At 46.2% G+C, this 57,671-nt stretch carries 57 protein-coding genes, 5 tRNA genes and 1 pseudogene (2 of these 63 cut by a window edge); 36 read left to right on the top strand and 27 right to left on the bottom strand.

Going from position 1 to position 57,671, the window contains the following annotated elements:
- From FXO21_RS21055 to FXO21_RS21030, 6 genes are all read right to left on the bottom strand, one after another.
- A protein-coding gene (locus tag FXO21_RS21055; protein ID WP_149641924.1) for a hypothetical protein crosses the window boundary here: on the bottom strand, window positions 1-160 show its beginning. 260 nt of this gene lie to the left of the window's left edge; the window shows 160 of its 420 coding nt (coding positions 1-160); it begins with the start codon at window positions 158-160; the stop codon falls past the left edge of the window.
- Window positions 161-393: 233 nt separating this feature from the next.
- Entirely contained in the window at window positions 394-1,371 is a 978-nt protein-coding gene (locus tag FXO21_RS21050; RefSeq protein WP_225865558.1) for an ISAon1 family transposase, read from the bottom strand.
- The gene (locus FXO21_RS21045; protein WP_225865559.1) at window positions 1,349-1,648 is read right to left on the bottom strand and encodes an ISAon1 family transposase N-terminal region protein; all 300 of its coding nucleotides are present in this window, start codon (window positions 1,646-1,648) and stop codon (window positions 1,349-1,351) included. The genes FXO21_RS21050 and FXO21_RS21045 overlap by 23 nt, the downstream gene beginning before the upstream one ends.
- A 218-nt stretch (window positions 1,649-1,866) precedes the next feature.
- Window positions 1,867-1,940 (bottom strand) — tRNA-Arg (locus FXO21_RS21040).
- Window positions 1,941-2,089: 149 nt separating this feature from the next.
- Window positions 2,090-2,163, bottom strand: a tRNA-Pro gene (locus tag FXO21_RS21035).
- Between the two features lie 59 nt (window positions 2,164-2,222).
- Window positions 2,223-2,309, bottom strand: a tRNA-Ser gene (locus FXO21_RS21030).
- 130 nt (window positions 2,310-2,439) lie between these two features.
- On the opposite strand from FXO21_RS21030, the gene FXO21_RS21025 reads away from it, so the two are divergent.
- The 15 genes from FXO21_RS21025 to FXO21_RS20955 all read left to right on the top strand — a co-directional run bounded on the left by FXO21_RS21025 (window position 2,440) and on the right by FXO21_RS20955 (window position 18,719).
- On the top strand, window positions 2,440-3,402 hold the full coding sequence (locus FXO21_RS21025; RefSeq protein ID WP_149641923.1) for a vWA domain-containing protein: 963 nt from the start codon (window positions 2,440-2,442) through the stop codon (window positions 3,400-3,402).
- A 41-nt stretch (window positions 3,403-3,443) separates the two neighbouring features.
- A complete protein-coding gene (locus tag FXO21_RS21020) occupies window positions 3,444-4,163 on the top strand; it encodes a hypothetical protein (protein WP_149641922.1) in 720 nt (239 codons plus the stop codon).
- 16 nt (window positions 4,164-4,179) lie between these two features.
- A complete protein-coding gene (locus FXO21_RS21015) occupies window positions 4,180-5,112 on the top strand; it encodes a phosphoribosylaminoimidazolesuccinocarboxamide synthase (RefSeq protein WP_149641921.1) in 933 nt (310 codons plus the stop codon).
- A gap of 56 nt (window positions 5,113-5,168) precedes the next feature.
- A complete protein-coding gene (locus FXO21_RS21010; RefSeq protein ID WP_149641920.1) occupies window positions 5,169-5,591 on the top strand; it encodes an STAS domain-containing protein in 423 nt (140 codons plus the stop codon).
- Window positions 5,592-6,101: 510 nt separating this feature from the next.
- Window positions 6,102-10,685 (top strand): glutamate synthase large subunit, encoded by a 4,584-nt coding sequence (gltB, locus tag FXO21_RS21005; protein WP_149641919.1) that lies wholly within the window; start codon window positions 6,102-6,104, stop codon window positions 10,683-10,685.
- Between the two features lie 60 nt (window positions 10,686-10,745).
- A complete protein-coding gene (locus tag FXO21_RS21000) occupies window positions 10,746-12,254 on the top strand; it encodes a glutamate synthase subunit beta (RefSeq protein ID WP_149641918.1) in 1,509 nt (502 codons plus the stop codon).
- 126 nt (window positions 12,255-12,380) lie between these two features.
- Window positions 12,381-13,004, top strand: a complete 624-nt coding sequence (locus FXO21_RS20995; RefSeq protein ID WP_149641917.1) for a polysaccharide deacetylase family protein — start codon at window positions 12,381-12,383, stop codon at window positions 13,002-13,004.
- An 8-nt stretch (window positions 13,005-13,012) separates the two neighbouring features.
- Window positions 13,013-14,017, top strand: coding sequence for a glycosyltransferase (locus FXO21_RS20990; RefSeq protein ID WP_192579288.1), 1,005 nt, complete (start codon window positions 13,013-13,015; stop codon window positions 14,015-14,017).
- A 178-nt stretch (window positions 14,018-14,195) separates the two neighbouring features.
- Complete coding sequence (locus FXO21_RS20985; protein ID WP_149641915.1) at window positions 14,196-14,960, top strand: TatD family hydrolase; 765 nt, start codon at window positions 14,196-14,198, stop codon at window positions 14,958-14,960.
- Between the two features lie 2 nt (window positions 14,961-14,962).
- Window positions 14,963-16,036 (top strand): asparaginase, encoded by a 1,074-nt coding sequence (locus FXO21_RS20980; protein WP_149641914.1) that lies wholly within the window; start codon window positions 14,963-14,965, stop codon window positions 16,034-16,036.
- Window positions 16,037-16,099: 63 nt separating this feature from the next.
- A tRNA-Ser gene (locus FXO21_RS20975) sits at window positions 16,100-16,200 on the top strand.
- 28 nt (window positions 16,201-16,228) lie between these two features.
- Window positions 16,229-16,315: transfer RNA gene (locus FXO21_RS20970), tRNA-Ser, on the top strand.
- A 205-nt stretch (window positions 16,316-16,520) separates the two neighbouring features.
- Window positions 16,521-16,880: an ISAon1 family transposase N-terminal region protein gene (locus tag FXO21_RS20965; RefSeq protein ID WP_149638820.1), complete on the top strand. Its 360-nt coding sequence runs from the start codon at window positions 16,521-16,523 to the stop codon at window positions 16,878-16,880.
- Window positions 16,864-17,847, top strand: coding sequence for an ISAon1 family transposase (locus tag FXO21_RS20960; protein WP_225865555.1), 984 nt, complete (start codon window positions 16,864-16,866; stop codon window positions 17,845-17,847). The genes FXO21_RS20965 and FXO21_RS20960 overlap by 17 nt, the downstream gene beginning before the upstream one ends.
- A 230-nt stretch (window positions 17,848-18,077) precedes the next feature.
- Entirely contained in the window at window positions 18,078-18,719 is a 642-nt protein-coding gene (locus tag FXO21_RS20955) for a phage integrase SAM-like domain and Arm DNA-binding domain-containing protein (RefSeq protein WP_149641913.1), read from the top strand.
- 425 nt (window positions 18,720-19,144) lie between these two features.
- Here the strand turns inward: FXO21_RS20955 and FXO21_RS20950 are convergent, their stop codons facing one another.
- From FXO21_RS20950 to FXO21_RS20940, 3 genes are all read right to left on the bottom strand, one after another.
- Entirely contained in the window at window positions 19,145-20,035 is an 891-nt protein-coding gene (locus FXO21_RS20950) for an alkaline phosphatase (RefSeq protein ID WP_149641912.1), read from the bottom strand.
- Between the two features lie 28 nt (window positions 20,036-20,063).
- A complete protein-coding gene (locus FXO21_RS20945) occupies window positions 20,064-20,282 on the bottom strand; it encodes a hypothetical protein (RefSeq protein ID WP_310586922.1) in 219 nt (72 codons plus the stop codon).
- 395 nt (window positions 20,283-20,677) lie between these two features.
- Entirely contained in the window at window positions 20,678-20,926 is a 249-nt protein-coding gene (locus tag FXO21_RS20940) for a hypothetical protein (RefSeq protein ID WP_149641911.1), read from the bottom strand.
- A gap of 185 nt (window positions 20,927-21,111) precedes the next feature.
- On the opposite strand from FXO21_RS20940, the gene FXO21_RS20935 reads away from it, so the two are divergent.
- The 6 genes from FXO21_RS20935 to FXO21_RS29240 all read left to right on the top strand — a co-directional run bounded on the left by FXO21_RS20935 (window position 21,112) and on the right by FXO21_RS29240 (window position 25,471).
- Window positions 21,112-21,537 (top strand): helix-turn-helix domain-containing protein, encoded by a 426-nt coding sequence (locus FXO21_RS20935; protein ID WP_149641910.1) that lies wholly within the window; start codon window positions 21,112-21,114, stop codon window positions 21,535-21,537.
- Between the two features lie 72 nt (window positions 21,538-21,609).
- Window positions 21,610-22,986, top strand: a complete 1,377-nt coding sequence (locus tag FXO21_RS20930; RefSeq protein WP_149641909.1) for a hypothetical protein — start codon at window positions 21,610-21,612, stop codon at window positions 22,984-22,986.
- Window positions 22,987-22,998: 12 nt separating this feature from the next.
- Window positions 22,999-23,457, top strand: coding sequence for a hypothetical protein (locus tag FXO21_RS20925; protein WP_149641908.1), 459 nt, complete (start codon window positions 22,999-23,001; stop codon window positions 23,455-23,457).
- Window positions 23,454-24,230 carry an IS5 family transposase gene (locus FXO21_RS20920; protein ID WP_149638781.1) on the top strand — a complete coding sequence of 259 codons (777 nt, stop codon included), beginning with the start codon at window positions 23,454-23,456 and terminating at the stop codon, window positions 24,228-24,230. The genes FXO21_RS20925 and FXO21_RS20920 overlap by 4 nt, the downstream gene beginning before the upstream one ends.
- Before the next feature lie 169 nt (window positions 24,231-24,399).
- Window positions 24,400-25,230: a hypothetical protein gene (locus tag FXO21_RS28835; RefSeq protein WP_192579286.1), complete on the top strand. Its 831-nt coding sequence runs from the start codon at window positions 24,400-24,402 to the stop codon at window positions 25,228-25,230.
- A 28-nt stretch (window positions 25,231-25,258) separates the two neighbouring features.
- Window positions 25,259-25,471: an SEC-C metal-binding domain-containing protein gene (locus FXO21_RS29240; protein WP_192579285.1), complete on the top strand. Its 213-nt coding sequence runs from the start codon at window positions 25,259-25,261 to the stop codon at window positions 25,469-25,471.
- Window positions 25,472-25,561: 90 nt separating this feature from the next.
- On the opposite strand, the gene FXO21_RS20910 is transcribed toward FXO21_RS29240, so the two are convergent.
- Complete coding sequence (locus tag FXO21_RS20910; protein WP_149641907.1) at window positions 25,562-25,954, bottom strand: plasmid mobilization protein; 393 nt, start codon at window positions 25,952-25,954, stop codon at window positions 25,562-25,564.
- 192 nt (window positions 25,955-26,146) lie between these two features.
- Between FXO21_RS20910 and trpF the strand changes: the two genes are divergently transcribed.
- Window positions 26,147-26,281 carry a phosphoribosylanthranilate isomerase gene (gene trpF, locus FXO21_RS29150; protein WP_310586921.1) on the top strand — a complete coding sequence of 45 codons (135 nt, stop codon included), beginning with the start codon at window positions 26,147-26,149 and terminating at the stop codon, window positions 26,279-26,281.
- 17 nt (window positions 26,282-26,298) lie between these two features.
- Here trpF and FXO21_RS20900 read toward each other — a convergent pair whose 3' ends face one another.
- Window positions 26,299-27,240 carry a nitrilase family protein gene (locus tag FXO21_RS20900; protein ID WP_149641906.1) on the bottom strand — a complete coding sequence of 314 codons (942 nt, stop codon included), beginning with the start codon at window positions 27,238-27,240 and terminating at the stop codon, window positions 26,299-26,301.
- A gap of 82 nt (window positions 27,241-27,322) precedes the next feature.
- Window positions 27,323-28,129 carry an AraC family transcriptional regulator gene (locus FXO21_RS20895; RefSeq protein ID WP_149641905.1) on the bottom strand — a complete coding sequence of 269 codons (807 nt, stop codon included), beginning with the start codon at window positions 28,127-28,129 and terminating at the stop codon, window positions 27,323-27,325.
- Between the two features lie 384 nt (window positions 28,130-28,513).
- Here FXO21_RS20895 and FXO21_RS20890 point away from each other — a divergent pair, with 384 nt between their 5' ends.
- The 3 genes from FXO21_RS20890 to FXO21_RS20880 all read left to right on the top strand — a co-directional run bounded on the left by FXO21_RS20890 (window position 28,514) and on the right by FXO21_RS20880 (window position 30,708).
- Entirely contained in the window at window positions 28,514-29,074 is a 561-nt protein-coding gene (locus FXO21_RS20890; RefSeq protein WP_149641904.1) for a hypothetical protein, read from the top strand.
- Window positions 29,071-30,072, top strand: coding sequence for an alpha/beta fold hydrolase (locus FXO21_RS20885; protein ID WP_149641903.1), 1,002 nt, complete (start codon window positions 29,071-29,073; stop codon window positions 30,070-30,072). The genes FXO21_RS20890 and FXO21_RS20885 overlap by 4 nt, the downstream gene beginning before the upstream one ends.
- 192 nt (window positions 30,073-30,264) lie before the next feature.
- Complete coding sequence (locus FXO21_RS20880) at window positions 30,265-30,708, top strand: GNAT family N-acetyltransferase (protein ID WP_149641902.1); 444 nt, start codon at window positions 30,265-30,267, stop codon at window positions 30,706-30,708.
- Window positions 30,709-30,796: 88 nt separating this feature from the next.
- On the opposite strand, the gene FXO21_RS20875 is transcribed toward FXO21_RS20880, so the two are convergent.
- The 3 genes from FXO21_RS20875 to FXO21_RS20865 form a co-directional block, all read right to left on the bottom strand.
- Complete coding sequence (locus FXO21_RS20875; RefSeq protein ID WP_149641901.1) at window positions 30,797-32,146, bottom strand: PhoPQ-activated pathogenicity-related family protein; 1,350 nt, start codon at window positions 32,144-32,146, stop codon at window positions 30,797-30,799.
- A gap of 121 nt (window positions 32,147-32,267) precedes the next feature.
- Window positions 32,268-33,902, bottom strand: a complete 1,635-nt coding sequence (locus FXO21_RS20870) for a SusD/RagB family nutrient-binding outer membrane lipoprotein (RefSeq protein ID WP_149641900.1) — start codon at window positions 33,900-33,902, stop codon at window positions 32,268-32,270.
- A 22-nt stretch (window positions 33,903-33,924) separates the two neighbouring features.
- On the bottom strand, window positions 33,925-37,380 hold the full coding sequence (locus tag FXO21_RS20865; protein WP_225865781.1) for a SusC/RagA family TonB-linked outer membrane protein: 3,456 nt from the start codon (window positions 37,378-37,380) through the stop codon (window positions 33,925-33,927).
- 511 nt (window positions 37,381-37,891) lie between these two features.
- On the opposite strand from FXO21_RS20865, the gene FXO21_RS20860 reads away from it, so the two are divergent.
- Complete coding sequence (locus FXO21_RS20860; RefSeq protein ID WP_149641899.1) at window positions 37,892-38,497, top strand: DinB family protein; 606 nt, start codon at window positions 37,892-37,894, stop codon at window positions 38,495-38,497.
- A gap of 110 nt (window positions 38,498-38,607) precedes the next feature.
- On the opposite strand, the gene FXO21_RS29105 is transcribed toward FXO21_RS20860, so the two are convergent.
- Window positions 38,608-38,730, bottom strand: coding sequence for a hypothetical protein (locus tag FXO21_RS29105; RefSeq protein ID WP_255486635.1), 123 nt, complete (start codon window positions 38,728-38,730; stop codon window positions 38,608-38,610).
- 79 nt (window positions 38,731-38,809) lie between these two features.
- On the opposite strand from FXO21_RS29105, the gene FXO21_RS20855 reads away from it, so the two are divergent.
- The gene (locus tag FXO21_RS20855) at window positions 38,810-41,680 is read left to right on the top strand and encodes a BspA family leucine-rich repeat surface protein (protein ID WP_149641898.1); all 2,871 of its coding nucleotides are present in this window, start codon (window positions 38,810-38,812) and stop codon (window positions 41,678-41,680) included.
- Between the two features lie 99 nt (window positions 41,681-41,779).
- Here FXO21_RS20855 and FXO21_RS20850 read toward each other — a convergent pair whose 3' ends face one another.
- Complete coding sequence (locus FXO21_RS20850; RefSeq protein ID WP_192579284.1) at window positions 41,780-42,154, bottom strand: hypothetical protein; 375 nt, start codon at window positions 42,152-42,154, stop codon at window positions 41,780-41,782.
- A 223-nt stretch (window positions 42,155-42,377) separates the two neighbouring features.
- On the opposite strand from FXO21_RS20850, the gene FXO21_RS20845 reads away from it, so the two are divergent.
- The 5 genes from FXO21_RS20845 to FXO21_RS20825 all read left to right on the top strand — a co-directional run bounded on the left by FXO21_RS20845 (window position 42,378) and on the right by FXO21_RS20825 (window position 45,140).
- Window positions 42,378-42,743: a DUF2200 domain-containing protein gene (locus FXO21_RS20845; RefSeq protein WP_149641897.1), complete on the top strand. Its 366-nt coding sequence runs from the start codon at window positions 42,378-42,380 to the stop codon at window positions 42,741-42,743.
- Window positions 42,744-42,818: 75 nt separating this feature from the next.
- Window positions 42,819-43,124 (top strand): hypothetical protein, encoded by a 306-nt coding sequence (locus FXO21_RS20840; RefSeq protein WP_149641896.1) that lies wholly within the window; start codon window positions 42,819-42,821, stop codon window positions 43,122-43,124.
- Window positions 43,108-43,584 (top strand): PDDEXK-like family protein, encoded by a 477-nt coding sequence (locus tag FXO21_RS20835; RefSeq protein WP_149641895.1) that lies wholly within the window; start codon window positions 43,108-43,110, stop codon window positions 43,582-43,584. Before FXO21_RS20840 ends, FXO21_RS20835 begins: the two co-directional genes overlap by 17 nt.
- Before the next feature lie 14 nt (window positions 43,585-43,598).
- A complete protein-coding gene (locus tag FXO21_RS20830; protein ID WP_149641894.1) occupies window positions 43,599-44,237 on the top strand; it encodes a DUF4145 domain-containing protein in 639 nt (212 codons plus the stop codon).
- A 39-nt stretch (window positions 44,238-44,276) separates the two neighbouring features.
- Complete coding sequence (locus FXO21_RS20825; protein WP_149641893.1) at window positions 44,277-45,140, top strand: HEPN domain-containing protein; 864 nt, start codon at window positions 44,277-44,279, stop codon at window positions 45,138-45,140.
- 72 nt (window positions 45,141-45,212) lie between these two features.
- Here the strand turns inward: FXO21_RS20825 and FXO21_RS20820 are convergent, their stop codons facing one another.
- The 8 genes and pseudogenes from FXO21_RS20820 to FXO21_RS20785 form a co-directional block, all read right to left on the bottom strand.
- Complete coding sequence (locus FXO21_RS20820) at window positions 45,213-45,842, bottom strand: flavodoxin (protein WP_225865780.1); 630 nt, start codon at window positions 45,840-45,842, stop codon at window positions 45,213-45,215.
- On the bottom strand, window positions 45,839-46,822 hold the full coding sequence (locus tag FXO21_RS20815) for an aldo/keto reductase (protein WP_149641892.1): 984 nt from the start codon (window positions 46,820-46,822) through the stop codon (window positions 45,839-45,841). The genes FXO21_RS20820 and FXO21_RS20815 overlap by 4 nt, the downstream gene beginning before the upstream one ends.
- Window positions 46,823-46,857: 35 nt before the next feature.
- On the bottom strand, window positions 46,858-49,014 hold the full coding sequence (locus FXO21_RS20810) for a molybdopterin cofactor-binding domain-containing protein (RefSeq protein ID WP_149641891.1): 2,157 nt from the start codon (window positions 49,012-49,014) through the stop codon (window positions 46,858-46,860).
- 27 nt (window positions 49,015-49,041) lie between these two features.
- Window positions 49,042-49,686 carry a hypothetical protein gene (locus FXO21_RS20805; RefSeq protein ID WP_149641890.1) on the bottom strand — a complete coding sequence of 215 codons (645 nt, stop codon included), beginning with the start codon at window positions 49,684-49,686 and terminating at the stop codon, window positions 49,042-49,044.
- A gap of 24 nt (window positions 49,687-49,710) precedes the next feature.
- On the bottom strand, window positions 49,711-50,187 hold the full coding sequence (locus FXO21_RS20800) for a (2Fe-2S)-binding protein (RefSeq protein ID WP_149643573.1): 477 nt from the start codon (window positions 50,185-50,187) through the stop codon (window positions 49,711-49,713).
- 87 nt (window positions 50,188-50,274) lie between these two features.
- Window positions 50,275-50,928: pseudogene (locus FXO21_RS20795) on the bottom strand (carboxymuconolactone decarboxylase family protein); the annotation flags it as partial.
- A 57-nt stretch (window positions 50,929-50,985) separates the two neighbouring features.
- Complete coding sequence (locus tag FXO21_RS20790; RefSeq protein ID WP_225865779.1) at window positions 50,986-51,486, bottom strand: nuclear transport factor 2 family protein; 501 nt, start codon at window positions 51,484-51,486, stop codon at window positions 50,986-50,988.
- A 46-nt stretch (window positions 51,487-51,532) separates the two neighbouring features.
- Window positions 51,533-52,018: a nuclear transport factor 2 family protein gene (locus FXO21_RS20785; protein ID WP_192579283.1), complete on the bottom strand. Its 486-nt coding sequence runs from the start codon at window positions 52,016-52,018 to the stop codon at window positions 51,533-51,535.
- Between the two features lie 202 nt (window positions 52,019-52,220).
- Here FXO21_RS20785 and FXO21_RS20780 point away from each other — a divergent pair, with 202 nt between their 5' ends.
- From FXO21_RS20780 to FXO21_RS20770, 3 genes are all read left to right on the top strand, one after another.
- On the top strand, window positions 52,221-53,126 hold the full coding sequence (locus FXO21_RS20780; RefSeq protein WP_149641889.1) for a helix-turn-helix domain-containing protein: 906 nt from the start codon (window positions 52,221-52,223) through the stop codon (window positions 53,124-53,126).
- Window positions 53,127-53,137: 11 nt separating this feature from the next.
- Window positions 53,138-53,629, top strand: coding sequence for a cupin domain-containing protein (locus FXO21_RS20775; protein WP_149641888.1), 492 nt, complete (start codon window positions 53,138-53,140; stop codon window positions 53,627-53,629).
- Window positions 53,630-53,724: 95 nt separating this feature from the next.
- Window positions 53,725-54,150: a hypothetical protein gene (locus tag FXO21_RS20770; protein WP_149641887.1), complete on the top strand. Its 426-nt coding sequence runs from the start codon at window positions 53,725-53,727 to the stop codon at window positions 54,148-54,150.
- A 111-nt stretch (window positions 54,151-54,261) separates the two neighbouring features.
- On the opposite strand, the gene FXO21_RS20765 is transcribed toward FXO21_RS20770, so the two are convergent.
- Both FXO21_RS20765 and FXO21_RS20760 read right to left on the bottom strand, forming a co-directional pair.
- A complete protein-coding gene (locus tag FXO21_RS20765) occupies window positions 54,262-54,816 on the bottom strand; it encodes a DUF1572 family protein (RefSeq protein WP_149641886.1) in 555 nt (184 codons plus the stop codon).
- A 123-nt stretch (window positions 54,817-54,939) separates the two neighbouring features.
- Window positions 54,940-56,604 (bottom strand): mechanosensitive ion channel family protein, encoded by a 1,665-nt coding sequence (locus FXO21_RS20760; RefSeq protein ID WP_149641885.1) that lies wholly within the window; start codon window positions 56,602-56,604, stop codon window positions 54,940-54,942.
- Window positions 56,605-56,846: 242 nt separating this feature from the next.
- Here FXO21_RS20760 and FXO21_RS20755 point away from each other — a divergent pair, with 242 nt between their 5' ends.
- On the top strand, window positions 56,847-57,671 hold the 5' portion of the coding sequence (locus FXO21_RS20755) for a sigma-54-dependent transcriptional regulator (RefSeq protein ID WP_149641884.1). The gene runs 525 nt beyond the window's last position; only the first 825 of its 1,350 coding nucleotides appear in the window; its start codon is at window positions 56,847-56,849; its stop codon lies off the right edge, out of view.

The raw sequence follows: 57,671 nt of genomic DNA, 5'->3' as shown, positions 1-57,671 counted from the left end.
GAGCCGTGACCCCAAAATCCCACCCATTATTATACATGACAGAATCCGTGGAAATTCTAAGTGGCTCGGGAGACACATGATCTTCCAGCGAGCAGCTTGCCAGGAAGCTACAAATGGCTAACAATACCATTGAATAAGTCGATCGTAGCATATTTTTCATAGGGTGGTGAAGAGATAAGGTGAGTAAAATAGTATGTTTTCAAGAAAACTAATTTACAATTTTACTACTAAAAAGTGTGGAGCTTTGGCATAAAAAAGCACCTATAAGTTTTACCTCATAAGTGACTGATATTCAATTTATACAGCGTGGATTCGAATCGCACCGGCTACTAGGCAAAGACCTACTGCCTTAGAAGGTTGGGATCAAGACCAAATGTTGTGGAGCACCTTGGATTAAGCATATAACTTAGTAAGGCGGTAAAGGAAGAACTCGACGTTTCGAACGCCTCGGAACTGAGCTCTGAACGCTTTGATCTTTGCATTGAATGATTCTGCCGAAGCGTTGGTGCTGCGGTTATCAAAATAATTGACAATGGTCTTGTAATGGCTCTCAATCGAGCGGGCTACTGTATTGAATGCTTTAAATCCGGATTGTCTGACCTTTTCGTGCCACTTGGCAAGCCTGGTCAACCCGTATATCTTTTCAGATGTGTTTGTGAAGATATTACTTAGCTCCAGCGCCAGCTCGTATGCCTTTTTAAGGTCGGGGAAGCGTTCGAAGAGAAGTTGTGCTCTTTCTCGTTGGCTATCAGTCCAGGTACCGGGCTTTTTGTAAAGTGCGTATCTGCTGCGAGCCAGTAGTTGTTTGACGGTATCACCGTTAGCTAATATTTCTGGTTGATACTCTGTCTGAGAAGCCTTTGCCTGCTCAATGGCATCGTTTTCCTGGTCCAACGCATCCCATCGGTGTTTGATGCGGATTTCCTGAAGGGCTTCGACTGCCAATCTTTGTACATGGAAGCGGTCAGTGACGCGCACTGCCCGCGGGAAACAACGCTTGGCGATCATAGTCATGCTACTGGCCATGTCCAGAGTTATTTCTGTAACTTTTTTACGTTGCGATTCAGGGATTTTGCCAATGACCTCAATAACGGTTTCGGCCTTTGTTCCCGCTACGATTGCTACGATACTTCCTTTACCGCCCTTGGCTGCTTTGTTTGTAAGAATAGTATACAGTTCACCCTGAGAGAGGCTCGTTTCATCAATAGAAAGATGTGAACCCAGATTTTCAGGATATAAAAGCCATTTACAGGCATGAGGACGCTGGTTCCAGCTCTGAAAATCACTTAAATGAGTGCGATATTGACGCGAGAGACGTTTACCATTAACCCCATAAAGGCGGGCAATATTACTGGTACTGTGGGGGAACAAATCCGTCAATCTCCTTTAAAAAAAGCGCGAATTCTTTCGTCATTCGCGTACCATCGGCAACCTCTGCCCAATTTCGTTGTTCTATCTTCCCCGTGCGGGTATTAAGCCAGCGGCGACGCTTGACATGCAGGAAAACACGTCTATCACGGATGGGGAAATCCTGGATCGTAATTTCTGGCAGGAAGCCTTTCGATAAGAGAAACTGCTTGGAGCTGTCGGACTCTGAATAATTTTTCTCTTCTACATAAACATGGAGCAAATCCGATGATTTCTCCACTCTGCTTAATTGATAATAAGCCAGGATAAAATCTGGCAATAGATACTCCAACAGGGGCAAGAAACTCTCCAAAACAATTGATTTGATTAAAAATCACAAACCTAGAAAAATCCTATGCTCTCCACAAGTTTTGGCCTTGACCCGCACTTGTGTCTAATATGTGTACAATAACGAAAAAAGCACCTAGCAAAACCGATGCTAAGTGCTTGACATTCAAGTGATCCCGTTTGGATTCGAACCAAAGACCTACTGCTTAGAAGGCAGTTGCTCTATCCAACTGAGCTACGGGACCAAAAACAATGAAAAAAGGCAGCTAGCAGTATCTGCATACGGCTGACTGCCTTTTTGTCGGGGAGACAGGATTCGAACGCCAGCGGGCGCCGCCTGCGACTCTCTGGTCTCAAACCAGATGCGCTACCTATCTCTCTTTTTTCATTCATGTCGGGGAGACAGGATTCGAACCTGCGACCCTCTGGTCCCAAACCAGATGCGCTACCGGGCTGCGCCACTCCCCGCGGTACTGACCTCAATCTATTTGATTTTGGTCTTCTTTTTTAAACTTCCAGATCGAGTGTAGAGGAAGCGGGATTCGAACCCGCGGTACCCTTGCGAGTACGGCAGTTTAGCAAACTACTGGTTTCAGCCACTCACCCATCCCTCCTTCTTTCCGTTCTGGGTTGCAAATATAGAGGGTTGCGTTTCAGAAAAGCAAACATTCGGGTAAAAAAACTTTATCAGAAGCCGCAAATGCCTATTTTTGGCGAAAGTTTAAATTACCCAAGCCGTTCATTATGAACTGGAATTATCCATTTGGAACCACAGAATATTTTTTCGTCTTTTTATTTATTTTTCTCTACACCGCCTACATTATCCGTACCGTGCGGGTCGCAAGGCAGTTACAGACAACCGCGCGAACCCTTATCATCAAGCTGTTTTTAAGAAGTATTACTTTCTCGCTACTTATCATCAGTTTGCTCGGCCCATCTTTCGGAGAGGCAGAGCGGGACATTAAGGCGAAGGGAAAAGATATTTTTCTGGTAGTCGATCTGTCAAAGTCGATGGATGCGGCTGATGTAACCCCCTCGCGGCTTGAAAAGGTGAAATTTGAAATCAACAGATTTGTCCAGAACGAAGTGGCGAACAGGATCGGGATCATTATTTTTTCAAACGATGCATTCATCCACGTGCCGCTTACTTACGACCGTGCCGCTTTGGAGCTTTTTATCCAGTCCCTGCAAACCGACCTGCTGCCAACCAGCGGAACCAATGTTTGCCCGGCGGTCGAGCTTGCATTCAACAAGCTGGTCAACTCCACCGACCCGACCGGACGCTCTAAAATGATCGTACTGTTTACCGACGGCGAGAATAATTCCGGGTGCAGTAATACGCTTTATAATAACATCAGAAGGTTCGGGATCGGCTTTTACGCCGTCGCGGTAGGTACCAAAGTCGGGATCAGCATTCAGCAGGACGGAAAACCTCTGATGGACAAAAACGACAAACTGATCATCAGCCAGCTCGACGAAAGTTTCCTGCAAACAATGGCTAACGCCTCCAGAGGCACTTACTATGAGCTCAACAACGCTAAAAACGAAATGAGCAAACTGTCAAACGATATCAGCCTCGCAGAAGGCACGCTCGTTGATTCGCGGACCATTACAGTGGTCAGCAACAAATACTATTACTTCCTGGGCGCGGCGCTGATCCTGATCTTACTCGACATTTTAATTACCATCGGAACGTTCCGACTGTAAAGATCAATTCCTATTTTTGCGCTTCCAATGTCAAAATCGATATGACGGCTCTTATTCTTTATGTCCTCCTCTGGCTTTGGGATAACCGGACTTTCGATTCGATTACCAAGGCAAACCAGCGTAAAATCGACGCTGAACAGGCATATCAGAACAAAGAATACAAACGTTCGGCCGTTCTTTATAATCAGATTACCTACGGCTCCCTGTTCTCGGATCCGGCTGCGCGGCTTAACCTCGCACACTCGCTTTACCTGACGCGCAAGTACAAGCAGGCCTTAAAACATTACCGCCTGCTCAGCAATATTGACGACAACGCGATTGCCTCAGTGGCCAACAGCCAGATCGCATTGATCCGGGTTGCGGAAAAAGATACTGCGGCAGCGCTGGGCAACCTCCGGGCCGCACTTCGACTGGAACCCGGCAATAACCTGGCAAGACAGAATTACATCATATTGAAGAAAAACTTCTCCGGCGAGGAAGGCCCTTCTGATATTCGTACAGAAAAGAAAAAGTCGTCGCAACAAGCTCAGGCGGAGCAAGACCGGCCAGCCGATCCGCTTCCCAACACAGCAGGCAGAGAGCTGACGAGCGACACAAAGAAGGAGGAATTGTTGAAAAGTCTGAAACAAATGAATATGTCTGAGGACCAGGCGCGGGCGATTTTGGATGCGATGAAATCGAACGAAAGCCAATATATTTACCAGCTCCGCAGAAAACAATATAGCACACAGGTCCCAAAGGCCGACGAAATCGAATGGTAATTTTTAATATAAACTGATGAACAGCATTTCAGGAACCAACTTCCAGTTTCCCGGACAAACAGGGTTTTACAAAGGAAAAGTAAGGGATGTTTACTCCTTTGAAAAAAAACTCGTAATGGTCGCAACCGACCGTATTTCTGCGTTCGACGTAATCCTTCCGCGGGCAATTCCATATAAAGGCCAGGTTTTAAACCAGATCGCCGCGCATTTCCTAAACGCGACTTCCGACATTGTTCCCAACTGGCTGCTCGAAGTGCCGGACCCGAATGTGAGCATTGGTCTGAAATGCCAGGCATATCCCGTAGAAATGGTCGTGAGAGGGTATCTGGCCGGTCACGCATGGCGGGAATATAGTGCAGGCAAAAGATCAGTTTGCGGTGTTTCACTGCCCGACGGATTGAAAGAAAACGACAAGCTCCCGCAGCCTATCATCACACCAACTACCAAGGCACACGAAGGCCACGACGAGGATATTTCAAGAGAGCAAATTTTGGAGCAGGGGCTGGTTAGCGAGGATGATTACGAGCACCTGGAACGCTATACGCTGGCATTATTCGCGAAAGGAACTGAAATGGCGGCAGATCAGGGGCTGATCCTGGTGGATACCAAATATGAATTCGGGCAGCTGGACGGTACCATTTACCTGATCGACGAAATTCATACGCCTGACTCCTCCCGGTATTTTTACCAGGACGTATATGCGGAAAATCAGGCGGCGGGATTGCCCCAGAAGCAGCTTAGCAAGGAATTTGTGAGAGAGTGGCTGATCCAGAACGGGTTTCAGGGCAAAGAAGGCCAGCGTGTTCCTGAAATGACAGACGAACGCGTGGAACTGATCTCAGCACGGTACATTGAGCTTTTCGAAAAAGTCACCGGGAACCGATTTCAGAAAAACAACCTCGACAATCCACTGAAACGCATCGAGGAGGCAATTAAGAGAACATTGTAATTGAACTGATACATAAAATTCATTCAAACTATTGTTTTGACGAAACAACACAACCGATGAACTTTAAACTGGAAAAAAAAGAACAATACGTATATATCGAACTGGAAGAACCTGCATTTGGCGGCGACGTTCCGGCTACTTTTGAAGAAACCGCCCGCGGGCTTTTCAAGGAAGGTTACCATAGCCTGATCGTGAATATGCAGACCGTCAAGTCGATCGATGCACCTGGAACTGCCATATTAAAAAAAGTGAACTGGCTGTGCGCCAATGACCTGGGAATGCTCGCGATCGTTACGCGCGATGATGATTTCATTGATTTGCTGGAAGGGCTGAAAATCCCGGATCTGACCATTTTACCAACAAAAGAAGAGGCAATTGATGCAGTATTCATGCATAACCTCGAAAATGAATTCGGCGCAGGCGATGATGATTACGACGACGAGGACTACGAAGGCGTAAGCGAATCAAAAGAACCCTGATATTTACAGTTTTAGCATAAGAAAGCCACTCCAGTCGCAATCAGGAGTGGCTTTTTTACTCCCTTTCCTCCCACCGCACGCCCTTGCATCCCTAGAGGGACCTTCGCGCTTTGTGTTTTTCTCCTTCCTCCCTCCGTACCCGGGCCACCCTTTTCCTCCTTCCTCCCTTTCCTCCCTCCTCCCATTCCTTCCTCTTTTATATTTTCCCCAGACGGATTTTGCAATCTTCCAAGTCGACGAATTCGCAGATTTTCATTTCCATTTTGCCAACGTTACTGCCTTGTAATTACGTTTCTATCAATATTTTTATAAAAACTGTAACTAAATAATCAAATAACCAGGACTAGTATAAAATTTTGCCATTCGGGTAATAAGCCAAATATTTTTTATGGTTATCTTGCGTGGCTTTACCCTATTCATACTACAAAAGCGGTTTAGCACTTTTTTTAAATCGGTTATTTAAACAAATTCTAATTACGAATTTGGTAATTACGCTACAATCTTCGATAAATGTCGCAAATGTCTGAATCAATGGTAGAAAATCAGGGACTTTACCGTCCGGAATTTGAGCATGATGCCTGTGGGATCGGTTTCCGGGCTAACATCAAAGGCCGAAAGTCACATCAAATTGTGGCCGACGCTATTCACATGTTAGAAAGAATGGAACATAGGGGCGCTACCGGATTTGACCCAAATACGGGCGACGGCGCTGGAATCCTTATTCAAATACCACATGAATTCTTTGTTGAGGAATCCGTAAAACTTGGTTTTCACCTCCCTCCTGCCGGCGAATATGGCGTGGGCATGATCTTCTTCCCGGGCAACGAGACTATCCGCGAAGAATGCCGCGATATCCTGAACCGCAAGATCAAAAAGCTAGGGCTGCATTTGCTGGGTTACCGGAAAGTCCCTACCCTGAACAATACGCTGGGTGAAGGCTCACTTTCGGTGGAACCATGCGTGGAGCAGGTTTTCATTAAGCGCCCGGACGATATTTCGGACGATACTGCATTCGAAAGGAAACTTTTCATCCTTCGTCAGGTTTCTACCCGACTGATCAAAGACACTGTAAAAGGTGGCGCCAAAAGCTTCTATTATTCGTCGCTTTCGTGCCGCACGATCTCATATAAGGGACAGCTTACCACTGCCCAGCTGAAATATTATTTCCCTGATCTGGAAAACGAATCGGTGGTTTCTGCACTTGCAGTTGTCCACTCACGTTTTTCAACCAATACATTCCCTTCCTGGGAACTGGCCCAGCCTTTCCGGTATATTGCCCACAACGGTGAGATCAATACTGTAAAAGGTAATGTGAACTGGATCCGCGCCGGAGAAAAATCCTTTGAATCGGACTTGTTCACCAAGGAAGAAATGGATATGCTGCTTCCTATCTGCGACAGGAACCAATCTGACTCCGCCAACCTGGACAATGCCATCGAAATGCTGCATTTGTCGGGCCGCTCACTGCCGCACGTAATGATGATGCTCATACCCGAAGCCTGGGACGGTAACGAGCAAATGGATCCGGAAAGACGCGCATTCTATGAATATCACGCGGCGATCATGGAGCCCTGGGACGGACCTGCATCCATTTCATTTACCGATGGAAAAATGGTAGGTGCTACCCTGGACAGAAATGGACTTCGCCCGTCAAGATATTGGGTTTTGGACGACGATACCATTATTATGGCATCAGAAGCCGGCGTGTTGGAAGTGGACCAGGCACGCGTAGTGACCAAAGGACGCCTGCAACCGGGACGGATGTTTGTGGTAGATATGGAGCAGGGACGCATTATTCCTGACGAAGAAATCAAATCTGCCGTATGCTCTGCACAGCCCTATCAGAAATGGCTCGATGAAAATAAACTGCACGTAGACCAGCTCGATCACCCGATCCGTACTTACCGTGCTTATGACGAAAATGCATTGCTGAAACGTCAGGTGGCATTCGGATATACTTCGGAGGATTTGCGGATGATCCTGGCGCCGATGGCGCAGACTGGCCTGGAAGCGATCGGTTCTATGGGTACCGATTCGCCGCTGGCTGTACTTTCGGAGCAGAGCCAGCATTTGTCGACTTACTTCAAGCAGCTATTCGCGCAGGTTACCAACCCACCGATCGACTCGATCCGTGAGCGGGCGATCATGTCACTAATCTCGTTTGTAGGAAGTACTGAAAATATTTTAACCGAAACCCCGAAACACTGTCGCCAAATCGCATTACCGCACCCGATCCTTTCGGTGCAGGAATTTGATAAACTGCGTTTTGTGGATAAAGACGGGTTCCAGGCGAAGACGATTAACACGTATTTCCGCGCGGACGAAGGTGGAAAAGCTTTGGAAAGGGCTCTGGACCGCATCTGCCGCTACGCAGTAGATGCAATTGAAGACGGCTTCGAGATATTGATCCTTTCCGACCGCGCAATCGACTCCGATCACGCACCTATTCCTTCGCTGCTCGCTACTGCAACGATCCACCATCATTTGATCCGTGAAGGATTGAGAGGCAGGGTAGGACTTTTGGTTGAGGCCGGGGATGTTTGGGAAACGCACCATGTAGCCACCTTGATCGGCTACGGCGCAGCGGGTGTTTGTCCGTACATGGCTTTCGAGACGCTTTCCTATATGAACAAGAAAAGCATGATCGATGGTGAGTTTACAGATGAAAAACTGCATTACAACTATATCAAGGCGGTCAACAAGGAGCTTTTGAAGATATTCTCTAAAATGGGTATCTCCACCTTGCAATCGTACCAGGGCGCGCAGATCTTTGAATGCGTTGGTTTGAATAAAGATGTGGTTGATAAATATTTCACCGGTACGATCTCCCGCATCAGCGGAATGGGTATCTCTGAAATAGCCCGCGAGATATTGGTGCGTCACAAAGTGGCTTACCACGAAACGCCGGAGCAGAAACCTAGGCTGGAAGTAGGTGGTGTGTACCAATGGAAGCAACGCGGCGAGGCGCACATTTTCAACCCTCAGTCGGTTCATTTGCTGCAACAATCTACGCGAACTAATAGCTACGAACAGTTCAGAAAATACTCAAAACTGATTGATGATCAGTCACATAAAGCATTAACATTACGTGGTTTGCTGCGTTTCAAGAAAGGAACTTCTATTCCGATCGAGCAGGTGGAACCCGTAGAAAGCATATTCAAACGTTTCGCGACCGGGGCCATGTCTTTCGGCTCGATCTCCTGGGAAGCGCATACGACCCTTGCGATCGCGATGAACCGCATTGGCGGAAAATCGAACTCCGGTGAAGGTGGTGAAGATGAGCTGCGCTACAATCTTTTGCCAAACGGCGACAGCATGAACTCGCAGATCAAACAGGTTGCTTCCGGCCGCTTCGGGGTTACCAGCCACTATCTGAGCAATGCAGGTGAATTGCAGATCAAAACTGCCCAAGGCGCAAAACCGGGAGAAGGCGGTCAGCTGCCAGGCTTTAAAGTCGATGACTGGATCGGACGTACGCGGCATTCAACGCCAGGTGTAGGTTTGATCTCTCCCCCGCCCCACCACGATATTTATTCGATCGAAGATCTGGCTCAGCTGATCTTTGACCTTAAAAACGCCAACCGCCAGGCGCGTATCAGTGTGAAGCTGGTTTCGGAAGCTGGTGTTGGTACTGTTGCGTCAGGTGTTGCCAAAGCACACGCCGACCACATTCTGATTTCAGGTTACGACGGTGGCACAGGAGCTTCTCCATTGAGCTCCATCCGCCATGCAGGTCTGCCATGGGAGCTTGGTTTGGCTGAAACGCACCAGACTCTGGTAAGAAACAAACTGCGCGGAAGGGTTACCGTTCAGGCTGACGGGCAATTGCGTACCGGTCGTGACCTTGCGATCGCTGCATTGCTGGGGGCCGAAGAATGGGGCGTAGCTACTGCTGCATTGGTTGCCGCGGGTTGTATTATGATGCGTAAATGTCACCTCAATACCTGTCCGGTAGGTGTGGCAACACAGAATAAGGAGCTGCGCGCATTGTTTTCGGGCAAGCCGGAACATGTGGTGAATATGTTCACTTTCATGGCGCAGGAATTGCGTGAGATCATGGCACAGCTTGGTTTCCGCACGGTAAATGAAATGGTTGGACAGGCGCAGTATCTCGAACTTCGCAATGATATCAAGCATTGGAAATATAAAAACCTGAATTTCGACGCGATCCTTTATAAAGAAGGAGATTTGAACGTAGCGCAATTCAAGCAGGAAGAGCAGGATCACGGTATCGACAGCATTCTGGATATTGACCTGATCAAAGCGGCGCAGCCTGCGATCGAAAATAAGGAAGAGATTTACGGAGAGTTTCCTGTGAACAACCTGAACCGCTCGCTCGGAACAATGCTTTCCAACGAAATCTCTAAAAAGCACGGCGGCGCGGGACTTCCAAAAGGAAATATTCACTTCAAATTCCGCGGGACTGCGGGGCAAAGTTTCGGTGCATTCAATACCAACGGTGTGCGACTGGAACTGGAAGGTGACGCGAATGACTATTTTGGAAAAGGACTTTGCGGCGCTGAGCTGATCGTTTACCCGGACCGCGATTCGAAATTCAAACCGGAAGAAAATATCATTATTGGTAACGTGGCATTCTACGGCGCTACTTCGGGTGATGCTTACATCCGCGGAACTGCGGGCGAGCGTTTCTGCGTGCGTAACTCCGGTGCGAAAGTAGTTGTGGAAGGTGTAGGCGACCACGGTCTGGAATATATGACCGGCGGATTAGCGATCATTCTCGGATCGACCGGCCGCAACTTTGCTGCTGGTATGTCGGGCGGTGTGGCTTATGTACTGGATAAATCCGGCGATTTCCGTGAGAAAGTGAATATGGAAATGGTATCTCTGGAAACCTTGAATGAAGAAGATCAGGGCATTTTGCGCGAATATCTTGACAAGCATTTCCAATATACCACCAGCAATATCGCATTCCAGCTGATCCAGAATTGGGAACAGTCTGTGAAGCAGTTTGTGAAAGTGATGCCTTCTGATTTCCGTAAAGCACTGGAAGGCCGCGGTGTCACGCTGGCACAACAGATTGCAGACAAGAATGTGGTGTACAAAGACATCGTGGTGGATGTTGTTCACCAATAGCAAAATATTCTCTATCAGTTAGTTAATCTATTCGAATAACGATTTAATAAGAAGTTAATAATGGGAAAACCAACCGGATTTTTAGAGTTTGAACGGGAATTGCCGAAAAAGAGAAGTGTGGATGAGCGCTTGAAAGATTACAGCGAGATCGAAACGGCACCTACTGACTCTCATTCCAAACAACAGGCAGCCCGCTGCATGGACTGCGGAATTCCTTTTTGTCACAATGGTTGCCCTCTTGGAAATATAATCCCGGAATTCAACGACGCGGTTTACGACGAGAACTGGGCTTTGGCTTACGAAATTCTTGCTTCAACCAATAATTTCCCGGAATTCACCGGCAGGATATGCCCCGCGCCTTGCGAAGCTTCGTGCGTGCTCGGCATCAATAAGCCGCCGGTTGCGATCGAGTATATTGAGAAAGCGATTATCGAAAAAGCGTTCGAACTGGGACTGGTTAAACCAAAAGCACCTAAAACCCGTACAGGTAAAAAAGTGGCGGTAGTAGGTTCAGGACCGGCAGGATTGGCTGCTGCATATCAGCTTAACCAGGCTGGACATACGGTTGTATTGCTGGAAAGAGCCGACAAAATCGGTGGCCTGGTACGCTACGGTATACCTGATTTCAAACTGGCCAAATCGGTGATCGATCGCAGGTTAGCTGTGATGGAAGAAGAGGGCGTGGAGTTCAGGACCAATGTAAATGTGGGCGTAGATATTACTGCCGACGAGCTGACCAATGAATTTGATGCGGTCGTTCTGACGATGGGCTCGACGGTACCGAGAGACGTGAAAATCCAGGGCCGTCATTTGAAAGGTGTTCACTTTGCAATGGAATTTCTGAGCCAGCAAAACAAAAGAGTAGCCGGTATCAACCCGGAATTCGACCACCGCGGCGCTCCTTATATCAATGGACAGATTATTGCAAAAGATAAAAATGTAGTCGTTATCGGCGGCGGGGATACTGGTTCCGACTGTGTTGGGACGTCTGGTCGCCACGGTGCGAAGTCCGTTACCCAGATCGAATTAATGCCGATTCCGCCGAAGGACCGGGATTCCAGCACGCCGTGGCCAAACTGGCCGATGATGCTGCGTACTTCCACTTCGCATGAGGAAGGCTGTGACAGGCACTGGTCGATCAATACCAAAGAATTCGTCGGCGACGAAAACGGGAATCTGAAAGAATTGAAGATCGTTGATCTCGATTGGCAGAAAGATCCTGAGACGGGACGTATGCAAATGGCGGAAGTGCCTGGCAGCGAGCGGAATATCCCTTGTGAGCTTGCATTTCTGGCGGCCGGGTTTCTTCACCCGCAGCAGGAAGGCTTGCTGACTGACCTGGAACTTGAATTCGACGAAAGAGGAAATATCAAAACCAATGGTTATCAGTCGACTACGAACGAAAAAGTGTTCGCCGCCGGTGACTGCCGCCGCGGACAGTCGCTCGTGGTTTGGGCGATCAGCGAGGGTCGCGAGGCTGCGAGATCGGTGGATGAGTTTTTGATGGGACAGTCGTTTCTGGAAGCAAAAGCGGTGTCTATGTTCAATCCGATATTTGCGCACGCTTAACACTGGTCTCGTTTCCGGTGCGTTTATATATTATTTATGGTGAGAAAGCTGCCCAGTACGGGCAGCTTCTTATTTTTTGAGCCTTTATATTTGGCAAGAAATTCAGTCGGAATATATTTACCGTTCATGTTTTTACACCACTCCCCATTTTGGCTGAGAGCCTTTTTCCCCGGCTTTACCTGGCGCATCCAGACCAATGAGAAAAAGCTGTTTGTCACTTTCGACGACGGTCCGATTCCCGATATCACCGAATTTGTGCTCGATACGTTAAGGGAATTCAATGCGAAAGCCACGTTTTTCTGCATTGGAGACAATGTGCGTAAACATCCGGATATTTTTAAAAAGGTAACATCTGGGGGCCATTCGATTGGAAATCATACATTTAATCACATGAACGGCTGGAAAACGGAGGACACCAGTTACCTGGATAATATCGAAAAGTGCGATGAGCAGCTGAACCTGAAGACTTCATTGTTTCGCCCGCCGTACGGGAGGATCAAGAAAACGCAGTCCCGGATAGTTCTTAACAAAAGGCAGATCATTATGTGGGATGTATTGAGTGCAGATTTTTCCTCGAAAATTTCTCCCGAAAAATGTTTGAAAAAGAGCATTCAATATTCCAGAAATGGCTCGATTGTTTTGTTCCACGACAGCATTAAAGCTTCCAGAAATATGCAGTACACACTTCCGAAATATCTGGAACACTTCACGCAAAAAGGCTATGCTTTTGAGGCCTTACCGATGCAATAATGCTATCTATGTCTAAACCCGACAATACAATTCGAATCAGCATACTGGTAGCTGCACGCAATGAAGAGCAAAATATTGAAAGGTGTCTCCGCTCCCTCGACTTACTCGATTTCCCCAGAGAGCAGCTTGAAATCATCATCGGAGACGACAATTCAGAGGATAACACCGCCCGGATAACACAGCAATTTTGCGCAGAAAAGCCCGGATTCCGTTATATGAAAATCACCAGCCGGATTTCAGGGTTAAAGGGAAAAGCCAATGTTCTCGCCCAACTCGCACACGTTGCGCGCGGACAGTACTTTTTCTATTGTGATGCTGATATTGAGGTACAACCCGGCTGGGCATCGCAAATGCTTTCGCACTTTAAACCAGAAACAGGAATAGTGGTAGGTGTAACGAGAATGAAGAAACACACACACCTGCTCGCTGATCTGCTTTCCATGGAGTGGCTGTTTGCGTTGACTGCAACCCGTTTTTTCTCTCATCTTAAAATTCCGATTACAGGAATGGGCAATAATATGGCGGTTTCTCGCGAAGCATATTTCGCGATTGGCGGCTATGAAAAGATTGGCTTTTCCATTGTGGAAGATTATGCGCTTTTTATGGCGATCGTGCGGGCAGGCTTTGATTTTAAAATGGCTTATAAACCGGAGGTCGTCAGTATTTCGGAACCTGTAAATACGTTTCCGGAGTTGTTAAGACAGCGAAAAAGATGGATGCACGGTGTGATGGAATCTTTCTGGGTAACGCGCCTCAGCCTTTTTGTATCTTCCCTGATCGTGCCTATACTGTTCCTGCTCTCTATCTGGTTTCCTGTTGACCCGATCAGCGGTATATTTCAGTATTACCTACTGGTAACCGCTATATCCCTGACAGCCATCCTATTACTTAAACAACCCGACCTGTGGAAAGCTGCGCTGCTATTTTGGTTTTATATGGTAAGTATAGGCTTGATTATGCTGGTTAATTATTATTTACCCGGCAAGACGGTGTGGAAAGGGAGGGAGTATTGAGGTGGGGAGTGTTAGCTGTTGGCTGTTGGCTGTTAGCTGTTAGCTGTTGGCTATTAGCTGTTGGCTGTTAGATATAAGGTGTGCGTTTTCGCGACCAGGGTTGAGAGGATGGGAAAATACTTTTTTATTAAATAAAATAGCTAACGGCTAACCGCTAATGGCTAAAAGCCAAAAAACAATGATCGAAACCCACGCACATATATACAGTGACGATTTTGCTCAGGATCGTGAGGAAATGCTGGCGCGCGCCTGGGAGGCGGGTGTGAAGCAGATCTGGATGCCTAATTGTGATTCCGGCACGATTGACGCGATGATGCAACTCGCAAACGCATATCCCGGGAAATGCCTGCCGATGATCGGCCTTCATCCTACTTATGTGAAGGAGGATTTCGAGAAAGAGCTTCTGATCATGGAGGAATGGCTCGGTAAATATCCTTTTATCGCTGTCGGCGAAATCGGTATGGATTTGTTTTGGGATGTGACATTCAAAGCGCAGCAGGAGGAAGCATTTTTGTATCAGTGCAAACTCGCCCGCCAACATCATTTGTGGATCGATATTCACAGCAGGAATGCATTTTGGGAAACCGTCGACCTCATAGAAAAATTTGGAGATCCAGAATTAAATGGCATATTTCATTGCTTTACTGGAACACTGGACGAAGCAAACAAAGCAATAGATCTAGGCTTCAAGCTGGGAATCGGCGGGGTGGCAACGTTTAAAAACGGCGGTCTCGACAAAGTGATCCCTTTTGTCGATCTTGAAAATTTGGTATTGGAAACCGACGCGCCTTACCTAGCCCCTGTCCCCTATCGCGGTAAAAGGAACGAAGTGGCCTATATTGATCTGGTTGCACAGCGCGTCGCAGATTTGAAACAGCTGTCAAAACAGGAAGTGATTGAGGTTACCAGTCAAAATGCACAAAATCTTCTCCGAAAAAAATAAGTATGCCCTATTCCAAAATTCATATCAACCCTATTTCGCCAGAACCTACTTCCGGTTCCGTGCTGGTGATCTATACCGGTGGTACGCTGGGAATGGTTTACGAAACAAAAGGCAGGCAGCTGGTTCCCTTCAATTTCGACCAGATTATTGAGCGAGTCCCTGAAATAAGCCGGCTCGACTTCGCAATCACCTTCCTTTCACTGCCCGAACCGATCGATTCTTCGAATATGAATCCGGCAATCTGGATCGAGCTGGCAGAAATCATTGGCTCGAACTATGACCAATTCGACAGTTTCGTCATCCTGCATGGTACCGATACCATGGCATATACGGCCTCCGCACTGAGCTATCTGCTGGAAAATCTAAACAAACCCGTCATACTCACCGGCGCGCAGCTGCCCATCGGCGTGGCGCGGTCGGATGCGAGGGAAAATGTGATTACAGCACTGGAACTGGCAGCAGCCAGAAATGAGCAAGGTAACCCGATTATCAGCGAAGTTTGCATTTATTTCAATTCGAACCTATTGCGGGGCAACCGCTCCAAAAAGAAGGAGAGCTCTGATTTCAATGCCTTTCATTCTGAAAATTATCCGGCACTGGCCACTGCCGGGGTTCGCATTGAATATAACCTGCCCTACATAAAGCCATTTTTACCAGGCGTCGAGCTGGTTGTACATAAGTCGCTTAACACGCAAGTCGCATTTCTGAAAATGTTTCCCGGCATCAGTCCCGAGGTTGTGCAGGCTGTAATGAATATCCCCGATCTGCGCGGCGTAGTACTGGAAACTTTCGGCGCAGGAAATGCCACGACCGACATCTGGTTTCTGAGCACGATCAGTAGGGCAATTAAAAACCAGATCGTGATATTCAATGTATCGCAATGCGACGGCGGCCGCGTGGCGCAGGGACACTATCAGACGAGCAAATATTTGCAGCAAGCCGGGGTAGTAAGCGGCTCCGACATCACCCCCGAAGCCGCGATAACGAAAATGATGTACGTTTTCGCGATTGAAAGCGACTATCAAAATTGCGTCGAAATGCTTGGCAAACCATTGCGTGGAGAAATGAGTATTTGATTCGATCCAGGATTTGGATTAAAGATTCTCTTTGCTATATTTGCACCCCGTAACCACCAAAAAAGAGAGGTGTCCGAGTGGTTGAAGGAGCTACCCTGGAAAGGTAGTATGTGGGTAACTGCATCGAGAGCGGCCGCCGCGCGGTTCGAATCTCATCCTCTCTGCAAAGTGCTCGTAAGTCGTTTTTAAAATAGAGAGGTGCCCGAGTGGTTGAAGGGGCTACCCTGGAAAGGTAGTATATGGGTAACTGTATCGAGAGTTCGAATCTCTTCCTCTCTGCGAGTATCAATTACAAAAAGCACTAAAAGCCTGTAAATCATACATTTACAGGCTTTTTTGTTTTTCAGATTTAGTCAAAATATGCAAATATTCGCAATATCTAGGTGAGCATCGGGTGAGCATCGGGTGAGCAGGGATCAAATCAAAAACTTGTGGAGCGGATAGGATTTATCTAGGTTTGTGTTTTTAATCAAACCAGTTTGTTTTGGAGAGTTTCCTGCCGCTTATCGAGTTAATCTTACCGGATTTTATAATTGAGAATTACTTACTGACCCATGTAGAGAAGTCAGAGGAACGTTATCACGTCTATTTGGAAGAGAAAAATTATCCAGAAGCTGATCCAATAAAGGCAGACTTGCTCTCCAAAGGTTATTTCCCCACCATTACCCTGCAGGATTTCCCAATTCGGGGCCACAAGGTATTCCTTCATATTAAACGTCGTAGGTGGCTCAATACCAAGACTGGCAAAGTTGTCCATAGAGACTGGACAGAAGTAGCAGAAGGCACGCGAATGACTATTGAATTCGCGGATTTTTTAAAAGAAATTGGTGGATACGAGGGCTAATGATATTTGGAGCATTGGTCGTTTCTATGGCGTTGATGGTAGGGCTTTGCTACGGCAGTATCGTGATTTTCAGAGTGGATTTAAAGATTGGAAGCAAAGAGGTCATGCAAAAAAATGGCTCTTGTATCCCGAAAACCTAGGATCTCATCTATCGATCGACGAAACCAGTCTTTCGCACGGCGAATTGTATACAATCCTTACCAATAAATCTGCCAAAGGTGGCCGTGGCAGCATTGTAGCAATAGTGGCTGGAACTAAGGCAGAAGCAGTGATTGAAGTACTTCGCAAAATCCCGGAACCACTGCGGAAGAAAGTGTCAGAAATCACCCTGGACATGGCGGGCAGTATGTCCTTGATTGCCAAGCGATGCTTTCCACGGGCGGTGCGAGTGACTGACCGTTTCCATGTTCAAAGACTCGCAGTTGATGCCCTCCAAGATATCCGGATCAAACATCGCTGGGAAGTCCTGGATCAGGAAAGCGATGCTATTGAGCAGGCTAAAATGTCTCAGAATGAATATCATCCAGAGATATTATCTAATGGCGACACCATTAAACAGCTACTGGCTCGAAGCAGGTACGCGCTATACAAAAAGCCCAATACCTGGACAGACAGCCAAAAAGAACGCGCCCTGCTTCTTTTTGAACGCTTCCCCGATTTGAAAAAAGCGTACGAGCTAACGATAGGGCTCAGTAACATCTTCACGACTACAACGGAAAAAATATATGGGTTGACCAGATTAGCCAAATGGCATGAAAAGGTCCGGCAATCTGGCTTCAAGTCATTCAATACCGTAGCCCGCTCGATTGAAAACCACTATAAGACAATCGTTAATTACTTTGATAACCGCAGCACTAACGCATCTGCCGAATCCTTCAACGCGAAAATCAAAGCGTTCAGAGCACAGTTCAGAGGGGTAAGAAACGTTGAGTTCTTCCTGTATCGCCTTACTCAATTATATGCTTAATCCAAGTTGCTCCACAAGTTTTGGTCTTGAGCCGTGAGCAGTTCGAAACTATAAAATAAGTGCTCACCAAAACCGTAACAATAAGCTGATTTACAACCAGTTCACGACCCAAACGTCTTGATTTTGTGACGGCATTGATAGTAGATTCATTCAAAAACTATCATTATGCTATCTAGAAACCTCACTACGCTCTTTTACTTGAAGAAAAGTAGCGGCTATCTAAGGGGTTCATTGCCGATTTATCTGCGCATCACGGTGAACGATTTGAAATTTCAACCAAGCGCGAGTGCGAGCCGGAAAAATGGAATTCAGTGACTGGCCGCAAAAACGGAACCCGTGAAGATGCCCGACTCCTGAACAGCTACTTGGATGCGATGCAGCTCAAGATATATGACATTCAAAAGCAAATGATTGAATTGAATGCTGAGAAACTCAGAAACAGAATTAATGGAGTGTCCGACAAATCGAAAGACATTCTGGAAATTTTCCAAGATCATAATGACAAGTTAGCCAAAATGGTGGGGAGCGATTACGCTCTGGGAACGCTGGGTCGCTACAGAACTTCATACGATCACACAAAGGCGTTCATCCAATGGAAATATAAAACCTCAGGATTCGACATCCACAAGCTGGACTACGAATTTATATCGGAATACGAGTTTTGGCTAAAAACGGAGAGACATCTAGGTCATAACACTGCAATGAAATATCTGACGAACTTTAAAAAAATCGTGTTCATATGTGTCAAGAAAGGGTGGCTGATTCGCGACCCATTTGTCACATTTAAAATGACGCTTAAGGAAGTTAATAGAGAAGCTCTTACTTCCGCTGAACTGCTAAACATTTCGAATAAGGATCTACCCAGTCATTAATGGTGCGCCTGCGATAATCAGCATTAAGCCGGCAGTAGGCAGGAATTTCAATTCTTCGTTTAAGAAAAGAATGGCTGCAAGGAAAGAAAATATCGGAGCAGCACCTCTGGCCAGTGGATATACTATGGATAGATCGGCATTTCTATAACCCGTTTGCAAGAAGACATTATACCCAAAATGCAGTACCGCTGCTTAATGAAAACCATAAAAGCGGTGGCGAAAAGTCTGTATTATCCTGCTGACTTACACTGAAGAACAGGACCGGAAAATATATAATGTTACTGGCGACCTAAACCAGATGTAAGTAGTGCCGCCTTGCGTTTTTTTGGAAAGTAGATTCCATCCGGCGTGCAAAATAGCAGCCGTCAATACAAGCGACATCACATATGGACTCATTTACAAGAATAAATAACGGGTAAGTTTTATTATTTAAAAACCGCCGTAACCGGCCTGCCGATCCAAACCTGCGGCTGTTTTAAGTTAAATAATGCGGCAATGGTAGAGGCAGTATCAAAAGTCATGATACTTTCCTTTACTTCATTATCTTTCCGAATGCCCGGACCAGAAATGATCCATGGAATCTGCATTTCCTGCATGGTAATAGCGCCGTGGCTTTTGTTGATACCGCCTTGATCCGCGGTAAATATGATTACCGTTTTGTCCATAATGCCCGCATCTTTAATGCTCTGATTAATAGTACCAATGTGCGTATCCGTCCGTTCGATTGCCGCATAATATTCGGGAGTGTCGTGCCCTGCATTATGCCCTACACTATCGACATCATGCAAATGGACGTAAAGGAAATTAGGCCTCTTTTCTTTAACGTAGGAAGTCGCCGCCTTTGTCAAAGCAATGTCGCCGTCGCAGTTCTGGTCTTTGTAGACTGCTTTTTTGGGGAATAAATAACCGATCCCATCCCATTCATAGATCACCCCGATTTCGCTGTTAGGCTTTTCTTTTCTTAACAAGGCATAAACCGTCGGGAACATGCCGTATTCATCCAGCACCTTGGCAGGCAGATCAGGCGACTGGCTGCCCCATTTGGTATATCCATGCAACTCCAGGCCTGCTCCCATCACCATGGAAGCCCCGTTGGGGGCGCTCGACGAAGGCATCACAGTTCGCGCTTTTAACGTCCACGAACCTTCCTCCATAAGCTTGCAAAGGTTAGGAACTTTGGCTTTTTCGAATGCATACGCTCCAAATCCATCGGAACCGATCAGGATCACGTGCTCAATTTTGCCCGGCGCATGGAGTGTGTTCAAAATGCTTGTAGTGAAAAGGGTCAGGAATAGTAGTCTGAAAAATCGCTTCATGATGGTGTCAATTAGTGTTCAACAAATGCTAAAAATGATGCTCGTAATATTGATTTTCGACCGTACCGTCCTCATATAATTTCAGGATTGCGTAGCCCGGCGCGGTTTCCTGATAATAGTAGGGCCCGGCCGAATGCTCGTCGCCCTTGCCCCACCAGTAACCACTCATGGCACCGTTGCAGTAGTAATGCACATTGTTGAACACATTCCTGCGCTGTGAGCCCAACCGTGCCAAGATTGATCTCAAAGCGTTGGGAAGGTGATATCCCGGTTGCTTCCAATTGACGGATCATTTGCTCAATTAGATCAAGCTTCGACAACGACTCATTGCCATCTGCACTTGCCAATTTTAACAACTGATCGTATTCTTGTCGACTGTCACGGATTGAGCGCCGGATAAATAAAACCGTTATGACAATGAAGCCTACGTTTGTAAGAAGTGCTTCCGGGACTTGATGGATTCTGAAAAATGCGAAGAACGGAAGCGATGCCCAGGGAACAACTGCAAGATATACGGCAGTGACCTCAAAGAACCTTCGATCTTGAATGTCTTTTTGATATTTCGCCTGGATTGATTGTTGGTAACATTTTACTTCGTCATCGCGCCCACATCCCGGAAGAAGAAAACCAGTTCTTTGAAACTCACGAACCTGTTGTGTCCACGAGGATCATAGCCCGCTTCTTGGCTGAAATGTGTGAAGCCGGCCGACGCGGCGCGGTGTACATATCCCAAAGATCTTCGATCCAGTCTTCTGCATCGCTTTGAGATAGTAAATCCTTCACTTTTAGTCCATAAGCGTAATAGAGCGCGTCTTTTGTTTGCGCGTCATCGGAGTGGAGATTTGCGGACTGTTTGTCTTCGGTTCCGCTGTTTTGGCTAGTATGCATCATATTCATTTTAACGTTAAAATATTGATTTAGAAAACCTTGTATTTGTATTTTCTGCAAAGCACATACTCCGGAAAAACATGCCCAACAATCTGCGACCGGTAACTTACATTGCCTGACCTGTAAAATATACCTGAACTTCCCGAAGGATTTATATAAATTGCCTTTTTAACAAAAACCGTCTCTGTATGACACATACTACCTCCAATCCAAAGATCCACGAAGGCCGCAACCTCAAAAGATTTCGAGAAATGCTCGGTATCAAACAAGATTTCCTTGCGTTCGAGTTAGGCGAAGAATGGAACCAGCAAAAAATTTCATTGTTGGAACAGAGAGAGAAGATCGATTCAGACATTTTGGAGCAGGTTTCGGCTATTTTGAAAATTCCGGCTGAGGCGATTCGGAATTTTGATGAGGAGAAGGCTATGACTTTCATTTCAAATACATTTAATGAAAGTACGATCGGCAATTCTTTCATTTACGGCACCATTAATTCGCAACCAGTTGAGAAAATTATGCAGCTTCATGAAGAAAAAATTGCATTGTATGAGCGGATGTTGAAGGAGAAGGATGAAATGATGGCGCGGTTGGAGCGAATGATGAAAGACAAATAACCTTGACAAAATCTGCTTCACAAATTGTCTTTTACTACTTGTTTCATTTGGGCTAATTTTTAAGCGCTACCGATGGACTCAATCGATTATTTTTATTTTAGGTCTCTTGACGAAATCCGTAAACCGTTTTATGATTGGGAAAGACAGGTTATAAATGTCGGATGTAGTAGCCAAGATATTGGGATTGATGATGAGCAAGTAAATCTAACAATAAAGGGAAAAGAAAACATTGCCAAGCTAATTCACGAGTATATCCATTTTTTGCAAAATTTTGCTACCAACTGGGGAGGACCAATTTTTGTCGATCTTGCAGTTTCCTTGCTTAAAATTGGAGCTTCATCGAATGAATCCGAAGAAATACTAAAATTACCACTCAATAAAGAAAATATAAATAACGATCTTCTTATTAGCGGTTTAGAACTTCGAGAGTCGGTTATAGAAAGAATTAATCGATCTAGTCGTTCATTTACACATGATAAGTCGCGTGACGCGATTTCGGTATCGGGCCCAACTGACGGTGAATTTGTAATAACAAACGGATTGACCTCGATAGATGTCGGTTTGAAGCTAATACGTGAGCATATGGCATATTTAGGCACGCAACTTTATCTAAATCATAATGATGACGAAATTCATTCGCGCAACTTAGTAACATTTAAAAGAAATGAGCATATGCTTGCTCGAAATCCTGAATACTGGATTTTGTTTGAATACTTTTATGCCTCAAAATGTTTTGAAAATGTGGGGAGAGGAGTTTTCTTCTTGACGCAATACTCGTTGGCGGGATTAGCACCGAACTATTCTATAATTCGATTCATCAAATGGATTCATGATATTGACCTTCTTGCACAGCGAATTCGCCCTTTGATAGATTATGTGCAGGAATGGACAAACCTTCATAGCGAAAAATCCGAGAATAAAAAAGCGAATGACAAGGCAATTGCACATTGCGAGAGTATAATCAAGCTTTCAAAAAAATATGAAAGTGAAAATCATCTGTTTGAATTTACAAGGATCGTAACTGAATATACCTTAGCGAATATCTTAAAGTCTGAGGGAGGAATGAACCTGTTTTGTATAGAAGATAATTTTTCTGATTTAACCTATTGGAAAAAAAAGATTGATGAGTTTGGTACCGGTATAGTATTGTACACAGATGGCGTTTTTGCACATGGACTTTCAGCAGAAAATCCTGATCTCCTAGAAAGTTTCAAACATTTTTTGGCTGGAAATCTTATAGTAAAAAAGTTGCTGACAAATCAAATATCAACCTGTCCTTTTCTATATGATATTCCAATTTGTCAAGCAGAATATCGAGATTCGCAAAATTGCGTTAAAAACCCATTTTTAATGTTGGACGAAAAAAGTGTTGATGCTTGCCTATTCGTTAATGGAGTTCTTATGTTAGGTCTGAGTAAACGCCTAGAACTCTACAATAGTCCAAGCTAATCGTCGAAAGGTATGACTGAAAGTGAATACTTAGACCAACTAGGCGATTTGTCAGGCAGCAAGGACTTTATAAATGTAATTGTTTTACTGATAATAAGAGATTTTATTGGGCCTTTAAGGAAACTTTCAGAAGAACGCAAGGAGTCTGACCTTAACTACAATGAGATTGCATTAGTAATAGGTCTTTGGCTTAAAAACTACAACAAGAAGCTTGATAATGAAGAAAATCCTTTCGATACCATGGAGAGGGTTACACTTCTATTGCAGAATGTTCACAAATCGATACTTGATGAATTTTCAAAGGAAAATGTATTCCTGCCTGTTAACGGCTTGGCATTTCGAGAGGCAATTTTCTATGCTTCCACCGTCGCATATGATTTTCAATATATTGAACTTCTTAAGAAGGTGTTTGGGAATTGCAAGGAATGGAGATCGTACCATCTTTGCAGTGACGAAACATTAAAGCATTGATTAAACAGTTTACTAGACTGACCGATCTCCAATGGGCGGCAATATCACCATTTTTGAATCTAAAAAGAAAGAGAAAACTGAATTTGAGGGAGGTGATGGATGCACTTCTCTACATACTTCGTACAGGCTGCCAATGGCGAAATTTGCCTTCCTGTTTTCCTCATTGGCAAGCAGTATATTGGTATTTCAGCCAGTGGAAAAAGCAAAATGTAATTGAGCAAATAAATCGGGCAGTTAACCAGATGGACCGGATAAATGCTCATAGGGATAAAAATCCGTCGATTCTTTGTATTGACAGCCAGAGCGTTAAGTTGTCCCCTATGATTTGTGAATTACGTGGCACGGATGCCAATAAAAAAGTAAACGGACGTAAAAGGCAGGTGCTAGTTGACAGCGAAGGTCGGATCTGGTTTGCACATATTCATGCCGCAAATCAGGGCGACGGTCCCGCATCCCTTGCTTTCATGGCTGACCTTATCTGCCAAGATGAACGTCTAATAAAGATTTACGGAGACCAAGCATATAACGGCGTTTTCGCGGATGAAATCAGGAAAAATGGTATCGATTTTGAGAAAGCTTCAAAGCCAGAATCTGCAAGTGGATTTATACCAGTCGCTAAAAGATGGGTCGTCGAAAGGACATTCGCATGGACTAATTTCTTTCGTAGAATCGTGAAAGATTATGAATATACCGTATCATCTTCTGTTTCTTGGCTCTTTCTGGCCAATATTCAGTTGATGTTACAACGAATAAAGCCGATTAGTAAAACTTAATTCCCAAACACCCTCTAAACAAAAATTTAGTCTAGACAAAAGTTGGATAAAAGAAAATAAGAAATTTTCGATAGCCTCGTTAGAAGCATATTTTAAAAGGGTTAGAGCATTAATCAATCTTAGAATACAAAACTATAAAGGACGAAAACGCACGAAGGAATTTATAGATTTGACAGAACTAACATCGATATTCATATTTCAGAAAAATGAACTTGAAAATCAAAATGATGAATATTCTAACATCACGAAAGAATTTACTTGTAAAGTTGGGCTCAACATAAACACAGACTTTAATAAAGTAGGAGATATTAACGAATATCAAATAAAACCGATAATTAGGTTGGAGGATGACTCCTATTTTATTCCAATGCCTTATTTCTTGGCGGAAAGTTTCTATAACACACCTTACTATTGGATGATAGAAGACAAATCATACAAGAATATTAGTCTTACAAATAGGGGGATTGTTGCAGAAGATATTGGATACAATATACTATCAAAAAAGTTTGGAGATAAAAATATTTTCAAGCGGGTAAAAATCCAACGAAACAAGACACATACGCAATCAGATATTGATATACTCCTGCTGGTAGATAATACTGCAATCGTCTTTCAAGTTAAGACTAAGAGAATAACTAACTTATCAAGAGAGGGAAATCTAGATAAAATCCATAATGATTTTGCATTAGCTATTGAAAGCGCCTATTTGCAAGGGGTTGAGGCGGAAAAATGTATCAAGGATTATACAAATTACACATTTATTGATGAATCTCGGACATCAATAAACGGCCATTTTGAGAAAGTTAGAATGGTTTTAGTTGTGTGCTTAGTGCTGGATGGATTTCCCTCATTGTCTTTTGCGACTCATCAATTACTTTATGAAAAATGTAACAAGCCAGTGCTTTGTATCGATATTTTTGATTTACAAGTACTGGTCGAAACAATACCGACCGCGACTATGTTTCGAAATTACCTTCTATTTCGGGCTGGGCAATTTTAGGCGACTTATTGCCGAAACGGAATTGGTAGTGTTTGGATATTTTCTTAACGGAGAGTTACTCCAACCGGAATCAATTTTAACGATAAGCCAGGATTTTGGTGGGACAATTGATGAGCATTATTACGCAAGATTATTACGACGAAATGAACAATTGGACTTAAAGCCAACCAAAAGAAATCAAATTTGTAATTGCGGGAGCGGGTTGAAATACAAGAAATGCCACGGAAGGAGTAAGTCTTAGGGTAGTTTCCTGCCATAATACATTCCGCAACACCCTCTTTCAACTTGTTCTCATTATAGTAAAAAGTGCTGCGGATCGACGCTCCCGTCTTTATGATTGCAACCATATTTTCGAGGCTTTGCTGATGTAAATATTGATCTCATTTACTTGCTCAATCAAGCGATTTTTATCACCCTCGTAGGTTTCCAACCAGCTGCGGAAGTCAGCAATTTGAGATAGCGCATGTAGCCGTTTGACGGCTTGATTGAGGTTATTCCCCGCCGTACTCAGATCGTGGCGAAGGCGCGTAAGTTCAACCATCACCTCGTCAAATGACTGGTTCCGGTGATTGACTGTAACAGGTTCAGAAAGCAAAACTTTCCTTGCGTATTCGCTTGTCCTCCGGCAAGTTGTTCTTTGTACTTTCCGAAGAAGCTGCTGAAACTCCTCAGGCGTTAAGCGAACATTCAGCATCTTGATTCGATTGTTGTTGTCTTTCTTCATCACACGATTGATATGTGAGCAGGCCGCTCATGACGGCTTATGAATTTGATACAATTCCAGAATATTTGTGCAAATTACCTGTTTATCCGGAAACCCGAATCTATCCATCAAGGAACGGGGCGGACACATAATTGGGAAATCAGCAGACAAATTCGGTAATCGATCCGAATTCCGCTACTTCTGGCTGGCGGGTTGAACAAAGACAATGTAAACCAGGCCATTAAGACAGTCAAACCTTTCGGCCTTGACTTTTGTAGCGGCGTTCGGACTGACAGAAAGCTAGATGCGCAAAAGCTGAAAGATCTTTTTAAAGCAATTGAGAGCTGAAAAGGGTTCAATACATTTCATAACCAAACCACCTTTTGCTCTGAAACATGCGGCTGACCGATGATGTCCCTGTACAAGGCCGGTTTGCGCGCGTTGATGTATCTGGTACCTCCGGCTGCTGTGAGCTTTTCCGGCGTCAGGGTGGCGATTGCGATGTCATTGTCCAGCTTGCGGCATTCGGCAATAATATCACCAAACGGATCCAGGATCATTGAACAGCCGTTTTTGAGCTGATCGTCGTCCATACCGATCGGGTTCGAAAAGACCGAATAAACCGCATTGTCATAGGCGCGGGCGGACAGCCATTTCAAGAGCCAGCTTCGTCCTTTGAGACCATCGAATTCGTGTCGCAATGTAGTTGGATCTGTTTCTCTGTTAAACCACAATGCCGGGTCAACGAAACCAGCGCCCGGCCGCGATGATGGCGTACACATGGTTACGTGCGGCATAAAAATGATGTCAGCGCCGAGCAATTTCGTCGCTCGTACATTTTCAATGATATTGTTATCATAACAGATCAACATCCCGCATTTCCATCCAAACAAGTCAAAAACCACATATTCGTTCCCCGGCGTCAGGTGCGGGTTGATGAAAGGATGGAGTTTTCTGAATTTGGCCACGAGTCCGTCCTCATTGACGCACACATAGGCTTTGTACATATTGTCATCAGCATCTTTTTCAAATAAACCTGCCAGGATTGTAATGTTGTTTGCGCGGGAAATCTCAGTCAGTTTGTGGATACTGGGTCCTTCGGGGATCAGTTCCGAAATTTCCAGCAGCTGCTCTCTTGACAAATTTCGCGCAAAAGTATAACCCGTCACCGAGCATTCGTGAAAAGCGATGACTTTGGCACCTTCCTTTGCAGCCTGGCCGGAAAGCGCATTGATCATTCCAAGGTTGTAGGTTTTGTCCCCGCTGCGGTTTTCAAATTGTGCAGTGGCAACTTTCAGATTTTCCATGGTTTTTTGAATTTTTATGAATGGCCCAAAGCTACGCGCATTCAAATTCCCCGGATTGTACAAATCCGACAAACGCCGGAGATCACAGGGAAATTTCCAGAAAGTTAGCGGCGAGCAAGTTGGGCTGGTCTAAATATTCGCCGGGCGTTATTCCGGAAATGCTTTTCATAGTCCTGATCAAATGTGCCTGATCGTAAAAACCGGCATCGTATACCAGGCCCGTGTAGTTTGCAGGCCGGTCTCGGCGAAGCAGTTTGAGGAAATACTGAACCCTGGTTATGCCCGCAAACCGTTTGGGAGAATATCCTACATTATCCTGAAAAACACGCTCCAGCTTCCGTTCACTTATTTGGAGAGACGACAAAAGCGCATTGACCGGCACATTGCCGTTATGCTCCTGAATCAACCGCACTGCATGAAAAGCGTCGCTGCTTGGCGGCTTGAGATCAGACAGCCTTTTCAGAAAGAAATCTTCTACAACCGCAATCTTGGCAAAGCTATCGGAAGCATAACTTATCTGTTCCAAAATGTCCCGGCCCTGCTGGTGATAGATTGCGTCCAGATCCACAACCTGATCGATCAGATCATTAGCCGGTATTTTCACCGTGGGAGTAATGGCAAAAGGATGAAAAACCGCAACCAACACCCCGATCCGACCGGTGGCCGTCAGATCCTGAAAATGATGAAATGGCCCATATAAAAAGCTGGATGGAAGCAAGGCAGCGGGCTTGTCATGTGGCCGGAAAAGAATAGGATCTTTGTAATTAAAAACAATCCCGGTGTTGCCATCTGAAAACATCCTCAGGCTTCGGTTGGGCAGGTTGTCGATGTCAATGATCAGGAAATGTTTGATCAGATGTGCCAGCGCCGGTGTTGGAGGAAGTTGCATGGTGTCAGTTCGTCTCGGTTCATCAATTCGGAAGTCAATACATACAATTCATCGTCCTATCCGTGCATTTGGAATAGCTTATCATTCTTATGCCTCTGCCCTTCCGCCACCTTTGTACCATTGCAAACGCAATTGCAACTGAGAATTGCCCTGCTGCATTTTCAAATGCAATGTTACTCATAAACAAAATATTGTAAAAGGGTCTAAGGTAGCGGATCTGAGCCAGGACAGTGGCCAGGCTGATACTAAGCTGGTTGAAGACTGCATATTACGACTCCGTATGTCAAAAAGTTTTACCCAACGGAAGCGCCCGCTTCTGCGCATGAGCAAATGGAAGGCGGTCACCCGACGGGCAAATCATTATCCGCATAATTAATTAAAACTATGAAATACAATTTTTTCTGGCTCGCGCTTGTACTTGCAGCCCCCAATGCCCTCACTGCCCAATCGCTGCGCCTCGCATACTTTGGCGAAACGGTCACGCATTATGGCCTTCGCGGCGCTTATGAAATGCCAATCGGAACGTCCGTCTCTGCCGGCAATGCAAAACGGATGCTCTACGGTTCGCTCGGCATTGCCGGATACAGACATCCTCAAAATCACATCGGTGTGATCGTCTCGCCGGAAATCGGTTTTCGACGGATCGGAAAAAGAGGCGCGCTCTTTGAATTTGCGCTTTCTCCGGCATACTTCCGCTATTTTCTGGAAGGTAAAACTTTTGAAGCTACCGCCGATGGCGATTTTAACCGGCTTCGTTTTGCGGGCGGAAATGCATTTTTGCCTACGTTATCATTGGGTGTCGGCCACGATTTATCAATCCGCAAAAACCTCCCGCTAGCCTGGTATGTAAGACTGAATGTCATGCAGCAGCGGCCCTACAATACTTCCAATCTGATGCGCTTCGCACTTGAAGCCGGTACTTTAATTCCACTAAAAAAACGATGAGACTATTTACAAAGCTATTCATGATATGCTCGATTGTCGGCCTGATCAGCTGCAAAGAAAAGGATGCGCTGCCGCATGAAGACGCCACGCTTTTCCTGCGCCACAAGGGCGCTGATATGCCGATTTGGATCAAAGGAAACAGTCAGCCCAATAAAATCGTACTCTTCGTACAAGGCGGCCCGGGCGACTGCGCGATGTGTTACCGCTATTATCTGAAAGGACTGGAAGAAGACGTCATGATGGCTTATTGGGACCAGCGCGTAGCGGGCGCATCTTCGGGCAAAGTCGATCCTGCAACTTTGCGATATGCGCAGTTTGGAGAAGATATAGAACTGATTGTCAAGTTATTGAAAAAACAATATCCGAATGCACAGGTCTATTTACTTGCACATAGCTTCGGCGTGGAGCTGGCATGGCAATATTTGACAACGGGCAATAACCAGCAGCAGGTTGCCGGGGCGATGATGGTCAATGGCATGTTTTCCTACTACCGCTGGATTTATCAGGTGCGTGAGTGGGCATTGAAACAGGCCAAAGAAAAAGGCAACAAGGAAGCCGAAGGTTTTCTGACAGCCAATCCGGTGACGCCGCAAAATACGGGAACTGTGGACTGGGAAGGCATTTACCGCTGGATGCACAAGCTGGACGGCAACCCGGTTTCGTTGTATTCGGACAAGAAATATGTTATTCATTACGCATTTGGTTCGCCTAACACTGCGCTCGCGCAATTCACCCATAGCAAAGCCTACGGATACTATGGCGATATTGAAAGCCGGACATTTGAAAAGGGAAAGCTGTTACAAAATGTGAGAATTCCGGTCGGCCTATTCTGGGGTGTAAAAGACGGTATTGTGCCATTTGAAATCGGGTTGGAGAGTAAGGAATTACTGAAAAATACGCAGGTAACCCAGGTCACATTTGACCAATCCTGGCATGAACCGTTTATTACTGAAACGACAGCGTTTGTTAATGCGGTGCGGGCATTTGTCGGGAAGTAACGGATTTTAGAATGGTAAACAAAGAAGGAACCGATGAAAACGACCGGATTATCGGGTGGAATGAGCTGGTCATGAAGATGAAACTGAGCTTGCGCCGCTTATACATCACAAATCCTCATAAATAACTGTCGGATTTAATGCGGCAAGCCCATACCAGTTTCTTATGTTCAGATAATTACCTATTTTATTCACATGCAATTACAGATTATACCACTTTCCGAAAATGATTTTACCGAAGTGACTTCCGTTTGGGAGGCATCAGTTCGGGCCAGCCATCATTTTCTTTCCGAGGCTGACATACAATTTTACAAACCATTGATTTTCAGCAACTACTTACCTATGCTTGATCTATACGGGATTCATCACGAATCCGGCATACTTGCCGGGTTTATAGGGACCGTGGCAGGTAAGATCGAAATGCTTTTTGTGCAACCATCTGATTTTGGAAAAGGCATTGGCCAGGCACTCTGCCGGTTTGCGATGAAAGAGCTCCGGGCCTCAAAGGTTGATGTCAATGAAGATAATCAGGGAGCTTTTCAGTTTTATCTAAAAATGGGCTTTCAGGTAGTTGGTCGCTCTCCACTGGATCCCAGTGGAAAGCCTTTTCCCATACTGCATTTAGACGCAGGCGACTAATTATTGATTGATTTCAAATGACTAAAAAAGCACAAAGGCACTTGGATCTGGGACGCCTGTTCGGAGATGTTCGCAGTGGTATCTGACCTCACAAAACAGTATCCTCGTTAGCGAGAAACACCCGGGTACTTTCGGTGTAGATGGCTCCTGCTTTGTTTTTATATTTCAAATCAACATAAATGGCCTTGAACCCGGTTTTAGGAAGAGGTTCGGTGACCTGTATGCTGGATTTATTTTTAATTCCAAGACTTCTGCCTGTCCAGGTGTCGTTTCTCAGGTCCTGGTCCGGTGAGTTGGCCGACCATAAAATCACGTCTATAAGCGCATCCGACGTTGCCGTGATATCGAGCTTGATATTCTTTTCACTCACAGACTGTTTCCATTCACAAACGGTAAAAGGTGTTTTGTTTAATGCAGCGCCATAAAATGCACTCAATGCCTCCATAGCCTGCTTGCCCCCACCAAGATCATGCCCTGCATTGGGTACGTAATGAAGACTATTAATGCCAGGAATGTTTTTAAGGTAGTTTTTAATATTATCGGTTACCCAATACTCATCATTCGTTCCCATAAAAATCAATTTCGGCATTGTCAGTTTTGCGCGGTAGGAGTACGGGTCGATCATCGTCGTAATCGCTTTGCCATCCTCGGTTCCGGTAGATTGCGGAATACCCAGTTTTACGTAATCTTCAATCTGCACACTGTAATCACCCCAGGATTCGACCTGGTAGTCCAGGCTGACCGGCATATTCAAAATGTCGATTACCATAGGGGCTATCGCTGCAACACGCTTGTCACTCGCACCGGTAAGCCAGGTAGTCCAGCCCCGTTTGGAGGCCCCTGAAACCACAAATTTTTTAACCTCATGGTCGAGTTTCTGTTTTGAAAACTCCTGGACCACGTCCATCGCCCTCACTGCACTTTTCACCATAGGGAACAACAGCGGCCAGGTATAGTCTTTGTCTTTTTTGAAATTATGGAGCGTATACGATATCAAGGCATCTTCTGTAAGATCATCAAAAAACGGCTGATTGGGGGTCTGCTTCAATTGCACCACCATAGAATTGTTAGCGGCAGCAACGCCAGCAAGTGATTCAATGAGTTTATCGTCCTTTTTGCTGTCCCAGTTGGGAAGCTCATTTTTATTGGAACCTCCTGTAATAAAAAGCAACGCGCCATCGTGCTTGTTTTCTTTCGGAACAATCACTGTGAGCTGATGTGTCCAGGTGAACTCACGCCATTTCTGAGAGGTAAGTAATATGTTGTAAATGGTTTGATCATTCTTTGTGTATTGGTCTTTCAGCTCCCACTTTAAGGACTTATCTCCATTATTGAGATAGCTTTCAAGAGCGGTTTCAGGAGTGATCCGAGTTTGAGCCTTCGCGGTAAGAATTGCTGCTTGCACACACAGCAGGACAATTGCAATACTTTTTTTCATTCTAATCATTGGTTCAATATTGATGTTTAACATTTAATATAGCCGGTCGGCCCCCCGACCGGTCGAAATAAGTAATTCTTAGTATTTACGCAAACCGGGTATGCTGATCAGGTCTGATCGACTACCAGGGTTTGGTTGTCCCCTGCAACAACCAGGGCTTCGACCATGCGCTGTTCTTACCATCCGCTTCTGAATATTTGGTTACCTCCAGTTTGCTAATGGCATTATCAGCATTGGCTTTATTGAGGTTCCTTTCATCAAGCATATAATAAAAACGCAGGGGTAAAGCGGCTCTTTTGCTTTGCGGCCCGGTTTTCAGTTCCGGAAAGCCGGTCCTCCTGTAATCAAACCATGCTTCTGTGGCAGCTGTCCAGCTCGCTATCCACTTTTGCTCGATAATTTGTCTCAAGGTCCCGTTGTAGGCAACCAACGGCTGCGCCAGATACGCAGGAAGTGCGCCGGCTACCCCCCATGTTGTGAAAGACGCCTGAATAGCAGCCTCATAATTGGTTTTCGCATCGCCCGCTGCCCAGCCTTTCTGTGCTGCTTCCGCCAGAATAAAATTCACCTCCGCAGCAGACATCAGTCTTGATTTGAGCAAGGCGCCTGTTGGCTGCATATACATACTGTTGAGCCAGGATACATGCGGATTTCTGGCGCCCTGTGCCGCCGTAGGGCTCATGTTGTAAGATGCACCTCCAAGCAATGAAACCGGCAGACCAACATACTCCTGATCGGTATCAATTGCGCCGGTAACTTTATCGGGAGACAGGTAGCGTTTTCCATTTGTGATCCGGTCGGTCCCCTTTGGCAATGAGGAATCAACCACCAGAGGGATCTGAACTTTATTTGCAAAAACACCCAGACGTGGATCATTACCAGCTTGCAGATACTCAACAAAAGTGGCGCACATTTTAATGCGGCGGTAATTAGTGGAATCCGGATCAAAACGCACTGCGCCCGGCCAGGAATCCGCCGAACTATTGCCCGCATAGGCCATAGTGGCATCGTCTGCCGCTGCTGTAATGATTGGATATTGGGTTGGGTTCGCAACAATTGTCTCTATTCCGGCTTTCGCGAAATCTGCTTTTTTCACCGACATCCGCATGTAGTAGCGCAGCTTCAAAGAATTGGCAAGCTTCCGCCACTTAGCCGGATTTCCCTGATAATATACATCTGAATTACCCACAGCAGCATACTCAGCGGCGTTTTTGGAAAGCAACACGTTTGCTTTCTCAAGATCATCCAGGATTCCCATATAAATACTTTCCTGAGAGTCGAAAGCAGGAAATGTGTTTTCTGTGCCACCCTGGGCTGCTTTCAATGCATTGGTATAGGGTGCGTCTCCCCAAAGATCCGCTATCAGTCCAAAAATCATGGATTTGATGACCAACGCAATTCCCTGGTGAAGTTCATATTTGAGCTCAACAGAGCGTTCGTATACATACTGGTTATTCCGCAAAATGTCATAGTAACCCGACCAGCTGTTTTCTTGCCCCCAATCATAGTCGTTATGCCCTCCGCTCCATCCATCCTTCTGGGTATGCTGCACAATACCGGCAACATCCTGATATCCAAGGTTCACAAAAGCCCGTCCTGTCTCTGTAAGCACAGTCGATAATACCAGACTTGGATTTGCCGTGAGCGGGTTCACGCCATTGGGATTGTCATTCAGCTCTGTAATATCCTTGCACGACGACACCATGAAAATCCCCATGATGGCCAGAACGATTGATTTTATACGTAAATGCTTCATAAGTATTGATTTTTAATTTCTTTTAAAACGTTAGCCCAACCTTGAACCCAATAGGCATGACCCATGGAGTTACGTTATATCGCTCAATTCCCTGCTTAAACTGAATACCATTGCCCTGCGTCCCGGCTTCCAGCTGGAAAGCGGTTTCAGGGTCAATACCGATTTTGGCCGCAGTCCATAGCATGATGTTACGGCTGTAAACAGATACGTTTGCGCTTTGCAGGCCAATCCTTCTGACCATTTTAGCAGGCAGCTCATACCCTACCGCAACTTCACGCAGTTTGATAAAAGATGCGTCGTATGTAAAGGGTTTCGTAAATGACCACGTTGTAAGACCCGCTATCGGCTGGTATACGGTAGAACTTCCACCCAGATTTCTGGTATAACCTGTCAGATTTCCGTCAGCATCGTAGTTGGCAATTACACCTGGTACGAAAGCACCACCATGTGGAAGCGGTATACCGCTATACTTCACCGGGAAACTTCCAAAGTCGGGAGTGGGGCCGCCCACAACAGGAAAAGTATTTCCATTTACCTTGATCATCTGGTCCTGGTTGGCAATGAGGTAATTTTCCAGCTCATCCCCGCTCATTCCGTTGGGATTGATCAGCTTGTCCAAAAACAACTGGGATCGCATGTGCTCCTCGCCATAACGGTAAGTTTGAGATACAAAATCGCCCCCGTTGCGCCAATCAAACGACAAACTCAAACTGACTCCTTTGTATGAAACGGAGGTCTGCATTCCCATGATGAAGCGTGGGTTGAAATTCCCAATCTTGTTCTTGGACTGTATGGCGTCTATTGCCTGCCATTTTCCATTTTTGTCCAGTAAAGGATAGTCATAGTACGGCGAACTTTTGTCAGTAACCGTTACCAGTTTTGCATCGTAAATGTCCCCGATTTCGTCCCCCACATAAGTCCACGCACCACCTTTCGCATCAGACCATAATGTGAAGTAAGGTATGTCGTCAGCGAGTTCTTTGATGCGTGTGCGGTTTCTGGATATGTTGGCATTGATATCCCAGCGGAAGTTTTCACCTTGTATGGGCGTACCTCCCAGAGAAAATTCCAGCCCTTTACTCACAAGGAGCCCGGCATTAATATTTTTCCCGACATAGCCTGACGAAGGAGGCAGCTTGGTACTTAGTATCTGGTTCCTGTTTTCGACAACATAATAGGTTCCTGACATCCTCAGCCTGTTCTGGAACAAATTAAGATCCACACCGGCTTCATAAGATGTGGCAATTTCAGGCTTCAAATTGTTGATAAGCAAATTATTCGGCACCGACAACCTTGGGATCGCCCCCCAGGTTCCGGCGTTGGCCAATGTTGTCTCAAGCTGGTAGGGAGAGGCATCGTTACCAACCTGCGCCACTCCTCCCCTGAGTTTGAACAGACTCAATGCATTGATATCAGGCAGCATTTCATTGACGAGCACACTCAGAGAGGCAGACGGATAGAAATAAGAATTGTTTCCCTTCGGCAGTGTACTCGACCAGTCATTCCGGGCGGTTACGTCAAGAAAAACCATGTCTTTGAAACCAATGTTAGCTAGTCCGTACACACTGTAAATACCACGTTTGGATAAGCTGCTTGCATAAAACAAGTTGTCAGGCAAGATGTTTTGCAAAGTGTAAACACCTGGCACAATCAGGCCGGTACCACTCTTGGTGGTGTTTGTAACATTCGATCCGGTCTGGTAACGGTAGTTACCTCCTGCGGAAACCGAAAAACTAAAATTCTTTAACTCTTCTCTGAATGTCGCCAGGAAATCCGTGTTCGTCTCGAGGCCCTTGATACTAATCAAACCATAAGCACCACGAGGATCGCTCACGTAACTATTCGCAATCTTGGATTCGCGTTGCTCATTATAGGTGTCGAGAGCCACTCGTCCCATGATACTGAGTTCAGGCGTGATTTGATAGTCCGCCTTTAAATTTCCGAAAATACGATCACGCACAAAGCTGTTTTTGATTTCCTTCGAAAGGAAATATGGATTGTTGAATACGCCATTGAACGGTGTGCGCTGTTGCAATCCCTCCTGGCCCGGCATCCAGTATTGTTCCAAATCCCGCACATCAATGTGAGGGGAAAGTTCGTACACACCTTCCAGCGGATTACTTCCCGTATTACCCGAGGGCCTGTTGTTCGAGTTATTTCTGCTCACATCCAGATTAGTGCTCAGCCGTATCTTTTCACTGATTTTTACGGATGTGTTCAGGTTTAAAGTATTGCGGAATAAATCAGAATTGGGTATTATGCCTTTGTTTCGCATGTTGTTATACGAAATCCTGTAAGTTACCAGATCGGTATTGTTGGAGATCGCAACACTGTTGGTTGTCGTCACACCGGTTTGAAGGAAATTTTTGGCGTTGTTGGGATGCGATATCAGTTCCAAAGGTACTTTTTTGCCGTCAGGACCAATCGGACTGTTCCACTGAATTTCTTTGTAACCTTTGTCCAATGCACCGCCGCCAGTCCCTCCTACGCTTTCGTCTATTATTTTCCCAAACGGATTGCTGTACGGATTGCCGGAAATATCAGCCGGGATACCCGAAAACTGCCCTGAACCAAGCTGAGTCTGCCATTTTAAAAATCGGTAAGGCTTGTCAAAAACTGTGCTGGAATTAACCGAAACGGTCATTTTTTTATTCTTGCTTCCACTTTTGGTTGTAATCAAAACGACTCCGTTTCCTGCTCGGGAACCGTACAATGCGGCTGCACTCGGGCCTTTCAGGACAGATATATTTTCAATATCCTCAGGGTTCAAGCCGGATATCGCGTTACCGTAATCTACCCGGTTGTTGGTCCCGATCTGGCTGACATTGTTCAGCGTATTGGCGATGGGAACCCCATCGATCACGAACAATGGCTGATTGTCACTGTTTAGCGAAGTGGCGCCACGGATTACCATACTCACCGAAGACCCTGTTCCCCCAGTTGCATTGATCGTCACGCCGGCAACCTTGCCAGAAATCGAATTCAATACATTCTCCTGAACTACCTTCGTAAGTTCCTTTCCATCCACTTTTCCCACATTGTAGCCTAGCGACTTTTCTTCTCTTTTTATCCCGAGGGCAGTCACCACCACTTCCTGGAGACTTTCTGAACTTGCCGCAAGAGCTATGTCTACCACGCTACGATTGCCCACTTCAGTTTCCGAAGCTTCGTATCCTACAAAAGAAAAAATCAGAACCGGGTTCTCACCTGAAACTTCGATGGAATACTTTCCGTCTGCATCAGTACTGGTCCCTTTTTGTGTGCCTTTCAACACTACGTTCACTCCTGGCATTCCGCTGTTGTCAGCCCTGGAAGTTACTCTACCCGTGACGGTGCGGTCCTGGACTGTGATTTTTTTTACATCGTTTCCATTGGAAATACTTGCATAAAGCAGTCCTGGCGAAAGAAGCAGAAACAGTGCTGAAATTCGCAGGTAGCACGTCATTTGCCTGATGAATTTTGTAGCCGGTGATTTCATAAAGTAAAGTTTGATGCGAATAATTTGACAGGGTTGTTAAGGTGATCGTAATGGTTAGAGACAATAGGGATTTCAGTTAAGGCGCGTCTTTCATATTATCATTATGTTATGCATGCATACTATTTCAAAACAAAAAATTTACATTCCCCAGGGAGATCCGCAGGGGCGACCGAAACTTCTTTACTTACTTTTAATTCGCAGATTAGTACTATCACATACAAGAAAAACTGGTACGCCGATAAATTTCAGCATGCCAGTTTTTGAGTACGCATTACCTCTTAAATCCAAACTATTGCCAAAGCGAGTCCGGGACTATTTCAGAGTAAAATTGGATTCAGGACGTCAATGTCGAATCCGTAAAAACGATTCCATCAATCGCAATCCCCTTCGGTGTTGGTCAAAAGCAGTGTAGAGCGCATATCCGTTTGCTCAATAAATTTGCCGGCTACACAATGCTTTTTTCACGTTTCATATTTTCTCCTAGTTTTGGGCAAACCTAAAATAACTGAAAATGAAGCACTTAAAGTTTTTCGTCTTACTGTCATTCACTTTTCTTACGTGTTCGTCTTTTGCTCAGGAAAAGCTCTGGACAGAGACAGACCGGCAATTTACGATTGACCAATTCAACAGGACGCGGGATGAGCTGGTAAAGGAAACCGAAAATCTGACGCCCGCCCAGTGGGCATTTCATGAGTCGGCGGAACGGTGGTCTATCGGCCAAATTGTGGAACACCTCGCTCTATGGGAGATCATCTGGGCACGCGAAATCAGTATGGGGTCGCGTAGTAAGCCACAGCCTGAACTGAACAAATCGAGCAGGCCCGACAGCTACTACTCGGATTTTATCATGGAAACAAACCCACACGTAGCGGCGGACATCGCCATTCCGACCGGTTTTATTAAGGGAAAGGATAACCTTGCCTTCTTCCTAAGCCGCCGGGAGCAAAACCTGGCTTTTTTGAAAAAGACCGAGGCAGATATGAGGGCACACTTTGAGCTGACTGCGACCCCTAACCCAAGAAATATGCACCAGGTGTACATTTATCAATGGGGACATGTCGACAGGCATTTAAGGCAGATCCGGAAAGTAAAAGCAGACCCGAATTTCCCTAAATAAATCTGCCGTGCAATCGATGGGATCCATTCCGGAGTGCAGCTGCGGCGATAGTTCAACCCCGGCCCCGACCCGTTGTAGCCTTCATAAGGCTGCGACGGGCACCTTCAAGATCATATTACCATTGATCCACTCAAATAGTATCGTTCCGAGTAAACCGAAGCAGGTACGTAAAGTGTAATATGCAGGTCAACAGCCGAGTTACCGTCGGCATCAAACCAATCCAAATAAACCATTGATTTACTTTGTTTTACAGTTTGTTTTGCATTGATTTGATGCTACGAATGTAACCTCTATTATCTAATCAATTCGCACATGCTTAAAACACTACTTGTCTCAAAAACCAACTATGTATTCTTCTCCGTGAATGGACTCCTTCGTTTAGCGGTGTTGTTGTGCATCATCATTTTAGCGGCGACTACCTCCTATGCGCAGCAACCCTTCATCACGACCTGGAAAACCGATAATACCGGGACTTCGAACAGCACCTCCATTACCATTCCGACAACAGGTGCGGGCTACAATTATGAGGTGGACTGGAACAATGACGGCGTCTATGACCAGTCAGGCATTACAGGCAATGTCACCCATAATTTTGGGGTAGCGGGCATCTATACCGTCCGCATCAGAGGGTCTTTCCCAAGGATACTTTTGGGCGATTATCCGACGGATAGACTAAAACTGCTTGATGTCGCGCAATGGGGTGATATAGCCTGGACAAGTATGAACCTTGCCTTTGGGGGTTGCGCCAATCTGAACATCAGCGCAACCGACTTGCCCGATCTGTCCGGTGTAACAGATATGACAAGCATGTTTCAGAACTGCACTGTTCTGAATGGACCGGCCAACATAGGGAACTGGAACACGGCCAATGTGACCCACATGGAACGCATGTTCGCCGGAACCAAGGCGTTTAACCAGCCAATCGGAAATTGGAACACTGGGAACGTGTCCGACATGGGCTTTATGTTTGAGGAAGCCTCCGCCTTTAACCAACCTATCGATAACTGGAACACCGCCAGTCTGATCATTATGGAACACATGTTTTTCGGGGCCACCTCCTTTAATCAGCCTATTGGTAGCTGGAATACAGCCAATGTTACTACCATGGGCTCCTTATTCTGTGAGGCCACTAACTTCAACCAGCCCATCGGTAACTGGAATACCGCGAAAGTGATCAATATGGAAGGCATGTTTTTCAAGGCCACTGCCTTTAATCAACCCATCGGTAACTGGAACACAGCCAGTGCTGTCACTTTTGACTATATGTTCTGTGAGGCCGCCGCTTTTAACCAGCCCATAGGTAACTGGAACACGGTGAAAGTGACCCGTATGGTCAACATGTTCCAGGCAGCCTCCGCCTTCAATCAACCTATCGGAAACTGGAACACCTCCGTTGTGAATCATTTTGAAGGCATGTTTGCTGACGCCACGGCTTTTAATCAATCCTTAGCTGGGTGGTTAGTACGCCCGTTTTTTGAAATGACCGATATGCTGAATAATTGTGGTATGGATTGCGAAAATTACAGCGCCACCCTCAACGGCTGGAACTCCAACCCCGGCACGCGCAGCAATCTCTCGCTCGGTGCCGCAGGCCGGTTATACGGAACCAATGCCGTAGCTGCCCGCACCAACCTCATGACCACAAAAGGCTGGATTTTCACCGGTGACGCCGCCTCGGGCACCTTCTGCCCCTCACCCTTCATTACCACCTGGAAAACCGACAACATCGGAGATTCCAACGGCACATCCATTACTATCCCGACAACAGGCGTCGGCTACAATTACGAGGTGGATTGGAATAATGACGGCATTTATGACCAGGCCGGCATCACTGGCGATGTCACGCATGATTTTGGAGTGGCTGGCACCTACACCATTCGAATCCGTGGTACTTTTCCCCAGATATATTTTCGTGGTTTCGGAGACAAAGAAAAACTACTTGATGTAGCGCAATGGGGAGACATAGCCTGGGCCTCCATGGGTGGCGCATTTTCGGGTTGTTCTAATCTGAATATCAGCGCCACCGACGTGCCTAACCTGTCCGGCGTGACTGATATGGCCGCCATGTTTCAGGGATGCACTACACTGGATGGCCCGGCTAACATAGGCGATTGGAACACCTCCAATGTGCAATATATGGACGTGCTGTTCAGCGGCGCCACCGCTTTCAACCGACCCATTGGTAACTGGAACATATCCAATGTGCGTAGCATGTTCTCCATGTTTGAACAAACCGAAGCCTTCAACCAACCAATAGGTAGCTGGAATACGGCAAATGTGACCGATATGGCAGGCATGTTTTTCGAAGCTGCTGGTTTTAATCAGCCCATCGGTGGCTGGAACACCGCTAATGTGCGGGATATGGGAAACATGTTTAATGATGCTACTACTTTTAACCAGTACCTGGGCGCATGGTCACTTGAATCATTAGTTTCGCTGGAAGGGATGTTGACCAATTCCGGTTTGGATTGCGACCATTACAGTGCTACACTGATCGGCTGGAACGCGAATCCCAACACGCCTAACAACCTCATATTAGATGCCAGTGGCCGACTATTTGGGACCAATGCCATAGCCGCGCGCGACCACCTGGATGTGGCAAAAGGCTGGATATTCACTGGCGACGGCTTTTCTGGAACAGAATGCTCCGCGCTGCCGGTAACACTGATCTCATTCACCGGCAAATCGCAGGGAAACGGCGTGCTGCTAACCTGGGAAACTACCTCTGAAACAAATAATGCAGGATTCGAAATCGAAAAGAGTGCCGATGCGAGGACATTCGAAAAAATTGGTTTTGTAGATGGAGCCGGAGATTCCCAGGCTAGGAAGACATATAATTTCAGGGATATTAACCCCCTACCCACTGCTTACTACCGGCTCAAACAACTCGATTATGCGGCGGACGGTTCGGACGGTAAATTTGAATATTCAAGAATCATTTCGGTAAAACAACCGCGAGAAGAAATTGTGATTTATCCAAATCCGGCCACTCACAACCTGTATGTAAAGGGTCTGAATAGTGAGCAGAAGTTGATCATTCGGAATACAAAAGGCCAGGTCGTCCACAAGCAGCGATGGTCGGTTGGCAACGCCGTAAAAGTGGATCATTTGCCCAGCGGCCCGTATTTCCTGTCGGTTGGCGATCAGACAAAAAAGGTTATTGTGGGTAAGCAAAACCCGTAACAGACCGCTCAGGAAATAAACAAGGGGTGTTCACTGATCCAGACCAGTAAGCACCCCTTGCTTCAAATATGCACAAAACCAGAACGGGCAAACTTCAAATCACTTCTTAGCCTGCCTGACTGCCATAATCGGAAAATCTCCGTATTGAGATCCGATCATGCCGGTGAGCGTGTCGCCTTTTTGCATGAAACTATATTTAAACACGCCATTCTGGTTTTCTGTCGTAAAAGTGACTTTCCCCTGATCGACAGCCAATTCCTTCATTTCATTCTTTTCAGCGGCCTCCACGTACCCGACCGTTTTATTTTCCTTTTGCTCAAAAACTAAAAATCCTGATTCATATTCAGGCGGCACATCACTGATCAGGTACTTCCACGTGCCCGCCAGGTCGTCGGCGGTTAATGCTTTTCGCGCCGCTATCGAGAACGCACCGATGACGATCACCATTAATAGGATGTAGCGTTTTGTTTTCATGTGTATTGAAATGTTTGCGTTTGAAATATCAGATACTAGTCGGAAATTAAAAATAAATATTGGATTTGTGATATTTGAAAAAAAAAGTACATAAAAGATCGCAGCCCGGGTCTTTTGGTTCATACCTGGAAGGAAGCACCTGGGGCGTAGACAACAAGAAAATACTTGAAAGCTAACTTTGATTATTGTAAAATTGAGTGTTCAACAAGCAACACTAAAAGTTATGACGACAACGCCCGAACACGATGAGCGAATCGCGAAAATGACCTTCTCATCGGTGTATCCGCACTATGTTACCAAAGTCGAGCGCAAAGGCAGGACAACAGCAGAATTGCATCAGGTAATCGAATGGCTGACCGGCTTCGACAGCAAAAAACTGGAACACCTGATTGATGAGAAGGTCACTTTTGAAACATTTTTTAAAAGAGCAAATCTGAACCCCAATGCAAACCTGATCACCGGGCTCATTTGCGGCTATCGTATCGAGGACATTGAGAACGAACTAACCAGGCAGGCAAGGTACCTGGACAAACTGGTCGACGAATTAGCAAAAGGCAGGAAGATGGAAAAGATCCTGCGGAAGGGTTGATGTGAGGGATCAAAGTCTTCGCGGGAATTAAGACTGGCAATAATTTCCTATCTTCGAATGTAAAATTTTCTGGCAATGGACGCAATCAAAATAAGGGTAAATAAGCAAATGGACGGATACTCATTCAGTATCTCGCCGTCCATTCGTGACTTCATCAGGAAACTTTTTCCTAATGCCCATCCCGCTAATAATATTTTTGTAGGGTATGACACACAAAGCGATTTTGAAGTTTATGCCGGGAAACTCGAGAGTCACATATATCCAGCTTTACTAGGTGTTGAAAATAAAAGTGATCTTGATCAATTCGACGAAATTCAGTTTGTTGATACGCAGACAGGGAACATACTACACAAAGTAAACCCGCGTGACAAAAAAATTTAATCAATATCTTGGAAAGGCCGGGCACCTGGCAATTATGTCTGAGTTTTTGATGCTCGGATGGAATGTCGCTATTCCCGAGGTTGATATCGGAGATGACATATTCGTGGTTCAGGACGACAATGGTACATTAAGGCGAGTACAGGTCAAAACGTCAACTTCTACCTCACGAAAAGATAGTTTCAGCGGCCAGTTCAATGTGTCTCTCAAAAATCTTCAGAACGTTTCTAATATTCCGGTCCATTATGTTTTCATTGTCAGGCATAATGATGAATGGTCGAAGCCAGTGATCATTAGACAGGACTATTTACTCAACCATTTTGAAAACGATAAAGTAGGTTCCGAAGCAAAGGGAAACATTACGTTTTATTTTTCTTTCACAAAAGGGAAGGCGGAATGCTCAGGTCATGATTTCAGTAAGTATATAAAGGATTATACGGATTTTCCTAGAATAGAGCATTGAATTGGGCTAATTATATGAAATATATTCAACCACAAGTTTTCATTAAGTCATTTACCTGCCCCCATTGCGGTGCAATTGCCAAACAAGATTGGTGGTGGAGATGGTGGAATAGTACCCAAACCGCACATCCCAAAGAAAGTCATCCTCTAAGGGTCGGTACATGCCAACATTGCGATAATGTAACACTCTGGGTTGAAGATAAAATGTATTTCCCAGATTTCGGGCATGCCCCGATTCCCAACCCTGACATGCCTGAATCAGTTTTAAAACTTTATATAGAAGCATCATCCATTAGCTCGAAATCACCAAGAGGATCTGCCGCCCTACTTCGACTTTCAATCCAAGTTTTGTGTAAGGAACTTGGTGAAGAGGGTAAAAATATTAATACTGATGTTGGCAACCTCGTAAAGAAAGGACTTCCTCTTATTGTGCAACAATCTTTGGACATTGTCAGGGTAACAGGAAATGATGCAGTTCATCCTGGCCAGATTGATACAGATAATCCAGAAACAGTTGGGCAGTTGTTTGATCTGGTAAATATTATAGTTGAATATATGATCGCCCTTCCCAAAAAAGTAAGCGGAATTTACAATAGTTTACCCGCAGACAAAGTAAAAGGAATAAATGACAGGGATGCAAAATCAAGGATTTGAGTCGAATCCATTAGTCAACAACGTAACCTCCCCACACACATGAAAACCACCCTCTCCCACCTCCCCGAAGACAAGCAGGAAGAATTAAAAACCATCACCCAAATCATCCTATCCAAAGTCCCTGCCGAAATGATCATCCTTTTCGGCAGTCATGCGCGTGGTGATTGGGTAGAAGATTACCAGGAAACGTATGAATATGTGAGTGATTTTGATATTCTGGTTATCACCAAAGACAGAAGGGCCGCAAAAGGACAAAAGAAATGGCGGGATTTAGATAAGGAATTGGCGGCTAACGAAGACAGTACCAAAGCCAATATTATCCAACACAGCGTTTGGTTCGTGAACGATAAGATCGAGCGGAATTACTACTTTTTTGTAGATATCTTCAAGGAAGGAATTATGCTTTTTGATTCCGGAAATTTCAGCTTATCAGAGCCGAAAGATTTGAGTCCAGAAGAAAGACAGAAAAAAGCTAGTAATGCATTTAAGCATTGGTTTGAATCTGCAAATCTTTTTTTGGACAGTGGGATATTTTTTATAAAAGGCGAAAGTTTAGCACATTACAACAAATCTGCATTCGAACTTCATCAAGCCACAGAAAGATATTATTCTGCCATTCTCCTCGTTTTTACTGATTACAAACCCCGAACACACGATATTGAGGAATTAGGAAAACAAGTCGAAAAACTTCATCCTAACTTCGCAACTGTTTTTCCAAAAAATACAGCAGAAGAAGCGCGGCTGTTTAAACTTCTCAAAAAAGCCTACATCGATGCGCGATATGAAATAAATTACAAGATCGAAAAAGTAGAATTGGAATATTTATCCGAGCGTGTAAAACTGCTGAGAGACCTGACTGAACGGATTTGTAACGAGCGGATTGCGGAATTTATCAAAATTTGAAGACTGGAAGAGGGACTTCCATTCGCGACCTTAAAAACATAATGGCTGGTATTCTCTAACATTTACCCCCCTCTACTTCACCCTCAGCTTCCCCAACCAGGCTGCCACCTCCCCACGGACTTTAACCTCCCTGCCTCCTTCCATTACAAACAAAACACCATCCCGCTCAATCCCGCCACGCGTCGAGAAACCTTCCAGCACCACACTCCTGGAGGCCAGGGTTTTGACCTGTTCGAATGTGCTTCCAATCCCGTAGCCGGCGTTGGTATTGAATGGGGCGATGGTTTTTCCGGCGAGATTGTATTGCGCGAGAAAACTTTTGATCGGGGGTGGGAGCTGCATGCCCCAGGTCGGGAAACCGAGGAAAATAAGGTCGTACTGATCGATACTGTCAATTTTGGTGGCTAGCGGGGGCAGGAAACCGGATGCATTTTCCTGGGCGACCTGATCGACGGTCGTCCTGTAATCGGCCGGGTATGGGTTCGCAAGTTCCAGGGCCACCAGCTTGCCTCCCATTTGTGCCTGGATCATTTCGGCGACTGCCTTGGTATTGTTGGTGCGCGACAAATAGACGATCAGTATCTTTTTGGACGCGCCGTCGGAAGGCAATTCGTCCCCGACGCGCGGCTGCTCACCGGAAGTGCAGCTCATTCCAACAATCAGTATTAAGGAAGATATCCAGGCTATGTATTTGACTTTCATTTCCCTACCCTGTTTTGCAGTGCCTCGGGGTAACGGGCTCCTTCAACCGTGATTTGCGAAGCTGCTTCCTTAATCTCTGCTAAATCCTGCGGATTTAATTCAATTGCCGCGACACTCAGATTTTCTTCCAGCCGGTGCAGTTTGGTTGTTCCGGGAATAGGCACGATCCAGGGCTTTTGAGCCAGCAGCCAGGCGAGGGCAATCTGTGCGGGTGTACCCTCTTTTTCACTGGCAATTCTGCCTAACAAATTTACCATGGCCTGGTTTGCCTTTCGCGCTTCGGCAGTAAACCGGGGGACGATGTTCCTGAAATCGTTTTTGTCAAATGTCGTGTTTTCGTCGATCTTACCCGTCAGAAAACCTTTACCCAGTGGACTGAATGGTACAAAGCCAATGCCGAGCTCTTCCAAAGTAGGGATAATCTCATCTTCCGTTTCGCGAAACCAGAGTGAATATTCACTTTGCAATGCCGCCACAGGTTGCACGGCATGCGCCCTGCGGATCGTCTGTACCCCTGCCTCCGAAAGGCCGAAATACTTTACTTTTCCGCTCCGGATCAGGTCTTTCACGGTTCCTGCAACATCCTCGATCGGTACTTCGGGATCGACGCGGTGCTGGTATAAGAGGTCGATGCGATCGGTTCTCAGGCGTTTGAGCGAAGCTTCCACGAACGCTCGGATGTTTTCCGGCTTGCTGTTCAGGCCAGCCTTCGAGTCACCGCCCTCAAAGCCAAATTTGGTAGCGATCACCACTTCGTTCCGAAAAGGCGCCAGCGCTTCGCCCAGTAATTCTTCATTTGTAAATGGTCCGTAAGCTTCGGCCGTGTCAAAAAAAGTGACGCCCCGTTCGAAGGCCGCCCTGATCAATGCAATGCCGTCTTTGGTATCTGTTGCCGGACCGTAACCGAAGCTTAATCCCATGCAACCCAAGCCAAGAGCCGAAACTTCAAGACCGCTATTTCCTAATTGTCTTTTTTTCATTTTGTTTTTTGTCACAAAGTGACTCTAAATACTAATTAAACACCCGCCAAATTAAACGGCAGCCGTCTGATCCTTTTCCCTGTCAAATCAAAAATTGCATTGGTTAGCGCGGGGGTGAAAGGTGGCAGGCCGGGTTCACCGACGCCGCCGGCATCTTCTTCGTTGTCCATAATGTGTATGTCGATTGGCGGAATGTCGGTAATCCGCGGCATCTGATAGGTGCTGAAATTGTTATCCACCGCCTTACCGTCTTTGAATCTGACCTCGTGCATCGTAGCGGCACCCAGCGCCATTACCACCGAACCTTCAATTTGCGCCTTGATCGTATCCGGATTTACATACCAGCCACAATCCATCACTGCCCAAACCTGATCTATCTTCACACCGCCATTCACCGCCTTCGATACTTTGACGACCTGGGCAACTGTGCTGGCAAAACACTCAGTAATCGCCACACCAAAACCATCACCCTTTTTCCGGCTTTTCCAGCCTGATACTTCTTCTATTTTGTCGATCAGCTTGTGCAAACGCGCTTCTTTCAGGTATGCACGACGAAAATCAAGCGGGTCTTTTCCGGCCTCCACGGCGAGTTCGTCCAGAAAACTTTCGTAGGCAAAACCATTTGTCGAAGCGTACACCGACCGCCACCACATCGTCGGGATCGGCGTTTCGAATACCACATCCATGATCGCCAGGTTTTTAATCGAATCCATATAAGGCTTCAAAAAACCTTCCGAGGTGCTGCGGTTGGGCGTATCCTTCTTGCCTCCGCGCCAGTGATCGTTATTTTGTCCGGCCATCTTCACCTTGAATGCGTGGATTTCACCATTGGTGATCACGCCTTCACAGCGATAAGTAATGCCCGGACGGAATGGTCCTTGTGTGGCATCATCCTCCCGCGTCCAGACTACCTGCACCGGCGCTTTCATTTCTTTCGAGATCACGGCGGCTTCGTGCGGATAATCCATGAAGGCTTTCCGACCAAAGCCTCCGCCCAAAAAGGTCATATTCACAATCACCTTTTCTTTGGGAATCGACATTTCCTTGCTTATATAGTCCTGCACCCATTCCGGCGCCTGTATCGGCCCCCATATTTCGAGCTGATCGTCCTGGTAATGCGCAATACAGTTCAGAGGCTCCATGGCAGCGTGGTATTGGTAGGGTGTTTCGTAGGTAACGTCAATTTTCTTCGCCGCCTTGGCGATGATTTCGTTCGGTTCACCCTGCTTTTTGAATGTTAACCCTTCCTGCGTCTGCAATGCCTCAGCCTGCCTTTTGTAAATTTCTTCGGTATTCAAATGCTCAAAACCGGTATCGTCCCACTCCACTTTCAAAGCCTTCTTACCCTGAATCGCAGCCCAGGTAGAATCCGCCACCACGGCAACGCCTTCACGATAGGTGTTAAAAACGCCCATTTTAACCTTCATAACCTGCTTCACACCGGGTATTTTCCGGGTAGCCGTGTCATCAAAGCGCTTCACTTTGCCACGCAGCCTCGGATTTCTTTCCACCGCCGCGTACAGCATTCCGGGAATCTGTTTATCCAATCCAAAAACCGCGGCTCCATTGGTTTTCAAAGGCGTATCCAGCCGGCGCAATGGCTTGCCGATCAGCTTATATTCCGAACGTTTTTTAAGCACGACATCCTTCGGCGCTTCCAATTTAGACGCTGCTTCCACCAGCTCACCATAATGCATCCGCTTGCCCGATGGTTTGTGAATGACGTTCCCGCCCTCGGCATGGCATTCAATTTTGGGTACGCCCCATTTCGTTGCGGCTGCCTGAATAAGCATTTCACGCGCAGTAGCGCTTAGTTTCAATAAGTTCTTATACGAACCGCGAACGGTAGAGCTTCCGCCGGTTACCTGGTTGCCGTATTTTTTATTATCGCCCGGGGCAAAGACGACATTGATTTCATTCAGATTCACTTCCAGCTCCTCGGCGACGATCTGCGGAACGGCCTGGTAAGAGCCCTGCCCCATTTCGGCGCGGTGGTCGAAAATGGTGACCTTGCCCGATGCATCTATATGTACCCAGGAATTCATTTCCACACCGAAATTGTCTGCTTCGGCCGCCTTGACGATCTTCGCGGTTTTCGCATGGGTTGGCCAGTAAAAGCCCAGCGAAAGCACGGCCCCAGTCATCCCGGTAGCCTTTATAAAATTCCTTCTGGATACGGTCTGGTTGTCCATGGTGTTGTTGATTTCAGTGAAATGGCGTTACTTTTTCGGAGCGTAAGCGCCTTTTTTGAGCCAGGTTAACCAGGCTTTTTTGAATTCTGCGTGCGATACGGGCGGCAATGTCCTGCCTTCGGCAGGGTTCCAGCCAGCCAGTACGAGGCCATCGTCGGCGTGTTCGATAAGCTTTTTCATATCCTTATGCCCATTTTTATTGGGGTCAACCAATTGTTTGGCCAGCTCATGAGGGCTTTTTCCCTGAAAAACCATTTTCATATCTGCCGGCGGCAAATGCCACTCCGGGTTACCCGGAGGCGTGTGCAGCCCCGGCGTGTTGGCTTCCTGGTGACAGTTGGAGCATTTCATGGCGTAAACACCTTTCCCGTCGACGCCGCGTTTCGGCCCCATCACATGCAAATGGCTATCGTCACCTTGCAACGGTACGTCGCCCGCAGGGTGACAGTTCATGCAGCGCGGACTCATCAGAACTTTATAAACCGTCGCAAACGCCTTCACGGACTCGACGCTATCCCGGTTAATAGCCTTAAATTCAATCTCTTTTTTTGGCAAATCGTCTTTCCTGAATGCGGACGCGCCGACAGCGACAATGAATATGAGTACAGAAAGCATCGTGGCAGTCTGCACGGAGAAGAAATATTTTCCCTCCTTTCTAGGATATTGCTTCATAACATCGGATTGAAGTGAACAGAATTAACCATTTGCAGTTTTCTTCTGCATTTCAGCGGCCAGGTGGATCGCTTTGCGAATGCGGAGATAAGTCCCGCAGCGGCAAATGTTCCCCGCCATCGCATCGTCGATGTCCTCGTCGGTCGGGTCGGGTTTTTCGCGGAGCAAAACGGCAGCCGACATAATCTGCCCGGAGTGACAATACCCGCATTGCGGCACGTCGATCTCCTGCCAGGCTTTTTGCACCGGATGCGAGTTCGTCTCGGATAAGCCTTCAATCGTTACCACTTTCTTATCCACCGCCCGGCTGACCTTCGTCACGCAGGAGCGAACCGCCTCGCCGTTCAGGTGTACCACGCAAGCGCCGCATTGCGCCACGCCGCAGCCATATTTGGTGCCTTTTAGCCCTGCCAGATCGCGGATCGCCCACAGCAGGGGCATTTGCGGATCCGCTTCCAGCGGATAGTCTTTGTTGTTGATATTCAGTGTGATTTTCGCCATGGTGAGTTTAGTTTTCTTATTTTTTTGTTTCCAATAAACGTGCCAATACCTGCTTCCGGCATCGGCTTCCCTTTTGCCGATTTCGGGTTCAATTGTTGCGATTACTTCTTCCAGCTGTGCCTTTGTAAATCCTAAATTCAGACAAATCCCAAAATGTCCCCGCAATTGCGCATCAACGCCTCCCAGGCTCATGAGTGCGGCGATTGTCGTAAGCTCTCTTTCTTCATTTGAAATCACACCGCGGGTAAAAATGTCATTGAAAAGATGCTCTTTCAAAAGCGTATCAATAGCCGGAACAAAAGCCGCATAACCGCTTTGTTTTGGATATACTTCCGGCTGTCCGGTGAGCGATTCGAGCACTTTTTTACCGGTTTCAAATTTGTTTGAATCGGCAGGCTTTATCGGAGCTTTACCCGCCCGGTCGGTGATTCCACTCGCTTTCCGCGCATCGAGGACGGTATTGAAAGTCATAATGCCATTCAGGCTCCTGGGAAAGCCACAATACGCAGATAGGTGGACCAGTTCTTCCTTAATCTCATTGATCGTCATACCCGCTGTAAGTCCATCGCTCAATGCCGTCTTTAATTTTGGCAAATCACCCTTTGCGGTCAAAGCTGATATTGTCACAATACTTTTCTGTTTGGAACTTAAATTGCCGGTATCGCCAACATTAGTCTGGGCGGGAGATTGGTGATAGATGAAAAGGAAAGTTACAAGTAATAATATCAGTGGTTTGCTCATCAGTATCTTCTGTTTTGCCTCGAATGAATCAATCTGCTTTTGGTGAAATGCGCATCATCACTTCATTTTAACCGGCCGCAGCAGACGAGAAAACGTGAGTGATCCCATTTTCCATTTCCCATTTTCCATAATGTAGACCTCGGTTACCATAAATGGATTAGTGACTTCATTGGCTCCCACCACTGCTAGTAAATCGATATCATTTAAGACAATCGCCGTATTGCCAATGATATTGACAGTCACATTATAAACCTCTGCTTTTTTATACCAGATTTCTCCGCTTTTGATCACATCCAGCTCTCTGTTTTTCCCCCAGCTTCCGCCCATGTGAACGAACATGGCTTTTTCATCGAAGAGCGCTGCCAGAGAGTCGACTTTCTTGTCAGCCATCCAGCGCCATTTGTCTTTGGAGAGCGTCGTGATTCGTTGCTCGGCTTGATCGGAAGAGTTTGCGTTGGGAGCTTGCGAAAAAGCTCCTTCTAAACTGATTAACAGCAGTCCCATGATGAGAACAGCCAGACGTTTGTTTAGAATTTCGGGATTGACAGTTGCTTTCATTGCTGCATTGTTAGTGGTTGGTTTTTAGAATGAAGACCGATAACACCTAGTGTTTAATGACATGCGTATCCCGTACACTGCTAAATGTCAGGGCTAACAACTTCCAATCATTTGCTACTTTCTTATAAACTTCCGTAACCGTAAACTCAGTGTTTGCCTCATTGCCGCGAACCATCGCCGACAGCGTAATGCGGCTCCAGATGATCGCTGCGTCATCTACAAGCTCAACAGCAACATCGTGAACATCTGCCTTTTTGTACCAGATACTCCCGGTTTTGATGATTTCGAGTTCTTCATCCTTTTTCCAGGTGCCGCTCATATGGACAAATTTTGCCTTGTCGTGAAACAGTGAAGCCAGTTTGTCCACATCCTTGTCGGCCATCCATTGCCATTTATCTTTGGAAAGCTTTATAATTTGTTGTTCCGCGTCGGCAGCGGCTTGTGCCCGTAAAGGTTCGCTAGTGAACAATAGAAAGCACAGTCCTATAATGGAAGTTGTCAGCAATGATTTTACTAATGTTTGTGGTTGCATAAATTTGTTGTTTAGCACCGCATATACCGAAATGGTGCGGTTGTTTAGTGAAATTTTCAGAATACAAAGTTCTCGCCAGGTCAGCGTTCCTTTTGTACATGGATTACTGTATTACTTACCAATATTACTGATCGCACGCACGCTATGACACGATTACGTCGGGAAGCGATAAATTTGGTATAAGTATTTAAATTTCAACCCAATGGAAAGGATCCTTCGCTTCAACAGCATTCGTGAATACAATGCATTCAACAACCATGAAACGCACCATCCGCTGGTCAGCATCGTCGATCTTTCGAAAGCAGATCCCAGGGAGTCGCGACGGATGGCTTATGAATTTTATGTGGTGTTTTTGAAAAAAATATACTGCGGAGACCTGCGCTACGGACTTGACAACTACGATTACGAAGAAGGTACGCTGGTTTTCCTGGCGCCCGGTCAGGCCATTGGCGAAAACAACCCGGAAAACGTTTACCAACCTATGGGAACCGCGCTGATCTTTCACCCCGACCTGTTGAATGGAACAGTCCTTGGGCGTCACATGAGCGACTACACATTTTTTTCCTATGAAGTAAACGAGGCCCTGCACCTCTCCGAAAAAGAGCGCCAGATCGTGCAGGATTGTTTTGCGAAAATCGAGTATGAAACAACGCAACGGATCGACAAGCATAGTAAAAAGCTGATTAGCGCCAATATCGAACTGTTTCTCGACTATTGTGTACGGTTCTACGACCGCCAGTTTTTAACCCGCGACGTGGTGAACAAAGGCATTCTCGAAAAATTTGAAGCATTGCTCAACGAATACTTCCACTCTGAAAAGCCCCAGAGCCTCGGACTTCCCAGCGTAAGCTATTGCGCTGACCAGCTTCATCTGTCGGCTAATTATTTCGGCGATATGATCAAAAAAGAGACAGGTAAATCCGCCCAGGAATATATTCAGATGAAGATCATTAATATGGCGAAAGAGCGGATTTTTGATCTGGACAAATCGGTCAGTGAGATCGCTTATGAGCTTGGTTTCCGTTACCCGCAGCATTTTAGCCGGCTTTTTAAACAGCGCGTCGGCCAGACACCGAATGAATACCGGATTTTGAAAGACCTTAATTGAATATCTGCAACATGATGCATACGCTCAAATTCAGACGCACATTTGTTACGGCAATCCTATTGGTCCTGACTACCCTGTCTGGACAGGCACAGGATAATTCTGACCAGCTATACGCCATATTCCCCAAAGGCCAGAAGGCCCCGGCGGCCAACTTCACCGGCACTGCATGGGTATCCCAGCTGATACAGGCTGACAGCGCGTTCAATATACCGGTCGGAAATGTGACTTTTGAACCGGGCGCACGTACTCACTGGCATTCTCATCCGGGTGGACAGGCCCTGCTTGCGATCAGCGGCATTGGTTACTATCAGGAAAAAGGCAAGCCGATCCGGATCCTTCGTAAAGGCGACGCCGTAAAATGTCCACCCGATACGCCTCACTGGCATGGCGCCTCTCCTGAGGTCGGTTTTATCCAGGTTGCAGTTACGCCGAATACCCCGCAGGGAAGAGTTACCTGGCTGGAAGCTGTGACGGATCAGGAATACGGGAATCTGAAGAAATAATCGTTTTCCTAGTAAGCGATAAAAGGTAAATCCCGGGGCTTTGCAACTATTTATTAGAAAGTGTTTTCTTCACGAAAACCTTTAAACCAGATCGTATGAAAGCCGTTATATTGCTGACCATCTGTTGCCTGATGCTGGCCTGTACCCATGAGGAACCAAGAAGCGAATGGAAAACATTTGATTTCGATATATTCACACTTCAGGCACCTTCAAAATGGAAAGAATTCAGCGCCCAGGGCTATGATTCCGTAGTGGGAGGCGTTACGGATGGCAAGGATACTTTGTACTACGATTATGGTATGTATTCGTATCGGTTTACCTCCGAAACTTCACAAACACATATCATTACAGAAACTAACCGGGACGGTTATCCAACTAAAATGGTGAAGCCCAAAAAACCGGGTCAGGGCGTGATCGGGATCTACTATAATCTCGGAAACTCGCTCAGGTTGACACTTTACGGAAGGAGCCGCGATGAAAATATTTTCGTACAAATGATAGAATCGATAAAGATTAAATAACGCAACATATTGACTGATTACCAGGCATATGCATCACTATCGACTCCATTTTTGCAAAAGGCCTGGTGTTTAGCCGATTCGGCAAGAAGTCTTTTCGATGTCGGGAAAATATCAAAGATCCTCTGTAAAATGTCGCCTGGATTTCTCCTGCATGAATTTCCTGGCATTATAATCACTGGATTTATTTCGCCCGATCGACAGGCTTTCCCACTTTTCGTTCGCGACCATTTTAGCAATAAAAATAATCTGACCGACGTGAGAAGCATAATGTGTCAGCTGCCGGTTAATCGCCTCCACGACGGTATGCCCTTCGTTCCGGATATATACAATATCTCCAAGTTGCGGTTCCGTCAGATCACCCAGCGTTTTCAGCAGACAATCCCAGCCTTTATTCCAGTAGGAGATCAGTTCCTGTCGGTCTGAAAAAGTATTTTCAAATTCCAGATCCCGGTCCCGCCAGGGCTTTTCTCCGTCGGTGGTTAAAAAATCGGTAAATCGCGACAGCATATTCCCTGCCATATGATTGACGATCACGGCAATACTATTGCTTTCTTCGTTGTATTGCCAAAAAAGCGCCTCGTCAGACAGTTGTGCCATCGCCTTTTCACCCAGCAATTTGTAGTACTCGAATTGCTTGATAACGCTCGATAAATAGCTTTTTTCCATAGCCAAATATCCTGCATTAAATTTTATTTAGCCACCGGTTTTGTCAATAATATTTTCCCGTAAACGCCGGTTCGCAGCGATTGGCCAAAAGATCGGCTCAGGCTGAAATTTCACGCGGCACGCTCATTCGGGAGAAACAACCGGACCTTCCCGGTTTGGCAAACCGGGATCTTTAGTAAAATAGATGGTTTGAGAAGGAAGCGTCAGACTGGTACCACTGCCGGCGATTACGTCCATCATTTTTAAAAGCAACTCCTCCTGGATCTCAAGAAATACGTTTGCGTCGCCGGTATCCACGTAAGCAAAAACCTCAATTTTGACGCCCATCAGACCTACTTCAATAAACCTCACCCTGGCCGGATCGGGATTCACCCGTGGGTGTGTGAGCAATACGCGTCGCAAATCCTGGATAAGCTGGCGGATCTGGTCCGGAGTGGTTTCGACGCGGAAATAGAAGATCGGGTGAAACCAGAACCGTTCGCGGTGCGCATAATTTTCGATCTTTAATGATGAAAGTTCCCCATTAGGAATTGTGACAACCGTGCGATCGTTGGTCCTTACTTGTGTAGCCCGCATGCCAATACGTTCAATTGTCCCTGTGATCTCACCGATTTTGCAAAAATCCCCCACACGCACGGGCTGATCGGCAATGATTGTGACGCTGCCGACAAAGTTCTCAACCGTTTTTTGCGTACCAAGTGCCAGGGCAATACCGCCAATCCCCAGGGCGGCGATTCCGGTCGTCACATCAAAACCGAGCGTGTCCAGGATCAGGATCACCCCTATTATTACTAATGCTATTTTAAATGCCCGTCGCACGAAAAGTATCGCCGAAACGGCCGACTGGTTGCGGTACCGCTTCATCCGCTTCTCGGTCACAATGCCAATCACGTCAAGCAACTGCCAGATCAGCAATATGACCGCCACTACGCCCACAATAAGGGTGAGGTTGCTGAAACGCTGCCGCACTACCAGCGAAATGCCTGCTTCGCGACCCCAGTACATGAAAAACCAGATAGCAAGATATAGCTGCGCAGGCAGTGAAAATGCTTTGATCACACCGAAATAAGGTTCCTCACCTCCTCTCTTATAGATTTTAGGGATCAGATAAACCACAAGCCTTGCGATTCCCATCGCCAGCAGGTAGGAAACGACCAGCAGGAATATAGTCGCGATCCAGTGCGCAATGGGCACGCCGCTCCATTTGTTTTTCAGCAGGAATTGCGGGGAAATGTCGCTGATTACAGTACTGGTTTCGGGTTCTTCTACATTCAGCGGAATGCGGCCTACCGTTTGTGTGGAAAACAGCCAGATCGGGTTGCCCTGTTTGTCCTGAAAGCTTTCCAGAATCAGATCAAAAGATTCATTATCAATGGTTACAGCACCGATCCGGTCGAGATTGGGGCCTAGATTATCGTCTGTTTTCCCCTCGGGCTCGTTGCTGATCCAGGAATAAGGATAGATTCGTCCATTAACTTCGAGCAGCGCCTGCAATGCTTTTGCCTGCGCCACTGTGCTCTGTCGTTTCCTGAGCCCAGGGTCCCACCGGATGTATAGGGCTGCTTTTTTGTAATCGTTCTGATAGCTTGCCTTCAGAAATCCATCGACCGTTCCCCGGGGCGTACGCCGGCCCAGTGAATCGGGCGGGTATACCGGGCGGGCCGGACGGGCAGTATCCCCGGCCATAAATGGCAACTGCGCCAGAGCGGAAAATTGGAGAAATATCAGCAATAGACAACCCGACAGCAGGCGTAGAATTTTGGTGTTCGTGATTTTTATATCAGACATCGTTGAAGACAGGATTGATACGCGGAGCTTGTAAATTTTATGCCAAAAAAGCATTTACCGCCTATCATTTTGAGAATGTTGTTTCAAAATGATAACTGCCATTCGCCAGTCCTGCCATTACATAAAGGATAACTGGTTACCGGTCACCGGATTATTTTAAATAGCTCCATCAGGAACAAAACTTTTGATAAAAAGCTGCTAACTAGCGCTAGGTTAAAGGCAGGACCATTAAATTGACATTTGTGAAAACAGTTTTGATTATTGACGACGAGGATAAGCTTCGCTCACTTTTAGCAAGGATTATCAGAGCAGAAGGCTTCGACGTTGTAGAAGCCGCTGACTGTAAGTCGGGCCTCATCGCTGCTGATAACCCCGTTATCGATGCCGTACTTTGTGATGTCAGGCTGCCGGACGGGAATGGTGTGGCGCTGGTACCCTTGCTGAAAAGCAGGAATCCAGAGGCTGAGATTATCCTGCTGACCGCCAATGGAAATATTGCCGACGGGGTGCAAGCCATGAAAAACGGGGCGATGGATTACATCGTCAAAGGCGATGATAATGATCGGATCCTGCCACTGCTGGAAAAGGCAATCGAGAAAGCACAGTTGCAAAAAAAGGTAAAAAGGCTTGAATCGATTGTCAGCAACAAGTTTTCGTTCGATGCCGTTATCGGCAACTCGCAGGTGATTATGGATGCGATCAATCTGTCCAGGAAAGTCGCTCCCACTGATGCCACCGTGCTGCTCACCGGTGAAACCGGCACGGGAAAAGAGGTTTTCGCGCAGGCTATTCACTATGCAAGCCTCCGCGCCGACAAAAATTTCGTCGCCCTGAATTGCAGCGCATTGGGAAGGGATATGATTGAAAGCGAACTTTTTGGATACAAACAAGGCGCTTTTACCGGCGCTCAAAAAGACAAACGGGGACTTTTGGAAGAAGCGCATAACGGTACCCTGTTCCTCGATGAGATCGGCGAGCTGCCGTTGGAATTACAGGCCAAGTTGCTGCGCGTGCTGGAAACCCACGAATTTATCAAGTTGGGGGATGTTAAGCCGATCAAGTCAAAT

This window comes from Dyadobacter sp. UC 10 (genome assembly GCF_008369915.1).
Lineage (GTDB): Bacteria > Bacteroidota > Bacteroidia > Cytophagales > Spirosomataceae > Dyadobacter.
The sequence above is the reverse complement of the archived record's forward strand: the minus strand, read 5'-3'. Positions and strand labels throughout refer to the sequence as shown.

What these genes read in the sequence shown, in the direction of transcription:
- FXO21_RS20990 (WP_192579288.1), top strand. Translation starts at nt 13,013, where the DNA reads ATGTCTAAACCCGACAATACAATTCGAATCAGCATACTGGTAGCTGCA.
- FXO21_RS20840 (WP_149641896.1), top strand. Translation starts at nt 42,819, where the DNA reads ATGGACGCAATCAAAATAAGGGTAAATAAGCAAATGGACGGATACTCA.
- FXO21_RS20825 (WP_149641893.1), top strand. Translation starts at nt 44,277, where the DNA reads ATGAAAACCACCCTCTCCCACCTCCCCGAAGACAAGCAGGAAGAATTA.
- FXO21_RS20895 (WP_149641905.1), bottom strand. Translation starts at nt 28,129, where the DNA reads ATGCAACTTCCTCCAACACCGGCGCTGGCACATCTGATCAAACATTTC.
- FXO21_RS20890 (WP_149641904.1), top strand. Translation starts at nt 28,514, where the DNA reads ATGAAATACAATTTTTTCTGGCTCGCGCTTGTACTTGCAGCCCCCAAT.
- FXO21_RS20940 (WP_149641911.1), bottom strand. Translation starts at nt 20,926, where the DNA reads ATGATGCATACTAGCCAAAACAGCGGAACCGAAGACAAACAGTCCGCA.
- FXO21_RS20885 (WP_149641903.1), top strand. Translation starts at nt 29,071, where the DNA reads ATGAGACTATTTACAAAGCTATTCATGATATGCTCGATTGTCGGCCTG.
- FXO21_RS20950 (WP_149641912.1), bottom strand. Translation starts at nt 20,035, where the DNA reads ATGAAGCGATTTTTCAGACTACTATTCCTGACCCTTTTCACTACAAGC.
- FXO21_RS20875 (WP_149641901.1), bottom strand. Translation starts at nt 32,146, where the DNA reads ATGAAAAAAAGTATTGCAATTGTCCTGCTGTGTGTGCAAGCAGCAATT.
- FXO21_RS20800 (WP_149643573.1), bottom strand. Translation starts at nt 50,187, where the DNA reads ATGGCGAAAATCACACTGAATATCAACAACAAAGACTATCCGCTGGAA.
- FXO21_RS20815 (WP_149641892.1), bottom strand. Translation starts at nt 46,822, where the DNA reads ATGAAAAAAAGACAATTAGGAAATAGCGGTCTTGAAGTTTCGGCTCTT.
- FXO21_RS20880 (WP_149641902.1), top strand. Translation starts at nt 30,265, where the DNA reads ATGCAATTACAGATTATACCACTTTCCGAAAATGATTTTACCGAAGTG.
- FXO21_RS20930 (WP_149641909.1), top strand. Translation starts at nt 21,610, where the DNA reads ATGGACTCAATCGATTATTTTTATTTTAGGTCTCTTGACGAAATCCGT.
- FXO21_RS20865 (WP_225865781.1), bottom strand. Translation starts at nt 37,380, where the DNA reads ATGAAATCACCGGCTACAAAATTCATCAGGCAAATGACGTGCTACCTG.
- FXO21_RS20810 (WP_149641891.1), bottom strand. Translation starts at nt 49,014, where the DNA reads ATGGACAACCAGACCGTATCCAGAAGGAATTTTATAAAGGCTACCGGG.
- FXO21_RS21010 (WP_149641920.1), top strand. Translation starts at nt 5,169, where the DNA reads ATGAACTTTAAACTGGAAAAAAAAGAACAATACGTATATATCGAACTG.
- FXO21_RS21025 (WP_149641923.1), top strand. Translation starts at nt 2,440, where the DNA reads ATGAACTGGAATTATCCATTTGGAACCACAGAATATTTTTTCGTCTTT.
- FXO21_RS20780 (WP_149641889.1), top strand. Translation starts at nt 52,221, where the DNA reads ATGGAAAGGATCCTTCGCTTCAACAGCATTCGTGAATACAATGCATTC.
- FXO21_RS21020 (WP_149641922.1), top strand. Translation starts at nt 3,444, where the DNA reads ATGACGGCTCTTATTCTTTATGTCCTCCTCTGGCTTTGGGATAACCGG.
- FXO21_RS20830 (WP_149641894.1), top strand. Translation starts at nt 43,599, where the DNA reads ATGAAATATATTCAACCACAAGTTTTCATTAAGTCATTTACCTGCCCC.
- FXO21_RS20760 (WP_149641885.1), bottom strand. Translation starts at nt 56,604, where the DNA reads ATGTCTGATATAAAAATCACGAACACCAAAATTCTACGCCTGCTGTCG.
- FXO21_RS20855 (WP_149641898.1), top strand. Translation starts at nt 38,810, where the DNA reads ATGCTTAAAACACTACTTGTCTCAAAAACCAACTATGTATTCTTCTCC.
- FXO21_RS20995 (WP_149641917.1), top strand. Translation starts at nt 12,381, where the DNA reads ATGTTTTTACACCACTCCCCATTTTGGCTGAGAGCCTTTTTCCCCGGC.
- FXO21_RS20870 (WP_149641900.1), bottom strand. Translation starts at nt 33,902, where the DNA reads ATGAAGCATTTACGTATAAAATCAATCGTTCTGGCCATCATGGGGATT.
- FXO21_RS20790 (WP_225865779.1), bottom strand. Translation starts at nt 51,486, where the DNA reads ATGAAAGCAACTGTCAATCCCGAAATTCTAAACAAACGTCTGGCTGTT.
- FXO21_RS21000 (WP_149641918.1), top strand. Translation starts at nt 10,746, where the DNA reads ATGGGAAAACCAACCGGATTTTTAGAGTTTGAACGGGAATTGCCGAAA.
- FXO21_RS20805 (WP_149641890.1), bottom strand. Translation starts at nt 49,686, where the DNA reads ATGAAGCAATATCCTAGAAAGGAGGGAAAATATTTCTTCTCCGTGCAG.
- FXO21_RS20775 (WP_149641888.1), top strand. Translation starts at nt 53,138, where the DNA reads ATGATGCATACGCTCAAATTCAGACGCACATTTGTTACGGCAATCCTA.
- FXO21_RS29105 (WP_255486635.1), bottom strand. Translation starts at nt 38,730, where the DNA reads ATGGTTTATTTGGATTGGTTTGATGCCGACGGTAACTCGGCTGTTGAC.
- FXO21_RS20785 (WP_192579283.1), bottom strand. Translation starts at nt 52,018, where the DNA reads ATGCAACCACAAACATTAGTAAAATCATTGCTGACAACTTCCATTATA.
- FXO21_RS20820 (WP_225865780.1), bottom strand. Translation starts at nt 45,842, where the DNA reads ATGAAAGTCAAATACATAGCCTGGATATCTTCCTTAATACTGATTGTT.
- FXO21_RS20985 (WP_149641915.1), top strand. Translation starts at nt 14,196, where the DNA reads ATGATCGAAACCCACGCACATATATACAGTGACGATTTTGCTCAGGAT.
- FXO21_RS20980 (WP_149641914.1), top strand. Translation starts at nt 14,963, where the DNA reads ATGCCCTATTCCAAAATTCATATCAACCCTATTTCGCCAGAACCTACT.
- FXO21_RS20935 (WP_149641910.1), top strand. Translation starts at nt 21,112, where the DNA reads ATGACACATACTACCTCCAATCCAAAGATCCACGAAGGCCGCAACCTC.
- FXO21_RS20770 (WP_149641887.1), top strand. Translation starts at nt 53,725, where the DNA reads ATGAAAGCCGTTATATTGCTGACCATCTGTTGCCTGATGCTGGCCTGT.
- FXO21_RS20900 (WP_149641906.1), bottom strand. Translation starts at nt 27,240, where the DNA reads ATGGAAAATCTGAAAGTTGCCACTGCACAATTTGAAAACCGCAGCGGG.
- FXO21_RS21015 (WP_149641921.1), top strand. Translation starts at nt 4,180, where the DNA reads ATGAACAGCATTTCAGGAACCAACTTCCAGTTTCCCGGACAAACAGGG.
- FXO21_RS20910 (WP_149641907.1), bottom strand. Translation starts at nt 25,954, where the DNA reads ATGAAGAAAGACAACAACAATCGAATCAAGATGCTGAATGTTCGCTTA.
- FXO21_RS20925 (WP_149641908.1), top strand. Translation starts at nt 22,999, where the DNA reads ATGACTGAAAGTGAATACTTAGACCAACTAGGCGATTTGTCAGGCAGC.
- FXO21_RS20765 (WP_149641886.1), bottom strand. Translation starts at nt 54,816, where the DNA reads ATGGAAAAAAGCTATTTATCGAGCGTTATCAAGCAATTCGAGTACTAC.
- FXO21_RS20850 (WP_192579284.1), bottom strand. Translation starts at nt 42,154, where the DNA reads ATGAAAACAAAACGCTACATCCTATTAATGGTGATCGTCATCGGTGCG.
- FXO21_RS20860 (WP_149641899.1), top strand. Translation starts at nt 37,892, where the DNA reads ATGAAGCACTTAAAGTTTTTCGTCTTACTGTCATTCACTTTTCTTACG.
- FXO21_RS20845 (WP_149641897.1), top strand. Translation starts at nt 42,378, where the DNA reads ATGACGACAACGCCCGAACACGATGAGCGAATCGCGAAAATGACCTTC.
- gltB (WP_149641919.1), top strand. Translation starts at nt 6,102, where the DNA reads ATGTCGCAAATGTCTGAATCAATGGTAGAAAATCAGGGACTTTACCGT.